The organism is Methylobacterium sp. (assembly GCF_028290105.1).
Taxonomy (GTDB): domain Bacteria; phylum Pseudomonadota; class Alphaproteobacteria; order Rhizobiales; family Beijerinckiaceae; genus Methylobacterium.
The window spans coordinates 1-44,442 of record NZ_JAQGKL010000045.1; the positions used below are offsets into that span (position 1 = coordinate 1).

The 44,442-nt window shown below is 71.4% G+C and carries 41 protein-coding genes and 1 pseudogene; 16 read left to right on the plus strand and 26 right to left on the minus strand.

Annotated features, from left to right (window positions below; translation table 11 throughout):
* From JWQ05_RS03570 to serA, 3 genes and pseudogenes are all read right to left on the minus strand, one after another.
* Positions 1–237, minus strand: a pseudogene (locus JWQ05_RS03570) (hypothetical protein); the annotation flags it as partial.
* Entirely contained in the window at positions 234–812 is a 579-nt protein-coding gene (locus tag JWQ05_RS03575) for a sigma-70 family RNA polymerase sigma factor (protein ID WP_299654684.1), read from the minus strand. The pseudogene JWQ05_RS03570 and the gene JWQ05_RS03575, both read right to left, overlap by 4 nt.
* A 224-nt stretch (positions 813–1,036) precedes the next feature.
* Positions 1,037–2,284 carry a phosphoglycerate dehydrogenase gene (serA, locus tag JWQ05_RS03580; protein ID WP_299654578.1) on the minus strand — a complete coding sequence of 416 codons (1,248 nt, stop codon included), beginning with the start codon at positions 2,282–2,284 and terminating at the stop codon, positions 1,037–1,039.
* Between the two features lie 272 nt (positions 2,285–2,556).
* Between serA and JWQ05_RS03585 the strand changes: the two genes are divergently transcribed.
* From JWQ05_RS03585 to JWQ05_RS03600, 4 genes are all read left to right on the plus strand, one after another.
* A complete protein-coding gene (locus JWQ05_RS03585; RefSeq protein ID WP_299654581.1) occupies positions 2,557–3,960 on the plus strand; it encodes an FAD-binding oxidoreductase in 1,404 nt (467 codons plus the stop codon).
* Between the two features lie 102 nt (positions 3,961–4,062).
* The gene (locus tag JWQ05_RS03590; RefSeq protein WP_299654584.1) at positions 4,063–5,037 is read left to right on the plus strand and encodes a S1C family serine protease; all 975 of its coding nucleotides are present in this window, start codon (positions 4,063–4,065) and stop codon (positions 5,035–5,037) included.
* Between the two features lie 31 nt (positions 5,038–5,068).
* Entirely contained in the window at positions 5,069–6,499 is a 1,431-nt protein-coding gene (gene trmFO, locus JWQ05_RS03595; protein ID WP_299654587.1) for a methylenetetrahydrofolate--tRNA-(uracil(54)-C(5))-methyltransferase (FADH(2)-oxidizing) TrmFO, read from the plus strand.
* 140 nt (positions 6,500–6,639) lie between these two features.
* On the plus strand, positions 6,640–7,956 hold the full coding sequence (locus JWQ05_RS03600) for an MFS transporter (RefSeq protein ID WP_299654590.1): 1,317 nt from the start codon (positions 6,640–6,642) through the stop codon (positions 7,954–7,956).
* Here the strand turns inward: JWQ05_RS03600 and JWQ05_RS03605 are convergent.
* The 3 genes from JWQ05_RS03605 to JWQ05_RS03615 form a co-directional block, all read right to left on the minus strand.
* A complete protein-coding gene (locus JWQ05_RS03605; RefSeq protein WP_299654593.1) occupies positions 7,937–8,458 on the minus strand; it encodes a GNAT family N-acetyltransferase in 522 nt (173 codons plus the stop codon). The two genes, JWQ05_RS03600 and JWQ05_RS03605, sit on opposite strands and share 20 nt — an antisense overlap.
* Before the next feature lie 178 nt (positions 8,459–8,636).
* On the minus strand, positions 8,637–9,935 hold the full coding sequence (locus tag JWQ05_RS03610) for a hypothetical protein (protein ID WP_299654596.1): 1,299 nt from the start codon (positions 9,933–9,935) through the stop codon (positions 8,637–8,639).
* A 631-nt stretch (positions 9,936–10,566) separates the two neighbouring features.
* Complete coding sequence (locus tag JWQ05_RS03615; protein ID WP_299654687.1) at positions 10,567–12,285, minus strand: L-lactate permease; 1,719 nt, start codon at positions 12,283–12,285, stop codon at positions 10,567–10,569.
* Positions 12,286–12,562: 277 nt separating this feature from the next.
* Between JWQ05_RS03615 and JWQ05_RS03620 the strand changes: the two genes are divergently transcribed.
* Positions 12,563–13,486 (plus strand): manganese catalase family protein, encoded by a 924-nt coding sequence (locus JWQ05_RS03620; protein WP_299654599.1) that lies wholly within the window; start codon positions 12,563–12,565, stop codon positions 13,484–13,486.
* Positions 13,487–13,567: 81 nt separating this feature from the next.
* Here JWQ05_RS03620 and JWQ05_RS03625 read toward each other — a convergent pair whose 3' ends face one another.
* The 5 genes from JWQ05_RS03625 to yajC all read right to left on the minus strand — a co-directional run bounded on the left by JWQ05_RS03625 (position 13,568) and on the right by yajC (position 17,902).
* Positions 13,568–14,449 (minus strand): phytoene/squalene synthase family protein, encoded by an 882-nt coding sequence (locus JWQ05_RS03625; RefSeq protein WP_299654602.1) that lies wholly within the window; start codon positions 14,447–14,449, stop codon positions 13,568–13,570.
* A gap of 28 nt (positions 14,450–14,477) precedes the next feature.
* A complete protein-coding gene (locus JWQ05_RS03630; RefSeq protein ID WP_299654605.1) occupies positions 14,478–14,867 on the minus strand; it encodes an MTH938/NDUFAF3 family protein in 390 nt (129 codons plus the stop codon).
* Between the two features lie 10 nt (positions 14,868–14,877).
* A complete protein-coding gene (gene secF, locus JWQ05_RS03635; protein WP_299654608.1) occupies positions 14,878–15,825 on the minus strand; it encodes a protein translocase subunit SecF in 948 nt (315 codons plus the stop codon).
* Between the two features lie 61 nt (positions 15,826–15,886).
* Positions 15,887–17,494 (minus strand): protein translocase subunit SecD, encoded by a 1,608-nt coding sequence (secD, locus tag JWQ05_RS03640; protein WP_299654611.1) that lies wholly within the window; start codon positions 17,492–17,494, stop codon positions 15,887–15,889.
* A 72-nt stretch (positions 17,495–17,566) separates the two neighbouring features.
* Positions 17,567–17,902: a preprotein translocase subunit YajC gene (yajC, locus tag JWQ05_RS03645; RefSeq protein ID WP_299654614.1), complete on the minus strand. Its 336-nt coding sequence runs from the start codon at positions 17,900–17,902 to the stop codon at positions 17,567–17,569.
* Between the two features lie 247 nt (positions 17,903–18,149).
* Between yajC and JWQ05_RS03650 the strand changes: the two genes are divergently transcribed.
* Positions 18,150–19,043: an ATP-binding protein gene (locus tag JWQ05_RS03650; RefSeq protein WP_299654617.1), complete on the plus strand. Its 894-nt coding sequence runs from the start codon at positions 18,150–18,152 to the stop codon at positions 19,041–19,043.
* 126 nt (positions 19,044–19,169) lie between these two features.
* On the opposite strand, the gene JWQ05_RS03655 is transcribed toward JWQ05_RS03650, so the two are convergent.
* On the minus strand, positions 19,170–19,583 hold the full coding sequence (locus tag JWQ05_RS03655) for a DUF3597 domain-containing protein (protein ID WP_299654619.1): 414 nt from the start codon (positions 19,581–19,583) through the stop codon (positions 19,170–19,172).
* 330 nt (positions 19,584–19,913) lie between these two features.
* On the opposite strand from JWQ05_RS03655, the gene JWQ05_RS03660 reads away from it, so the two are divergent.
* Positions 19,914–20,939, plus strand: coding sequence for an ABC transporter substrate-binding protein (locus tag JWQ05_RS03660; RefSeq protein WP_299654621.1), 1,026 nt, complete (start codon positions 19,914–19,916; stop codon positions 20,937–20,939).
* Between the two features lie 34 nt (positions 20,940–20,973).
* Here JWQ05_RS03660 and JWQ05_RS03665 read toward each other — a convergent pair whose 3' ends face one another.
* Entirely contained in the window at positions 20,974–22,548 is a 1,575-nt protein-coding gene (locus JWQ05_RS03665) for an ATP-binding protein (RefSeq protein WP_299654624.1), read from the minus strand.
* A gap of 399 nt (positions 22,549–22,947) precedes the next feature.
* Between JWQ05_RS03665 and JWQ05_RS03670 the strand changes: the two genes are divergently transcribed.
* Complete coding sequence (locus JWQ05_RS03670) at positions 22,948–23,154, plus strand: hypothetical protein (RefSeq protein ID WP_243913090.1); 207 nt, start codon at positions 22,948–22,950, stop codon at positions 23,152–23,154.
* A 20-nt stretch (positions 23,155–23,174) separates the two neighbouring features.
* Complete coding sequence (locus JWQ05_RS03675; protein ID WP_299654627.1) at positions 23,175–23,468, plus strand: hypothetical protein; 294 nt, start codon at positions 23,175–23,177, stop codon at positions 23,466–23,468.
* Between the two features lie 48 nt (positions 23,469–23,516).
* Here JWQ05_RS03675 and JWQ05_RS03680 read toward each other — a convergent pair whose 3' ends face one another.
* The 7 genes from JWQ05_RS03680 to JWQ05_RS03710 form a co-directional block, all read right to left on the minus strand.
* A complete protein-coding gene (locus JWQ05_RS03680) occupies positions 23,517–24,563 on the minus strand; it encodes a P1 family peptidase (protein WP_299654630.1) in 1,047 nt (348 codons plus the stop codon).
* A 56-nt stretch (positions 24,564–24,619) separates the two neighbouring features.
* The gene (gene rarD, locus JWQ05_RS03685) at positions 24,620–25,477 is read right to left on the minus strand and encodes an EamA family transporter RarD (protein ID WP_299654633.1); all 858 of its coding nucleotides are present in this window, start codon (positions 25,475–25,477) and stop codon (positions 24,620–24,622) included.
* Positions 25,478–25,575: 98 nt separating this feature from the next.
* A complete protein-coding gene (locus JWQ05_RS03690; protein ID WP_299654636.1) occupies positions 25,576–26,004 on the minus strand; it encodes a hypothetical protein in 429 nt (142 codons plus the stop codon).
* A gap of 109 nt (positions 26,005–26,113) precedes the next feature.
* Positions 26,114–26,842, minus strand: coding sequence for an amino acid ABC transporter ATP-binding protein (locus tag JWQ05_RS03695; protein ID WP_299654639.1), 729 nt, complete (start codon positions 26,840–26,842; stop codon positions 26,114–26,116).
* On the minus strand, positions 26,839–27,975 hold the full coding sequence (locus JWQ05_RS03700; protein WP_299654642.1) for an amino acid ABC transporter permease: 1,137 nt from the start codon (positions 27,973–27,975) through the stop codon (positions 26,839–26,841). The genes JWQ05_RS03695 and JWQ05_RS03700 overlap by 4 nt, the downstream gene beginning before the upstream one ends.
* On the minus strand, positions 27,972–29,120 hold the full coding sequence (locus JWQ05_RS03705; RefSeq protein ID WP_299654644.1) for an ABC transporter permease subunit: 1,149 nt from the start codon (positions 29,118–29,120) through the stop codon (positions 27,972–27,974). Before JWQ05_RS03705 ends, JWQ05_RS03700 begins: the two co-directional genes overlap by 4 nt.
* Before the next feature lie 75 nt (positions 29,121–29,195).
* Positions 29,196–30,218 carry an amino acid ABC transporter substrate-binding protein gene (locus tag JWQ05_RS03710; RefSeq protein WP_299654647.1) on the minus strand — a complete coding sequence of 341 codons (1,023 nt, stop codon included), beginning with the start codon at positions 30,216–30,218 and terminating at the stop codon, positions 29,196–29,198.
* Positions 30,219–30,398: 180 nt separating this feature from the next.
* On the opposite strand from JWQ05_RS03710, the gene metC reads away from it, so the two are divergent.
* Entirely contained in the window at positions 30,399–31,586 is a 1,188-nt protein-coding gene (gene metC, locus JWQ05_RS03715) for a cystathionine beta-lyase (RefSeq protein ID WP_299654650.1), read from the plus strand.
* A gap of 13 nt (positions 31,587–31,599) precedes the next feature.
* Here the strand turns inward: metC and JWQ05_RS03720 are convergent, their stop codons facing one another.
* The 5 genes from JWQ05_RS03720 to JWQ05_RS03740 all read right to left on the minus strand — a co-directional run bounded on the left by JWQ05_RS03720 (position 31,600) and on the right by JWQ05_RS03740 (position 36,191).
* Positions 31,600–32,193 carry a pyridoxamine 5'-phosphate oxidase family protein gene (locus JWQ05_RS03720; protein ID WP_299654653.1) on the minus strand — a complete coding sequence of 198 codons (594 nt, stop codon included), beginning with the start codon at positions 32,191–32,193 and terminating at the stop codon, positions 31,600–31,602.
* Between the two features lie 5 nt (positions 32,194–32,198).
* Entirely contained in the window at positions 32,199–32,531 is a 333-nt protein-coding gene (locus tag JWQ05_RS03725; RefSeq protein ID WP_299654656.1) for a lipid-A-disaccharide synthase N-terminal domain-containing protein, read from the minus strand.
* Between the two features lie 4 nt (positions 32,532–32,535).
* Positions 32,536–33,261, minus strand: a complete 726-nt coding sequence (locus tag JWQ05_RS03730; protein WP_299654659.1) for a glycosyltransferase — start codon at positions 33,259–33,261, stop codon at positions 32,536–32,538.
* 20 nt (positions 33,262–33,281) lie between these two features.
* Complete coding sequence (locus tag JWQ05_RS03735) at positions 33,282–35,009, minus strand: glycosyltransferase family 39 protein (RefSeq protein WP_299654662.1); 1,728 nt, start codon at positions 35,007–35,009, stop codon at positions 33,282–33,284.
* 141 nt (positions 35,010–35,150) lie between these two features.
* Positions 35,151–36,191: a helix-turn-helix domain-containing protein gene (locus JWQ05_RS03740; protein ID WP_299654665.1), complete on the minus strand. Its 1,041-nt coding sequence runs from the start codon at positions 36,189–36,191 to the stop codon at positions 35,151–35,153.
* A 91-nt stretch (positions 36,192–36,282) separates the two neighbouring features.
* Here JWQ05_RS03740 and JWQ05_RS03745 point away from each other — a divergent pair, with 91 nt between their 5' ends.
* The 6 genes from JWQ05_RS03745 to JWQ05_RS03770 all read left to right on the plus strand — a co-directional run bounded on the left by JWQ05_RS03745 (position 36,283) and on the right by JWQ05_RS03770 (position 43,903).
* Positions 36,283–36,993, plus strand: a complete 711-nt coding sequence (locus tag JWQ05_RS03745; protein ID WP_299654667.1) for a DJ-1/PfpI family protein — start codon at positions 36,283–36,285, stop codon at positions 36,991–36,993.
* A gap of 148 nt (positions 36,994–37,141) precedes the next feature.
* Complete coding sequence (locus JWQ05_RS03750) at positions 37,142–38,461, plus strand: O-antigen ligase (protein WP_299654670.1); 1,320 nt, start codon at positions 37,142–37,144, stop codon at positions 38,459–38,461.
* On the plus strand, positions 38,458–39,606 hold the full coding sequence (locus tag JWQ05_RS03755; protein WP_299654673.1) for an acyltransferase: 1,149 nt from the start codon (positions 38,458–38,460) through the stop codon (positions 39,604–39,606). The genes JWQ05_RS03750 and JWQ05_RS03755 overlap by 4 nt, the downstream gene beginning before the upstream one ends.
* Before the next feature lie 14 nt (positions 39,607–39,620).
* Positions 39,621–41,474 carry an acyltransferase family protein gene (locus JWQ05_RS03760; protein WP_299654676.1) on the plus strand — a complete coding sequence of 618 codons (1,854 nt, stop codon included), beginning with the start codon at positions 39,621–39,623 and terminating at the stop codon, positions 41,472–41,474.
* Positions 41,475–41,680: 206 nt separating this feature from the next.
* Entirely contained in the window at positions 41,681–41,995 is a 315-nt protein-coding gene (locus JWQ05_RS03765; RefSeq protein ID WP_299654678.1) for a hypothetical protein, read from the plus strand.
* Positions 41,996–42,115: 120 nt separating this feature from the next.
* A complete protein-coding gene (locus JWQ05_RS03770; RefSeq protein WP_299654681.1) occupies positions 42,116–43,903 on the plus strand; it encodes a methanol/ethanol family PQQ-dependent dehydrogenase in 1,788 nt (595 codons plus the stop codon).
* 27 nt (positions 43,904–43,930) lie between these two features.
* Here JWQ05_RS03770 and JWQ05_RS03775 read toward each other — a convergent pair whose 3' ends face one another.
* Complete coding sequence (locus JWQ05_RS03775) at positions 43,931–44,419, minus strand: hypothetical protein (RefSeq protein WP_299654690.1); 489 nt, start codon at positions 44,417–44,419, stop codon at positions 43,931–43,933.
* Between the last annotated feature and the right edge of the window lie 23 nt (positions 44,420–44,442).

Consider the following 44,442-nt stretch of genomic DNA (forward strand, 5'->3'; position numbering starts at 1 on the left):
GTCGGCTCGCTCGCCCGAGACCGAGCGGGCGATCGCCGGCCACACCCCCGGCCCCGGCTGGACCTCGGGCGCGGTGAGGGCGAGGGGCGCCAGGCGGCGCTCCCAGGCGTCGCGCGCGGCGCGGGCGGCGGGATCGACGGCGAGTTCGAGCTCCACCGCCGCCCGCTCAGCGGGCGGCAGGGTGCCGAGCACGTATTCGGCCAGGCGCAGATCGCGCTCTTCGGGATCCGGCGTCATGCGGGGGCGTCCAGGCAGCCGCGCAGGGTGGCGAGGCCGCGATGCAGCCAGGTCTTGATCGTGCTGACGGGGCGGTCGTAGCGCAGGGCGAGGTCCTCGCGGGACTGGCCCTCGCAATAGGCCAGCACGATGCAGTCGCGGTGCAGCGCGTCGAGCCGGCCGAGGCAGGCCTGCAGCGCGTTGCGCCCCAGGATCGTGCCCTCGCTGTCGTGGGGATCGGCCAGACGCTCCACCCAATCCTCCCCGTCCTCGGTGACCGGTCCCTGGACCTCGCTGCGCCGCCGGACCCCGTCGATGGCCCGGTTGCGCGCGATGGTGCAGAGCCAGGACAGCGGCCGCCCGGCCCCCGGGCTGTAGGACGCGGCATTCTGCCAGACGCGCAGGTACACGTCCTGCAGCACGTCCTCGGCCATGCCGCGATCCGCCTGGATACGCAGGATCACGCCGAAAAGTTTCGCCGAGGTGCGATCGTAGAGGGTGCGCAGGGCCGCCTCGTCGCGCCGGGCGATGTTCGCGATGAGCCCGGCGAGGACGGCGTCGCGCGCGGCCTCTTCCGCCGAGGGACCGGTCGGCAGAGAACCAGTTGGCGAGGGACTGGCACGCAACGGCTGGGCTTCCTCTTCGGAACGCGCCGGCTTCATTCCGCGCTGTGTGCGCGACGACGCGGCCCCGTTCAGTCCGGTACGGTCCTTCGTCCGGGACCGTTCCGGCTCAGCTTAGCCAAGGCCGCGCCACCGCGCCACCGGGCGCCATCGCCGGGCCTACGAAAAGTGGCGCGCATCGAGCGGGAGGCCGGCCCTCAGCGGCGCTCGTAGAGCAGGCGGGCCCGGATCGTGCCGTCCAGCGCCCGGATCTCCTCCAGCAGGGTCTCGGCGTCGGCATCCGTCACGTCGGTCTCCACCACCACGTAACCGATCTCGCCGTCGGTCTGGTAGAACTGGGCCGCGATGTTCACGCCGCGCCGGGCGAACGCGTCGTTGAGGCGCCCCAGCATGCCCGGGATGTTGCGCTGGACGTGGATGAGGCGCGTGCCGGTGGGGCGCGCCGGCAGCTGCACCTGCGGGAAGTTCACGGTGCCCACCGTGGAGCCGATGTCCGAGTAGTCGATGAGCTTGCGCGCCACCTCGGCGCCGATGCGCTCCTGCGCCTCCTCGGTGGAGCCGCCGATATGCGGCGTCAGGATCACGTTGGCCAGGCCCTGGAGCGGGCTGACGAAGCGCTCCTGGTTGGAGCCGGGCTCCACGGGGAACACGTCGACGGCGGCCCCGCGCAGGTGGCCGTCGCGCAGGGCACCGGCCAGGGCGTCGAGGTCGACCACGGTGCCGCGCGCGTTGTTGATGAGGAAGGCCCCGGGCTTCATCGCCCGGATCTCGGCCGCCCCGATCATGTTCTGGGTCTCGGGCGTCTCCGGCACGTGCAGCGAGACCACGTCGCTCTGGGCGAGCAGGGCCTCCAGGGTGTCGGTGGGCTCGGTGTTGCCGTGGCGCAGCTTGTCGGTCAGGTCGTAATAGACCACCCGCATGCCCATCGCCTCGGCCAGCGTCGAGAGCTGCGAGCCGATATTGCCGTAGCCGACGATGCCGAGCGTCTTGCCGCGCACCTCCTGCGAGCCGGTCGCCGACTTGTCCCACTCCCCCGCATGCGCGCCCACCGAGCGCGGCACGATCCGGCGCAGCAGCATCACGATCTCGCCGATGACGAGTTCGGCCACCGAGCGGGTGTTCGAGTAGGGCGCGTTGAAGACCGGGATGCCGCGGTGCCGCGCGGCCTCGAGGTCGACCTGGTTGGTGCCCACCGAGAAGCAGCCCACCGCGAGCAGGCGCTCGCCGGCCGCCAGCGCCGCCGCATCGAGCTGCGTGCGCGAGCGGATGCCGAGGATGTGCGTGCCCCTGAGCGCCTCGTGCAGGGCCTCGCGGTCGAGGGCTTTGGCCACCCGCACCACGTTGGTGTAGCCGGCCGCCGCGAAGAGCTGGGCGGCGCTGTCGTTGATGCCTTCGAGCAGCAGGACGCGGATCTTGTCCTTCGGGAAGGAGAGTCGTTCGGCCATGGATGTCTTCTTCTTCGCGTTCGCGCGCCCGTGGCGGGCGGCAGGGGGCGCCGGGCCCGTCAAGCATCGCTCGAGACGACCGAGCGTGACGCGCGCTCCCGAATGGGGGGTGTGAGAGGCCAGTTCACGGACACGGTCAAGGCCCGGCCTTGAGCATCGGCGGGGTTTGTCAGGAAGCCCCCTTGACCCGGGCCGCCCCCGCCGGGATGCCGGGGCGACCTGTTGTCCGGGCTTCGAGCCGGCCCCCAATCCCCTGCACGAGGACCCCTCCCATGAGCCGGATCGCTGCGCACGCCGATCTCCTCGCCCAGTTGGAATCCCGCCTCGGCCGGGCCGGCCTGCTCACGGACGAGGCGGATCTGGCGCCCTACGCGACCGATTGGCGCCGCCTGTTCCCGGGCCGGCCCCTGGCGGTGGCGCGCCCGGCCGACACCGCCGCGGTCTCCGCCGTGCTGGCCGCCTGCCACGCCGCCGGGGTCGGGATCGTGCCCCAGGGCGGACATACCGGCCTTGCGGGCGGCGCAACCCCGGACGCCTCCGGGGGCCAGGTGGTGCTCTCGCTCGGCCGCATGAACGCGATCCGCCGGGTCGATCCCCTCGGCCTGACCCTGGAGGCGGAGGCCGGCTGCATCCTGAAGGTCGCGCAGGACGCGGCGGAGGCGCAAGGGCGGCTCCTGCCCGTCAGCCTCGCGGCGGAGGGCTCGGCCATGCTCGGCGGCATCATCGCCACCAATGCGGGCGGCATCAACGTCCTGCGCTACGGCATGACCCGGGGCCTCGTGCTGGGGCTCGAGGTGGTGCTCGCCGACGGCACGGTGGTCGACGGCCTCAGGGCCCTGCGCAAGGACAATGCGGGCTACGACTGGAAGCAGCTCTTCATCGGCAGCGAGGGCACGCTCGGCATCGTCACCGCCGCGATCCTGCGCCTCGTGCCGCGGGCCCGCCACACCGCCACCGCGCTGCTCGCCGTCCCCGATCCGGCGGCGGCGTTGCGCCTCCTCGAGGCGGCGCAGGACGAGCTCGGCGACACCATCCAGGCCTTCGAGCTGATCGCGCGCGATTCCCTCGCCCTGGTGGCCGAGCATGCCGGCCTCGCGAGCCCCATCGGGGAATCGGACTGGACCGTGCTCATGGAGGCGGGATCGAGCCTGCCGGGTCTTCGCGAGGCGGTGGAGACGCTGCTCGGCGAGGCCCTGGAGCGGGGCGACGCCACGGACGGCGTCATCGCCGAATCTGGCCAGCAGGCGGGAAGCCTCTGGGCCCTGCGCGAGCACATCACCGAGGCCGAGGCGCGGGCCGGCAAGAGCGTCAAGCACGACGTCTCGGTGCCGATCCCGGCGATCCCCGACTTCCTGGCGGCGGCGGGCGAGGCGCTGGCCACGCAGGCCCCGGGCACGCGGCCCAACATCTTCGGCCACATGGGCGACGGCAACATCCACTACAACGTGCTGATCGGGCCGGAGCACGATCCGGAGGCCATCAACCGCATCGTGCACGACGCGGTGGCGCGCTTCGGGGGCAGCATCTCGGCCGAGCACGGCATCGGCCAGTACCGGGTCGACGAGCTCGTGCGCCACCGCCGGCCGGCGGAGATGGCGCTGGCCCACCGCATCAAGGACGTCCTCGACCCGCAGGGCCTGCTCAATCCCGGCAAGGTGCTGCGCGCAAGGGTCTGATCGGAGCCCCGAGACCGTATCCGAAGTCCAAGACTGTCGAAATCCGAGCCGGCGTCCTATCTCCCGGGTCACACCCGACACGACCGCAGGAAGGACGCCGGCATGGCCTCGCCCGGAGACTGGAAGATCCCCGCTTCCGCCCAGCCCAAGGCCGCCGATTACGGCTTCGACCTCGAGACGGCGCTGACCGCCATCGTGGCCCTCTCGACGCGGGTGCCGCCCGAGGCCTTCACCGCCGAGACGCTGGGCACCGAGCGGGCCGGCAACGGCGTCGTCATCGGCGAGGACGGCCTCGTGCTCACCATCGGCTACCTCGTGATGGAAGCGGATTCCGTCTGGCTCACCACCCAGGACGGGCGCTCGATCCCCGGCCACGTGGTCGGCTTCGACCCGGTCACCGGGTTCGGCCTCGTCCAGGCCCTCGGCGACCTCAAGATCAAGCCCCTGAAGCTCGGGCGCTCGGGGCCCGTGAAGATCGGCGACCGGGCCGTGATGGCCGGCGTCGGCGGGCGCGCGCGCAGCCTCGCCGTCGAGGTGGTCGCCCGCCAGGAATTCGCCGGCTACTGGGAATACGTCCTCGACGAGGCCCTGTTCACCGCGCCCTCGCACCCGCATTGGGGCGGCGCGGCGCTGATCGGGCCGGACGGGGCGCTGCTGGGCATCGGCTCCCTGCAACTGCAGCAGGGCGGCACGGGGGGCCCGAAGACCATCAACATGATCGTGCCCATCGACCTGCTGCCGCCGATCCTCGCCGACCTGACCACGCGCGGCCGGGTCGACCGCCCCGCCCGCCCCTGGCTCGGCCTCTATGCCAGCGACGGGGATGACACCGTGGTGGTGATGGGCCTGGCCGACGACGGCCCCGCCGAGGCGGCGGACCTGCGCCCGGGCGACGTCATCGTGGCGGTGGCGGGCGAGCCGGTGGCGGATCTCGCCGGGTTCTTCCGCCAGGTCTGGGCGCTCGGCGAAGCCGGGGTGCGCGTGCCGCTGACGATCCAGCGCGAGGGCAAGTCGCTCAAGCTCGCGGTGACCTCCGCCGACCGCGAGCGCTTCCTCGTCGGCCCGCCCCTGCATTGATCCGCGGCGCGGCGGGGTCTATCCCGTGGCGATGACGGATCGCCCCGAGCCCTTGCCCATCCACATCGTCGGCGGCGGCCTCGCCGGGTCGGAGGCCGCCTGGCAGATCGCGCAAGCCGGCCACCCCGTGATCCTCCACGAGATGCGCCCCGTGCGCGGCACCGAGGCGCATCACGGGAGCGATCTGGCCGAACTCGTCTGCTCGAACTCGTTTCGCTCGGACGACGCCAACGGCAACGCCGTTGGGCTGCTGCACCAGGAGATGCGGACCTTAAACTCCCTGATCCTGCGCGCCGCCGACGCGCATCAGGTCCCGGCCGGGGGCGCCCTCGCCGTCGACCGCGAGGGCTTCGCCCGGGCCGTCACCGAGGCGATCGAGGCGCATCCGCGCATCACCATCGCGCGGGAGGAGGTCGCCGGCCTGCCCCCCGAGGATTGGGGCTCCACCATCATCGCCACGGGGCCGCTGACCGCCCCGTCGCTCGCCGCCTCCATCCGCGAACTGACGGGGGCGGACGCGCTGGCCTTCTTCGACGCCATCGCGCCGATCGTGCACCGCGACTCCATCGACATGGACAAGGCCTGGTTCCAGTCGCGCTACGACAAGGTCGGGCCGGGCGGCACGGGGGCCGACTACATCAACTGCCCGATGGACCGGGCGCAGTACGACGCCTTCATCCAGGCCCTGATCGACGGCGACAAGATCGGCTTCAAGGAGTGGGAGGCCTCGACCCCCTATTTCGACGGCTGCCTGCCCATCGAGGTGATGGCGGAGCGCGGCCCCGAGACCCTGCGCCACGGCCCCATGAAGCCGGTCGGCCTCACCAACCCGCACGACCCCACCGTGAAGGCCTGCGCCATCGTGCAGCTGCGCCAGGACAACGCCCTCGGCACCCTCTACAACATGGTCGGCTTCCAGACGAAGCTGACCTATTCCGAGCAGGTCCGGGTGTTCCGCACGATTCCCGGCCTGGAGAACGCCGAGTTCGCGCGCCTCGGCGGCCTGCACCGCAACACCTACCTCGATTCCCCCCGCCTCCTCGACGCGACCCTGCGGCTCAAGGCGCGGCCGGACCTTCGCTTCGCCGGCCAGATCACCGGCTGCGAGGGCTATGTCGAGAGCGCCGCCATCGGGCTCATGGCGGGCCGCTTCGCCATCGCCGAGGCGCGGGGCGAAGCGCTGGCGCCGCTCCCCCCGACCACCGCGCTCGGCGCCCTGATCGGCCACATCACCGGCGGCCACATCGCCGCCGAGGATGCGGGCACGCCCCGCTCCTTCCAGCCGATGAACGTGAATTTCGGCCTGTTCCCGCCCCTCGACCACGCCCCCAAAGGCGAGGGCGGTAAGCGCCTCAAGGGGCCGGAAAAGGCGGTGGCCAAGAAGAAGGCGCTGACCGACCGGGCGCGCGCGGATCTCGCGGCCTGGATGGGGGATGGGTTCGCGCGGGTCGCGGCGGAGTAGCGGCGAAGTCGCAGCGTCCTGGCCACCGCTCGCGCCGCCGTCCGGATCTTCCTCTGGCTTCCGGTATAAAATACGCCCACCGTGGGATGAAGCGCCTCGCCGGAACGTGCAGGGGCCATCCAATCAGGTGAGGAACTCCGATGGCGGGTCATCCGGATCAGGACCATGCCGGCTCCAGGGCGGCGGCCGTGCTGCGGGTGACCAGCGGCAACTTCCTGGAGATGTTCGACTTCTTCGCCTTCGGTTTCTACGCCTCCTACATCGCCAAGGCGTTCTTCCCCAGCGAGAACGAGTTCGCCTCGCTGATGCTCACCTTCATGACCTTCGGGGCCGGCTTCCTCATGCGCCCGCTCGGCGCGGTGCTGCTCGGCGCCTATGTCGACCGGGTCGGGCGCCGGAAGGGACTGATCGTCACCCTGGCGATCATGGCCGCCGGCACCGTCCTCATCGCGGTGGTGCCGGATTACGCGACCCTCGGCCTTCTCGCCCCCGCCCTGGTGCTGGTCGGCCGCCTGCTCCAGGGGTTTTCGGCCGGCGTCGAACTCGGCGGCGTCTCGGTCTACCTCGCCGAACTGGCGCCGCCCGGGCGGCAGGGCTTCTACGTCGCCTGGCAATCGGGCAGCCAGCAGGTGGCGATCATGGCGGCGGCGGCCATCGGCTACGCGCTCAACCGCCTGCTGGTGCCGGCCGAGATGGGCGCCTGGGGCTGGCGCATCCCCTTCCTGATCGGCTGCCTCCTCGTGCCGTTCCTGTTCTACATCCGGCGCTCGCTGCAGGAGACGCCGGCCTTCCGGGCCCGCAAGGTCCATCCCCCGGTGGGGGAGGTCCTGCGCACCCTCGGCCACAACTGGCGGATCGTCGGGCTCGGCATGCTGATGGTGGCGATGACCACGATCGCGTTCTACGCGATCACGGTCTACACGCCGACCTTCGGCAAGAACGTCCTGAAGCTCTCCGACACCGACAGCCTGGTCGTGACCTTCTGCGTCGCGGTGTCGAACCTGTTCTGGCTGCCGGTGATGGGGGCGCTCTCGGACCGGATCGGGCGCCGGCCGATCCTGCTGCTGTTCTCGGGGCTGACCCTCGTCACCGCCTATCCGGCGCTCGCCTGGCTCGTGGCCCATCCGAGCTTCGAGACGATGCTGACGGTGCTCCTGTGGCTGTCGTTTCTCTACGGCAGCTACAACGGCGCGATGGTCGTGGCGCTCACCGAGATCGTGCCGCCGGAGGTGCGCACGGCCGGGTTCTCCCTGGCCTATTCCCTGGCCACCGCCCTCTTCGGCGGGATGACGCCGCTGATCTCCACGTCGCTGATCGAGGCCACGGGCAACAAGGCGGCACCCGGCCTGTGGATGGCGTTCGGCGGGGCCTGCGGCCTGCTGGCCACCCTCGTCATCTATCGGCGCCTCGGCCGCGTTCCGGTCGTGCCGGGGAGCGTCAACCCGGCTCGAACGTGAAGATCCGCCGCCCGGGCCGGTGGCCCTCGTCGCCGGTGTCGCGAAACCCGACCTTCCGCAGGAGGCCGACGGAGGCCGTGTTCTCGGGCCGGCACTCGGCGATGAGGAAGCGGTGCGGGAAGCGCTTGCGCAGCAGTTCGACGGCGCCCGCCACCGCCTCGCTGCCGTAACCCTGCCCACGCGCCGCGCCCCCCACCCAGTAGCCGATCTCCACCGCCTTCTCCCCGCGCAGGTGCAGGCCGACGATGGCCACGAGGCTGGCATCGGCCCGCTTGGCGCCGAGGAAGCAGTCGTTGGTGACCTTGGCCGGGCCGATCAGCCGGCGTGCGTCCTGCAGGGTGAAGGGATCGGGGAGGAAGTTCACCGCTCCGGTGATCGCCGGGTCGTCGGTGAGCGCCCGCACGGCCTCGGCATCGCCCGGTTCCAGCCGCGTCAGGCGCAGGCGCGCGGTCTCCACGGAGGGCAGCTTGGCGAGGTTGTAGCGCGAGGCGAGATTGAACATGGCGACGCGACTATAGCAGAACCGCGGCGCCGGAACCGCTCAAACAGGCCTCCGGCGTTTCATTCCCGAACGACGAGGCCGGCCGGAACCGCAGACCGCTCCTTGGGCGATCGCCGGCAGCGGGACCGTCTCCGGCCGGCGTGCCCGATCCGGGAACCGGGCACGCCCACGCGGTCGCCTAGGTGGCGCTCTTCTTTTGCGGCTTGACGACGAATTCGGTCAGGAACCCGATGATGACCGGCCACGGTTCCTTGTTCGCGACCGTGAAGGAATCGCCGCTGCTGGTGAAGGTGCTGGCGGATTTCTGCCCCTCCGCCGAGCCGCCGAAGCTGAAGGGTCCGATGTCGATCTGTCCCGCGGCGTGCCAGGTCTGGGACATGGTGGTCGAGAATTGCTCGGAGACCTTGACCGTGATGGACGGCTGATAGGCGACGACGATCGCCGTGATCTGTCGCTCCAAACTGCCACCCGGCCCGAAAAAGTACCGTGCTCCATCCTTTTCGAAGGGACTGAAGTTCTCGTTGTAATTGTCGGGTTCGGTCGCGGCCGTATTCAAAAATCCCGGGTCGAACCACTGACCGGGTGAGACCGGAATCGCCTGGAACCCGCCAAGCTCGATGTCGATGGCGTAATCCGACGCGGCTCCGGAGGTGTCGATCTTTTCGTAGGACCCGTTCGCCTTGGCGGTGAAGAAATCCAGGAACCCTTCCGTCTTGAAACTCCCCTCACCCCAGACGCGATCGAAATCGTACGTCGCGGAATCTTTCTTGATGGAGATCTTGGTCACGTCCTTCGCGGGAGCCCCAGGTTCCTTGTTCGTGATCTCGTTCACGTAATCGATGGCACGCTTGCTCACGCTCCAAGCGCCGACTTTCGTCTTCTGCTGCGTCGTCGGATCGACGATCTCCGTCAAACCGGCCGTGTATTTTGCCAGCGCATCCTTGATGGGACCATCCTTCGACAGCACGAAATCGCTCAAATTCTGCCTCGACGTCGCGCAGGTCGCCTTGACACCGTCGATCTCCGCTTTGTGAGCCGCACCGTCTCCCTCCAGCCACGCCTGGTAGGTGACGGAACTCTTCGGATTTGCCTGAAGGTAGTTGTCGAAATCCGTGCTCGCTCCGGTGATCGCACTCTGCAGAGCTTCGAGATCCTCGTTGGCCTGCGCCTGCAACTTCTCGTATTCGGGATCGTTCTCGGAGACGGGTTTCAGCGCCGTCGTGATGAGGGCGTGATAGATCGCGTCGAAGCCGTCACTGCTTCCCCACCGGCGTGTGTCCGAGTTGGGGGCGGACAGGACGCGGTTGAGCGCCACGTACTCATCCCAGGTCGCACCGTGCAGGCCCGCGCTGGCACCGCCCCAATCCCAGGCCGTCGGCGGGGCGGTGACTTGAAGGTCTCCCGGTTGCTTGATGAAATTCTGTATGGCCTCCATGTATTGAAGGTAGAGATTCGAAGAAAAATCGTTCTGGGGCATTCCGTGGATCCGCTTCTGCTGACACATTGACGTTGAGGTGCAAGGCGACGAAAGCGCAACCTCAGGTCAGCACATAGAGGCGATCAAGCGCTTTGAATCAACTCTAGATTGATTATGTCACGTCGATTTGACTGGTCTCTGGTTACAGATCCCGCTCGCTCCCGCGTATCGCTCAACCGGGCCGACAAGTACGTCAATCAATATATAAAACAAAATTTCTTCATATTCATGTATAGATATTGTCTAAATACAAAACGAAATTATGTTTATTCCATCGATTACCGGCAGGCACGCTCTCCTCTTTCGCTGACACGTGGCAACCCAGGGTTTCGCGGCGGCACAGACCGGTTTTCCCGCGCGTCCTGCCCTCGCGGAGGCGCGTCAACTGGATCGCGACGACGACGCCGCGTCGGCCTTCCCGCGACAGCGCGCCTGGGTCGAGCGCCGACGGGTCGGCGCGCTGTCCGGAAGCCATCCTCGCGACGAGGACGGCGGGGACGTCCAACCGGGCGCCGGCAGCGCCCGGGGGCGCAGGGTCGTCCGCGGGAGGGATTGTGCCGGCCATGAAAAAACCCGCCCCGGGTTTCCCCGGGGCGGGCTCGTCCTCGTGACGATGCGGGGTGAGCCGGGCTTACGGGTGAATCACCATCGCGTTGAACGGGTAGACGTAGGCCTGCAGCATCACGAGCACGCCGACGAGGCAGGCGAGCACGATGGAGTGCCAGAACACGAAGCGCAGGATCTTGCTCTCCTGGCCGAAATAGCCGGTGGCGGTGGAGGCGACGACGATCGACTGGGCGTCGATCATCTTGCCCATCACGCCGCCCGACGAGTTCGCCGAGGCCATGAGGATGCCCGACAGGCCGAGCTGCTCCGAGGTGATCTTCTGCAATCCGCCGAAGAGCACGTTGGAGGCGGTGTCGGAGCCGGTGAGCGCGACGCCGAGCCAGCCCAGCAGGGTGCCGAAGAACGGGTAGAGGATGCCCGTTCCGGCGAACGCCAGGCCGAGGGTGGCGTCCACGCCCGCGTAGCGGGTGAGCACGCCGAGCGCCAGCATCGCCGCGATGGTGATGAGCGAGTAGCGCAGCACCCAGATCGTCTCGATGTAGGCCGTGACCAGGCGCCACGGCGAGAAGCGCATGATCAGGCCGGAGATGATGGCCGCGAACAGCACGCCGGTGCCGGTGTAGGACATGTAGGTGAAGGCGAAGACGGCGGCCTCCGGATGGGCCTTGGCCACCACCGGCGGCACCTTCATGATGACGTTGTGCAGGCCCGGCACCTCGTACTTCCAGGTGAAGATCGGGTTGACGATGGCCTTGAACCAGCCCGTGCCCCAGATCGCCACGATCACCGACAGGATGATCCACGGCACCCACGCCATCAGGATCTCGCTGCGGGTCGCGGTGGGGCCGCTCAGGTTCACCTTAGGCAGGTCGCCGGGCACGGCGGCACCGAGCGAGACCGGGCGGCCGCCATTGACGTAGCCGATCGACGGATCGTTGCCGCGCAGCGCCGGCGAGGCCCAGATCTCCTTCGGCTGCCAGACCTTGAGGAAGGCCACCAGGGCGCCCATCGAGACGAGGGAGGCGCCGATATCGACGATCCAGGGGTTCACGTAGTTCGAGATCAGGAACTGGGCCGCCGCGAAGGAGCCGCCGCAGACCAGGATCGGCGGCCAGATCTTGATCATGCCGCGGAAGCCCGCGAACACCCAGATCAGCCAGAACGGCACGAGGAGCGAGAAGAACGGCAGCTGCCGGCCGATCATCGCGCCGAGGATGTAGGGATCGTAGCCGGTCACCGAGGCGAGGCCCTGGATGGGGGCGCCGAGCGCGCCGTAGGCGACAGGCGCGGTGTTGGCGATGAGCGAGAGGCCCGAGGCCGCCAGCGGCGAGAAGCCGAGCCCGATCAGGATCGCGCCCGTCACCGCCACCGGGGTGCCGAAGCCGCCCGCGCACTCGAAGAAGGCGCCGAAGGCGAAGGCCACGAGGAGGAGCTGGATGCGTCGGTCCGTGGTGATGCCCGCCACCGATTGCTGCAGGGTGGCGAACCAGCCCTTCTCCACCGTCAGGCGGTAGAGGAAGATGACGTTGAGGATGATCCAGCCGATGGGAAACAGGCCGAGGGCGATGCCGTAGCCGGACGCGCGCAGGGCGAGGTCGCCCGGCATGCCGAACAGGAAGACGGCGACGCAGAAGGCCAGGACGAGGGAGAGCACGGCGGCGATGTGCGCCTGAACCTTGCCGCTCGCGATCATGCCGAGCAGGGCGATGACCGGCAGCGAGGCGGCGAGAGTCGAGAGCCAGGCATTCCCGAATGGGTCGTAGACCTGATTCCAGGTGGTCACTGTGTTCACGGGCGCCGTCCTCCTCCGGATGAGCCCGATCTCGTGCCGGGCCTTGCCCTCGTAGCTAGCAGAGGGTTCGGACCGGCTCAACGCGGTTAATCATGTATTCAGAGGGTGTTGCCGGTCCGCCGCCCCTTCGCCAGTGCCGGACTCGCGGTTTGTTCCAGGGTGCACCGGGAAAGAAGCCCGACCCGACCGGCGCGCGAAACCGGAACATGCCCAGCCGCGACCCGTTCCCTGCCGAGTGGTTTTTCAGCTCTGCACGGAGAATTCATCCATGTTCATGCGCGTCGACAAACTCCAGGCCGAGCTTCCCGCCCCAAAACGGAAAGATCCCAATGCCGCCGCGGCCCTGCAGGAACTGCTCGGCGGCAAGTATGGCGAGATGTCGACGCTGGGCAATTACATGTTCCAGAGCTTCAACTTCCGAAGCAAGTCTAAGCTTCGCCCGTTCTATAGCCTTGTTGCCGCCATCACAGCCGAAGAGCTCGGCCATGTCGAGCTCGTCAGCAATGGCGTGGCGATGCTCAACAACGGCCCCGACAACGACGGCGACGAAAAGGACGGGGGCGACATTTCCAAGGCGCCGTTCGAGGACATGAAGGACATCCGCCTCGCGGCCGCCTTCCTGTCGAACGGCGGCGGTTCGGCGCCGATCAACAGCAACGGCGTGTCCTGGAACAACGACTTCATCACCACGACCGGCAATCTCGTCGTCGACCTGCTGCACAACTTCCATCTCGAGTGCGGCGCCCGCCTGCACAAGCTGCGCGTCTACGAGACCCTGACCGACCCGACGGGCCGCGAGGTCTGCGGCTACCTGCTGGTGCGCGGCTCGGTGCACGCCCACGCCTACGCGCTGGCGCTCAAGAAGATCACCGGCGTCGAAATCGAGAAGTTCCTGCCGACGCCCAACATCAACCTCGACAAGATCCCCGAGTGCCAGAAGTACCTGCAGGAGGGCTCGCACCGCCGGCTCTACACCTTCAGCCCCGGCGACTACACCGAGATGGCCGGCATCTGGGGCAACGGCGAGGTCGCGCTTCCGGGCGACCCGAAGGGCGAGCTCAGCGTCGTCGAGGGCATGCCCGAGGGCGGCAAGATCCACCAGCTCACCGGCGTGCCCTCCGCCTTCACCCCGGACTACGCCCCGGAGGAGATGTTCGAGATCGCCGCGAAGCTGACGAAGAAGGCGCGCTGAGGCGCATCCGCTCGTCGCGAAGGGAATCGGGGCGGCTCCGCGGGGCCGCCCTTTTTCGTGCGCGACGCGAGGTTTCCGGGCTCAGCCCCGGCGCGACCCGCGCCAGAGCGTCCACAGGCGGCGCCAGCGCGGGATCTCGACGACGGTGTTGAGCGGGTCGTAGCCCGGCCGCTCCATGGCGGCGAGGTAGGGCTCCACCAGCGCCACGGGCAGGAAGGCGGGGCGTGCCGCCGGCGCGATGGTGGCCCGCGCGGCCTCGTAGGCCTTGAGGTGGCGCCGCGCCAGCGCCCGCAGGTCGGCGGTGGCGCCGACGAGGCCCGGGCCGCCGCGTCCGGTGACGATGTCCTCGCGGGTGACGCCGTAGGTCTTGAGGATGTCGGCGGGCAGATAGACCTGGCCCCCGCGGGAATGCCAGGGCAGCGCCCGCAGGAGGCCGGTGACGCCGTAGGCGACGCCCGCGTGTCCGGCGGCCGCGGCGCCGCCCGGCTCGCCCCCGTCGCAGAGCACCAGGGCGCCGAGGCGGATGAGGGCCGAGGCGGTCTCGCCGCAATAGCCTTCGAGGTCGTTCACCCGGGGCATCGGATCCTCATAGAGGTCGAAGACGCGGGCATCGATGAGGTCGACGAAGGGCTGGCGCCCGAGCTTGCGCTTCACGATGGCGTCGTCCAGCGCCGCGGCCACGGGGTTGGCCTTGACGTCGCCGCGCGCCTCGCCCTGGAGGGCGTCGCGCCACCATTGCAGGCGGATCTCGCCGGCCATCGGGTTGGAGGCCGCCTCGCGGACCCGCGCGATGGTCAGGCTGAAGGCGATCAGCGCGAACAGGTGCGGCCGGGCGCTCAGCGGAGCGAACAGGGTGGCGAAGTAGCGGTCGGGGTCGCCCTCCCGGACCAGGGCCTCGCAATGCTGGAACGCGAAGGCGAGGTTGTCCTCGGTCCGGCCGGCCCGGGTCTCGGATTCCGTCATGTGCAGGAACCCGTCATCGTGGACTCCGTCATGCGACCGCGATCAGGGCGGCGGCGACCTTGCGGTTCTCCGCCATGAGGATGTTGTAGGTGCGGGCCGCGGCCCCCGTCTGCATCACGTCGAGGCCGATGCCGCCCTCCTTGAGCCAGCGCCGGAGCGCATCGGGGAAAGGCGCGATCTCGAGCCCGGTTCCGACGAGGAGCAGTTCCACCGCCCCCGCCTCGGCGAGGATCGGGCGCAGCGCGGCGCGGTCGATGGCCCGGGGCTCGGTCACGTCCCAGGCCCGAACCCCCGAGGGCGTCACCAGGATCGAGCCGCGATGCGACATCTCGGCGAATCGGAAGCCGCCATTGCCGTAGGCGTCGATGAGGTGGCGCCCCGGAACGTAGCCGTCGTGCAGGCTGCCGCTCACCGCCATCGGGTCTGTCCTATTCCGCCGCCTGCGGCACGCGCCCGCCGGTCGGCCGGGCCTGCGCCTTCACGCCCGAGAGCATCAGGCCGAGATAGATCAGCACCGGCGTCGAGACGAAGATCGCCGAGTAGGTGCAGATGACGACGCCGGCCAGCATCACGATGGCGAAGCCCTTGATCGCCTCGCCGCCGAACAGCACCAGGGCGAGCAGCGACAGGAAGGCGGAGGTCGCCGTCATCACTGTCCGCGACATCGTCGAGTTGATCGAGAGGTTGAGCAGTTCCACCGTGGGGATCGTCTTGTAGCGCCGCATCAGCTCGCGGGTCCGGTCGAACACCACCACGGTCTCGTTGAGCGAATAGCCCACGATGGTGAGGATCGCGGCGATCGAGGTCATGTTGAACTCGATGCGGGTGATGACGAAGACGCCGAGCGTCAGCACGATGTCGTGGAGCGTGCCCACGATGGCGCCCAGCGCCAGCTCCCGCTCGAAGCGGAACCAGAGGTAGAACAGCACGGCGAGCACCGAGAGCACGACGCCGAGGGTGCCCGACTGCACGAGTTCGCCCGAGACGCGGGGGCCGACCGTCTCGGTGCGGCGGAACTCGTAATCGGCGTCGAAGGCGGCGTGCGCCTTCTGCATCACCGCCGTCTGGCCCTGCTCGCCCGGCTGGAGGGGAAAGCGCACCAGGACGGTGCCTTCGCCGCCGAGTTCCTGCACTTCGGTCTCGCCGAAACCGAAGCCGTTCGCCGTATGGCGGACGGCCCCGACATCGGCGGTCTTCGACTTGGCCTGGAGCTCCACCAGGGTGCCGCCCTTGAAGTCGATGCCGAAGTTCAGCCCGACGGTGAGGAACAGCACCACGGTCGCCACCGACATGAAGGCCGAGAGCGGGAAGGTGAAGCGCCGGAAGCGCATGAAGTCGACGTGCGACTCGTCGGGCCAGAGGCGGAGCAGGCGCATGATCGGTCTCGGATTCTTCAATTCGGGGTCGAAAGGGCCGACGGGCGTCCTTGGGGAGCGCTCAGAACGGCAGGGCCTTCGGCCGGGCGATATTGTACCACAGGGCGATCATCATGCGGGTCAGGGTCACGGCGGTGATGACCGTGGTGAGAATCCCGAGGATGAACACCACGGCGAACCCCTTCACGGGGCCGGAGCCGAGGAAGAACAGGATCAGGGCGGCGATGGCCATGGTCGAGTTCGAATCGATGATGGTGGCGAAGGCCTTGTCGAAGCCCGCCTGCAGCGCCGAGACGATGGAGCGCCCGGCATGGACCTCCTCGCGCACGCGCTCGTAGATCAGCACGTTGGAATCCACCGCCGTGCCGATGGTGAGCACGATGCCGGCGATGCCCGGCAGGGTCATGGTCGCCTCCAGCACCGACATCAGGCCGAGGATGAGGCCGACATGGACGATGAGGGCGATGTTGGCGAAGAAGCCGAACACCCCGTAGGTGGCGAACATGAAGACGACGACGAGGGCGCCGGCCACCAGCGTCGCGAGCTTGCCGGCCTGGATCGAGTCGCGCCCGAGGCCGGGGCCGACGACGCGGCGCTCGACGACCGTGAACTTCGCCGGCAGCGCGCCGGCGCGCAGCAGCACCGAGAGGTCGTTGGCCTGCTGGACCGTGAAATTGCCGGTGATCTGGCCCGATCCGCCGGTGATCGGGGTGTTGATGCGCGGCGCCGAGACCACCTCGTTGTCGAGGACGATCGCCATGCGGCGGCCGACATTCTCCGAGGTCGCCTGCCCGAAGCGCTGGGCGCCCTTCAGGTTGAACTTGAAGCTGACCATCGGCTCCTGGGTCTGATGGTCGAAGGCCGGCTGGGCGTCGGTGAGATCGCCGCCATCGGCCATGATCCGGCGCTCGACGGGCACCTTGGCGCCCTTCTCGTCCTTCGAGGGGAGGAGGTCGACGTCACCGGAGGGCGAATCCGCCAGCATGCGGAATTCGAGCTTCGCGGTGGAGCCCAACAGCTTCTCCAGGCGCTCCGGGTTCTGCTCGCCCGGGACCTGGATCAGGATGCGGTCGGCACCCTGCTGCTGGATCGACGGCTCGGTGGTGCCGGTGGAATCGAGGCGGCGCCGGATGACCTCGATGCCCTGGCTCACCGCGCGCCGGGTGCGCTCGGTGATGCCCGCGTCGGTGAGGGTCAGGCGCACGAGGCCGTCGGGCTGCTCGACGATGTCGAGGGTGCGCCCGGCGCCCTGGCCCACGAGGGGATTGGAGATCGGCTGGGCGAGTTCGCGCAGCTTCGGCAGCAGCTTGGCGCGGGCGCCCGCATCGGCGACGCGGACCTGGACGCCGCGCTGCAGGAGCTGGATGCCGCCCTCGGCGCGCACGCTCTCCTGCTGCAGGATGCGGCGGACGTCGTCGCGCAGGGATTTGGCCTGCGAGGCGACGAGTTCGTTCTGGTCGACCTCGAGGAGCAGCTGCGAGCCGCCCTGGAGGTCGAGGCCGAGCACGATGGCGCGGCTCGGCACGATCCAGCTCGGGAACCAGCCCGGGAGCGAGGCCATGAAGCCCTTGCGCTGCTCGGGCGAGAAGAAGCTCGGCACGGCGAGGCTGAGGCCGATCAGGATGACGGCCAGCGTCGTGACGATCTTGGTTCTCGAAAAGCGCAGCATCCGCCGGGTCCGTCCCTCAAATCCGTTTTTTCTCTGGGCGGCCGGTGCGGACACCGGCCGCGTTCGCGCCGTTCAGGCGGCCTTGACCGGGGCGCCCTTGACGCGGACTTCCGAGATCATCGTGCGCACGACCCGGACGCGGACGTTGGGCGCGATCTCGACCTCGATCTCCGAGGCCTCGTCGGCGACCTTGGTGACGCGGCCGACGATGCCGCCGGTGGTGACGATCGTGTCGTCGCGGCGCACGTTCTTGACCATGCTCTGATGCTCCTTCACGCGGCGCTGCTGCGGGCGGAGGATCAGGAAGTACATGATGACGAAGATGAGGACGAACGGCACCACCTGCAAGGCGATGTCCGCTCCGCCGGCGGCCGAGGTGGCCCCTTGCGCGAAGGCGGGGGTGATCAAGCGGGCGACTCCTGAAAGATGACGCCCGCGCCGCCAGACCCTCGGTCGAGGGGGCGTCCGGGCTTGTCAAAAAGCGCGCGGACTATAGCCAGGGACCAAGTGAAAGCAACGTCGCCCGGGTGAGGCGAATGGGTCGCCCGGCCTGAAAATGCCCGTCTGCCCCGCGATTTATCGGGTTCATGCCCGAAGCGCGCCGCCGTAAAGGACGGGCCTGAGCGCGATGCCGCCCCTTCTCGAGGAGTCACCCATGACCGCCACGCCCCCCGCCGACGCGGCCGGCCTCGCCGCGTTCCTGCCCGTGCTGGAACGCATCGCCGCCGCGCTGGAGCGCGCCGCCCCCGCCCCGCGCGCCGCCGTCGATCTGACCGCGGCGGATGCCTTCCTGTGGGGCCCGGAGCGCCGGCTGATCCCGGTGCCGCGCGTCAACCGGGTGGCGATCGGGCTGCTCACCGGCATCGACCGGGCCCGCGACACCCTGGTGGAGAACACGCAGCGCTTCGCGTCCGGCCTGCCGGCCAACAACGCCCTCCTGTGGGGCGCGCGCGGCATGGGCAAGTCGTCCCTCGTCAAGGCGGCGCATGCCGCGATCAACGCCGCGCGGGCCCCGGGCACCCTCCCCCTGAAGCTCGTGGAGATCCACCGCGAGGACATCGAGGCGCTGCCCGACCTGATGGCGACGCTCCGGGGCGACGCGCATCGGTGGATCGTCTTCTGCGACGACCTCTCCTTCGACGGCGACGACACCTCCTACAAGTCCCTGAAGACCGCGCTCGACGGCGGCATCGAGGGGCGGCCCGAGAACGTGCTGTTCTACGCCACCTCGAACCGGCGCCACCTGCTGGCGCGCGACATGGTGGAGAACGAGCGCTCCACCGCGATCAATCCCGGCGAGGCCGTGGAGGAGAAGGTCTCGCTCTCCGACCGCTTCGGCCTCTGGCTCGGCTTCCACAAATGCAGCCAGGACGAGTATCTCGCCATGATCCGCGCCTACGTGGAGCGCCACGGCTTGAGCGCCGACCCGGACCGGGTGCGGGCGGAAGCTCTCGAATGGGCGACCACGCGCGGCTCGCGCTCGGGGCGCACGGCGTTCCAGTTCATCCAGGATCTCGCCGGGCGGTTGGGACAGCGGCTGGAGGCGTGAGGGCTGCCTCTGCCTGACTGTGTCACCGGCGCCAGCACATGACCAGCGCATGAAAAAGGGCGGAGGTGACACCCTCCGCCCTTTCCAAAACGCCTCAGCGCCGAGGCGCGGGATGGTGCAAGAACATCAATCCTTCAGGTCGGCCGGCACCTTGCCGCCGTTCTCTTCGAGCTTCTTGATGACCTGCTTGTGCAGCCAGACGTTCATCGTGGCGGAATCGTTCGTGTCGCCGGTGTAGTGCAGCTCCTCGGCGAGCTGCTTGCGGGCGGTGAGGCTCGAATCGAGGTCGAGGAGCTTCATCAGGTCGACGATCGAGGTGCGCCAGTTCAGGGTCTGCGAATTCTTCGCGGCCATGCCGTTCAGCACCTCCTCGACGTCGACCGGGCCGCTGGCCGGGGCGCCGGGGCTGGACGGGGTCGAGGCGGGGGCATCCGAGCCGCCGGCGGAGGTCGAGGCGGGGGCGTCGGAGGGCTTGGCCTGCGCGTCTCCGCCACCGAAGGGATGGAGGATCTTGCTGACGATGCTGCCGAGGAGGCTCATAACAGGGGTTCCCTCAATCTCACGTCGGCGGCCGGTGCCGCGACGGGGTGATAACGGAGTCGGTCCGGCCACGTTCCCGATGCGGGAGCGATGATGCGGCCCGGCCGGGGCGGCGCCCGCCTCCCCGCGCTCCGACGCTCGAGGAAAAATCGTCTCTCCCGGGCAGCCTGCAAGGACGAAAGCGCCAAACATCCGGCGGGGATCACGGGGACGCGAGCGCATTCTTGCGCCGCGGTCCCGTGCATGCGACTGCGCGGGGCATCCGTCCCCGAGCCGTGTCGCTCCGGCTCGGTGCCGACGCCGCCTCCACGACCCTTTCGGAAGCCCCCGATGCGCCTCAGCCTCCTCGCGACCGCCCTCGCCGCCTTCACGGGCCTCCTCGCCGCCGGTCCGGCGGCGGCGCAGAACGCCGCTCCGGTGCCCGTGCGCATCGGCGTCATCCCGGTGATCGGCGCGGCCCCGATCTTCGTGGCCAACGGCGAGGGCTGGCTCAAGGAGGCGGGTCTCGCCCCCAGCTTCACCACGTTCGAGTCCGGCCCGAACATGATCCAGGCGCTGGCGTCGGGCACCATCGACGTCTACGTGGCCGGCGTCGCGCCGCTGGCGGTGGCCCGCACCAAGGGCATCGACGTGCGGGTGGTGGCCTCCACGGCCATCGAGGAGATGGTCTTCGTGGCGGGGCCCAAGCTCGCCCCCTACTTCGCCGACGGCGCGGACAAGTCCCAGGCCTTCGCGCAGTTCCGGGCCAAGGAGGGCAAGGCCGCCCGCCTCGCCACGCAGCCGCCGGGCTCGGTGCCCAACACAACCCTGCAGCATTGGCTCTGGCAGGTGGCCAAGGCCGACAAGGCCAATGCCGAGGTGGTGCCGATGGGCATCGACGCGACGCAGCAGGCGATGCTGGCCGGCGCCGTCGACGGCGCCTCGATCCGCGAGCCGGCGCTGACCATCGTCCAGATGCGCAATCCCGGCATCAAGCTGATCGCCACCGGGGGCGAGATGTTCCCCGAGCAGCCCGGCACGGTGGTGGGCGTGTTCGGTGCCTTCGCCGACAAGAACCCGGAAGCGGTGACGGGCCTCGTCAAGGCCGTGGTGCGCGCGACCGAACTCCTGAAGAGCGACCCGGCCCGCGCGGCCAAGCCCGTGGAGGCGGCGCTGGGCAAGGGCATCACCGACATCGCCACCATCACCAAGGCCATCACCTCGCCCGCCGCCAAGTTCACCGCCGACCCGCGCCGGATCATCGCGGCCACCAAGGCGATGCAGGCCTACCAAGTCTCCATCGGCACCCTCGACAAGGACGTGCCCCTCGATGGCCTGTTCGACGCCTCGTACTACGAGAAGGCCACCGCGCGCTGAGTCTTGCGATTTCGCCGGGCCTTCGGGCCCGGCCTTACTCTGCCGCGAACAGCCCCGGCATGCCGGACTCCGGAGGCGCGGTCGCCTTCGCCTCGGCCGGGAGCTTGCCCTCGCTCAAGGGGGCCTTCGGGTCGCCGGGCCCGGTCTCGCAGTTGAGGGCCGGCAGGGCGACGATGCGGTTGCCGCGGTAATCCATGCGGCAGACGATGGTGCCGCGCGTCTCGACATAGGCCAGCAGGCGCTTGGCGCGGCCCGGCGAGCGGCTGCCGATGGCGCGCGCCAGGGCCTCGTCGCCGGGGCACGGGGCTCCGGCGAGCGCCGCGCGGGCCAGCAACAGGAACAGGCCCTGGACCTCGTCCGGCAGGGTCGCGGCGACGCCTTGCGCCTCTTCCCAGCGCCCATCCGCCTCGCCGGGGGCGGCATCCGCCTCGTCGCACCCGGCGCGGGCGACGCCGAGGCGGCGGCGGAAGGCGGGCAGGCTGACGGCCTCGCCGTCGAGGCCGCGCATGCGGCAGCGCACGAGGAAGTCCTGGTAGACCACCGCCACGGGCTGGCCGCCGGCATCGGGGTCCGCGGCGATGCCGCGCAGGACCGTATCGAGCCCGGCCCGGATCTCCTGCTCGCTCATCGGTTCCGGCGCCTCCACGGGCTCCGGGCGATAGGCGCTGAGTTCGCGCATCAGGTCGGCGGGCGTGGCGCGGGGCGCGGGTGGCGTGCGGGGGGCCGGCGCCCAGGCGTTGCCCGCTTCGTCGGGCGAGCGGGTCAGGATGAGGGCGCGCAGGTCCGCGTCCGCGGGCGCGGGCAGCGGCACGAGCTTCGGGGAGCCTGAGCGCGCCGAGGTGGTGACGGGGCCGATGCGCAGGGCCAGCGGCCGGCGGCTCAGCGCCGGCCCCAGCGCCACGAACTCGCCGCGCGAGAGATCGCGGAAGCGCTCGGCGCCGCGCCGGTCGAGGCCGAGCAGGTCGGCCGCGCGCGCCATGTCGATGTCGAGGAAGGTGCGGCCCATCAGGAAGTTGGTGGCCTCGGCCGCCACGTTCTTGGCGAGCTTGGCCAGGCGCTGGGTGGCGATGATGCCGGCCAGACCCCGCTTGCGGCCCCGGCACATCAGGTTGGTCATGGCCCCGAGGGAGGCTTTTCGCGCTTCGTCCGAGACGTCCCCGGCGGCGGCGGGTGCGAAGATCTGCGCCTCGTCGACGACGACGAGGGCCGGGTGCCAATGGGTGCGCTCGGCCTCGAACAGTCCGCCGAGGAAGGCGGCCGCCGCGCGCATCTGCGCCTCCATGTCGAGGCTCTCCAGGGTGAGCACCACCGAGACCCGGTGTGCCCGCACCCGGGCGGCGATGGCCTGGAGATCGGCCTCCCCGTGTGCGCCGTCCACCACCACGTGGCCGTAGGCCTCCGCCAGGGTGACGAAATCGCCCTCGGGGTCGATCACGACCTGCTGCACCGCGCCGGCACTCTGCTCCAGGAGGCGCCGCAGCAGGTGCGACTTGCCCGAACCCGAATTGCCCTGGACCAGGAGACGCGTCGCCAGGAGCTCCTCGAGGTCGAGGCGCGCGGGCTCCGCCCCCGGCCCCATGCTCAGACCCATCTCGATGCCGACCGTCATGCCTGCTCCGGCTCCCGCGCGGGGCTCGTTCCCTCGGCGCTTCCTGGCTCTCGCACGAAGACCTTAACACGCGCCGCGCCACGAGGGTCCGGCCGGGGCGTCGGGCATCCACAGGCCAGCCGCCGCACCGAACCACCGCAGCGCCCTGCACGATGCCGCTTTGTTCACTTCCTGTTCGATCCTACCGCAGATCGCATGGCGCATAATCCTAGGCTTTCCGTCATATGACAAGAGTCCTAGGTTATTGGACCTATCGACACGGTCTTCGTTGCGCGTCCTGACTGGCATCGAGAACAAACCATCAACTCATCCACGCCGAGCCTCCGCCATCGGCACTTTGTTGCACGCGACCCCGCATGGGCCTTGCCGGCCCGGCGGCCTGATCCAGTTAACTTCCCCATGAACCCGATCCTCGTCGTCGCCCTCGTCTGCGCCTCCGCCGTCCAGGCCCCGGATTGCTCACGCGATACGGCCCTCGACATCATCACCGGCCCCGCCCACACCCTGCAGGAATGCCTGATGCAGGGGCCGGTGCTCGCCGCCAATGCCGGGCACGGCAACGAGCCGGGCACCTACGTGAAGACGCGCTGCGAACCGCGGCGCTGAGATACGGACGGAAAGACGTCATGGAGCGGGATGTGTTGGACGAGGTCACCCCTGAGCGCGCGGTGATGATCCGCCTGCGGGCCCGGCTCGCGGTGGTGGAGCGCGCGGCCTGGTTCGGCCTGGTCCAGGCCATGCGCACGCAGCCCGCCGAGACGGAGGCCTACCTCACCGCCGAGCGGGCCAAGTGCGCGGAGGGTTTCGGCCAGCGCGGCTGGGCCGCCGACCTGACGGATGCCGAGCGGCGCATGCTCGGCGCCGAGGTCGATGCCGGCCTCGCCGGCCTGATCACGGACGCCAAGGCGGAACTCGGCTGAGGCTGGAGCGGAGAACGCCTGAACCGATGGGCGTTTCTCACGCGACGCTCACGCCCCGAACCGCTCCCGCCAGCTCGGCGGCCCCGCGAGTCCCGGCAGCGGGGTCGCGGAAAAGACCCCGATCGCCACGGCGCGGGCGAGCGTCCGGGCGGCCGCGTCGCCGATGCGAGCCAGGTCGGTGACGGGGTCGGCCAGCGCCACACGGCCGGTGGAGACCGCGAAGACTACGTCGCCGTCGAGGGGCGTGTGGACCGGGTGGATCGCCCGGGACAGGCCGTCCTGCGCCATCACCGCGAGGCGCCGGGCCTGCGCCTTGGTGAGGGCGGCGTCGGTGGCGACCACCGCGAGCGTGGTGCTGGCGCCCGCGAGTCCTTTGCCGCCAGCAAGTCCTTTGCCCGGCCCAAGTCCTTTGCTTGGCCAATGAAAGGCGTCGTCCGGCATCGCGGCGGGCAATCCCAGGCCGCCGAATTCAGGGGGGACCTCGTAGGGCGCGGCCCAGAAATGCGCTCCCTCGCCCACCGTCACCCGGCCGAAGGCGTTGACCGCCGCCAGCGCCCCGACCCGGACCGGCCGGCCCGCCATGGAGAGGCCCGCGACCTCGGCCGAGGCGGAGCCGATGCCGCCCTTCAGGTTGGCGGTGGCGGCCCCCGTCCCGGCCCCGACGGAGCCGAGGGCGAAATCCCGCCCCGCCGCGGCGGCCGCGGCGTAGCCGAGGTCGCGATAGGGCGAGAACCGGCCCCAGGCCTTGTCGCCGCCGTTGAGGAGATCGAACAGGATCGCGGCGGGCACGATCGGCACCCGCGCGGCGCCGACGGCAAAGCCCCGCCCGGCCTCGGCGAGGTGGGCGACGACGCCGCCCGCCGCATCGAGGCCGAAGGCCGAGCCGCCCGAGAGCACCAGGGCGTCGATGCGCTCCACCGTGCGCTCGGGGTCGAGGAGGTCGGTCTCGCGGGTGCCGGGACCGCCGCCGCGGACATCGACCCCCGCCACCACGGGTTCGTCGAAGAGAAGCGCGGTGACGCCGCTGGCGAGCCGCAGGTCCGTGGCGTGGCCGACCCGGATGCCGGGGAGGTCGGTGATGCGGTTGGTCAGCATGGCGGCTCTCCCCGGACAGATTGGCAGGCCGCACCGGGCAGGGGCAAGAATCGCCCTCAGCCGGCCCGCGCCTGGCGGGCGGCGCGATAGGCGTCGGCCGCGTAGATCGCCAGCGCCAGCCAGATCAGGCCGAACAGCACCGCGCGGTGGGGCTCGAGCCGCTCGCCGTACACGAGGGTGCTCAGGGCCAGCAGGCAGGAGGGGGCGAGGTACTGCATCAGCCCGAGCGTCGCCAGGGTGAGCCGCTCGGCGGCGGCGGCGAACCAGATCAGCGGCAGGGCGGTGGTGACACCGGTCAGCAGGATGAGGCCGGCCCGGACCGGGTCGCCCTGGATCACGGCCGGCGCGCCGACGGCGAGGTAGACCAGCGCCACCGGCAGGAGGAGCAGCGTCTCGGCGGCGAACCCCACCATGGCGTCGACGCCCACCACCTTGCGGGTGAGCCCGTAGAGCGAGAAGCTGCCCGCCAGCGCCAGCGACACCCAGGGCAGGCTGCCGGCCATGGCCACCGCCAGCAGCACGGCGCCGGCCGCCAGCGCCACCGCCCCGGCCTGGACCGGGCGCAGGCGCTCGCCGAGCACCAGGGCGCCGAGGGCGACGCTCATCAGCGGGTTGATGAAGTAGCCGAGGCTCGCGTCGAGCATGTGCCCGGACTGCACCGCCTGGAGGTAGAGGAGCCAGTTCACCCCGATCAGCCCCGCCGAGAGGACGAGGAGCCCGTGCCGCCGCACCAGCGGGAAGGGGTTGCGGATGCGCCGGCGCAGGGCCACGAGCAGGCCGGCCACGAGCAGGCTCGACCAGACGATGCGATGGGCGAGGATGCTGGGCGCCGGCACCGCATCGAGCAGGCGGAAATGCACCGGGACCACGAGGCCCCAGCTCAGGTAGGCGCAGAGCGCGTAGATCAGACCCAATGCCCGCCTCCCCGCGGCCCATGGGGGACCGGGCGCGGCTTATAGCAGGCGCATCCGAGGATCGCGCGTGCGGGATCGCTCCCGCCGCAGGCGTGCGCTCAGCGGCTGCGGGCGAGGGTGACGGTGGGGTCGCCGCGCATCAGGGCGTTCAGGCGCTCGGTGTCGAAGCCCTCGGCGGCCTTCTTGACCGGCGGCTTCGGGGCGGGCCTGGCCGCGACCTGCGTGGCGGCCTTGGGCGCAACCTTGCCCGCCGCCTCGCGCGCGGTGGCGCCCTTGGGCGGCAGCGGCCGGACGACCGCGTTCCGGACGCCCCCGTCGCGCCCGAGGATGTCGCCGATGGAGGGGCCGGTGTCGGCCGGCAGCGATCCGGTCACGGTGGGGTCGAGGGGGCGGGCCCGGGCGAGGGCCGCCACCGACGCGGCGGCCCTGGGCGCCGGATGGTCGATCCGGTCGACGCAGGCGAAGGCGATGGCGAGGGCGCTGCCGCCGAAGACGCTGCCGACGACGATGTTCCGCAGGATACGCAAGGGACGGGCTTCCCGGATACGCGAGTACGGGACTGGATTTAGCGCATCGGCGTTAACGAACCGGGGCCGGCCCGCCCGCGCGCCGTCCTGCGCCGGCACACCTTCGGTCTCAGAGCAGGCGGGACAGGAAATCGCGCGTGCGCGGATGCTCGGGGTGATCGAAGAACGCCCCCGGCGGCGCGATCTCGACGATCTGACCCTCGTCCATGAACACCACCCGGTCGGCGACGCGCCGGGCGAATCCCATCTCGTGGGTGACGCAGAGCATGGTCATGCCGCGCCGCGCCAGGGCCGTCATGGTGTCGAGCACCTCCCCCACCATCTCGGGGTCGAGGGCCGAGGTCGGCTCGTCGAACAGCATCACGCCCGGGTCGAGGCAGAGGGCGCGGGCGATGGCCACCCGCTGCTGCTGCCCGCCCGAAAGCTGCCCCGGATAGCGCGGGGCGAGGTCCGCGATGGCCAGGCGCGCGAGCTCCTCGCGGGCGCGGGCCTCGGCGGCCCGCCGGCCCGTCCCCCGGGCGTGGATCGGCGCCAGCGTGCAGTTCTCCAGGACGGTGAGGTGGGCAAACAGGTTGAAGTGCTGGAACACCATGCCGACGTCGCGCCGCACGGCCGGAATGCGCGCCGGGGTGAGGTCCCGGCCGGCGATCCGGATCGTGCCGCCCTGGTAGGGTTCGAGGCCGTTGACGCAGCGGATCAGGGTCGACTTGCCCGAGCCCGAGGGCCCGCAGATCACGATTCTTTCGGAGGGCGCCACACGGAGCGAGACCTCGCGCAGGACGTGGGTGGCGCCGAACCACTTGTTCACGCCGAGGAACTCGATCGCCGGCGGGTTCACGACCGGCCCCGCTCGCCGGCGGCGAGCCGCCGCTCGACGAAGCCGGCATAGCGCGCCATGGAAAAGCAGAACGCGAGGTAGAACAGGGCCGCGAAGGCGTAGGCCGTGGCGGGAATCGTCGGGGCCGACCAGCGCGGGTCGGCGCGCGCGGCCTCCAGCACCCGGATGAAGTCGGCGATGCCCACGATCGAGACCAGGGTCGTGTCCTTGAACAGGCCGATCAGCGTGTTGACGATGCCCGGCACCACCACCTTGAGGGCCTGGGGCAGGACGATCAGGCGCATGGCCTGGGCGCGCGTGAGGCCGAGCGCCAGGGCCGCCCGGCCCTGCCCCTCCGGGATCGCCTGCAGGCCGCCGCGCACCACCTCGGCCATGTAGGCGGAGGCGAACAGCGCGATGCCGACCAGGGGGCGCACCAGCCGGTCCACGGTGATGTCGCCGGGGAGGAACAGGGGCAGCATCACGTTGGCCATGAACAGGACGGTGATCAGCGGCACCCCGCGCCAGAACTCGATGAAGCCGATGCAGGCGTAGCGTAGAATCGGCAGGTCCGAGCGCCGCCCCAGCGCCAGCAGGATGCCGAGGGGCAGCGCCGCGACGATGCCGACGAGGGAGACCACCAGCGTCACCAGCATGCCGCCCCACAGGCTGGTGGCCACGGGCACGAGGCCGAGCACGGAGGAGCCCGAGAGCAGCCCGTAGGACAGGACGGGACCGGCGAGGAAGACGAAGAGCGCGCCGAGGCCCCGGCGCGGCGCGTCGAGCCAGAGCATCCAGGCGGCGCTCGCCGCCACGAGGGCGAAGAACAGGTTCGGGCGCCAGCGCTCGGCGGCCGGGTAGGAGCCGTAGACGAGGTAGTTGATCTTGGCCCCGATGAAGGCCCAGCAGGCGCCGACCGGGCGCCCCGCCACCTCCGGCCGGCAGGCCTCGCCGGAAGCCCCGCTCCAGACCGCGTCGGTGACGAGGAACCGGACCACCGGGGGCAGGAGCAGGGCCAGTGCCGCGAGGATCGCCAGCGTGGTGAGCGTGTTGCCCGGGCCCGAGAACAGGTTCTGCCGCAGCCAGCCGAGGGCCCCGCCGGTCCGGCGCGGCGGCGGGGCCGGCGGCAGGAGCGTTTCGCGCACGACACTCATCGGGTCACCGGCGCAACGCGGCGGTTGTAGGCGTTCATCAGGGCGGCGAGGCCGAGGCTGAGCGTCAGGTAGACCGCCATGGTGAGCCCCACGACCTCCACGGCCTGGTTGGTCTGGTTGAGCACGGTGCCCATGACGACGTGGACGAGGTCCGGGTAGCCGATCAGCACCGCCAGCGACGAGTTCTTCGTGATGTTGAGGTACTGGCTGGTGAGCGGCGGCACGATCACCCGCATCGCCTGGGGAATCGTGACGAGGCGCAAGGTCCTGGCCCGGCTGAGCCCCAGGGCGGCCGCCGCCTCCCCCTGCCCGCGCGCCACGCTGGCGAGGCCGGCGCGCACGATCTCGGCGATGAAGGCCGCCGTGTAGGTGGAGAGCCCGAGCAGCAGCGCGGCGAACTCGGGAAGCACCGGGAGCCCGCCTTCCGGGCCGTAGGGACCGGGGACCGGCCACGCGAACGCCACGGGACGGCCGGCGAGCGCCAGCCCGGCCGAGGCCAGCGCCGGCAGGCCGAGCCCGAGGGCGAGCCCCGGCAGCAGGACGGGTCCCGGCTCACCGCCCGCCGCGACCCGCCGGGTGACGTGCCGGCCCCAGGCGAACGCGCCGAGGAGGCCCGTCGCGAAGGCCAGGGGCACGAGCCAGGCGGCTCCGAGGAATTCGGGGCGCGGCAGGACCAGCCCGCGCTGGCTGAGATAGGCGCCCCCCCAGGCCGCCGGGTCGCGGGCCTCGGGCAGCGCCACCCGCACGGCCACGTACCAGACCAGGAGCTGGAGCAGGAGCGGCAGGTTGCGCAGGGCCTCGACATAGGTCGCCGCCAGGGTCCGGGCGAGCCAGTTCGGCGAGAGCCGGGCGATGCCGACCACGAAGCCGATGGCGCTCGCCAGCACGATGGCGAGCCCCGAGACCAGCAGCGTGTTGAGGAGCCCGACGCAGAACGCGTCGAGATAGGTCGAGGTCGCGGCGGCATAGGGGATCAGCCGCTGGCTGATGTCGAACCCGGCGGCGCGCCCGAGGAAGCCGAACCCGGCGACGATGCCCTGCCGCGCGAGCTTGTCGGAGGCGTTGGCGAAGGCGCCGTAGGCGAGCGCCGCCAGCGCGAGGGCGAGGAGGGTCTGGAGCGCGAGGGCGCGGGTCGGCCTAGGCATGGCCTGTCCTTCCGGCGACCCCCTCCCCCCTCGGCGGGGCGAGGATGCACGCACGCGGGTCGCGCGACGGCGCCCTCACCGGATCGGCGGCCCGTATTGCAGGCCCCCTCGCGTCCAGAGGGCGTTGAGCCCGCGCGGGATCTTCAGCGGCGTCGCCTCCCCGAGGTTGCGGGAAAAGGCGTCGCCGTAATTGCCCACGTGGTGGACGATCCGGTAGGCCCAGTCGTCGGTGAGCCCGAGGCCGCGGCCGTAGCGGCCCTCGAGGCCGAGGAGGCGCTTCACGTCCGGGCTCAGGGTCTTTTGGCGCTGTTCGTCGACGTTCGCCTGGCCGATGCCCGCCTCCTCCGCGTCGACCATGGCGTAGTGGGTCCAGGCGACGAGGTCGCGCCAGGCGTCGTCGCCCTGGCGCACGCCGGGCGCGAAGGGCTCCTTCGAGATCGCCTCGTCGAGGATGACGTGCTCTTCCGGATGCGCGGTCTTCAGGCGCTCGCCGTAGAGGGAGGACTTGTCCGTGGAATAGGCGTCGCAGCGCCCGGATTCGTAGGCGCCGAGCGTCTGCTCGCTGTTGGCGAAGGTGACGACCTGGTAGCTCAGGCCCCGCGTGCGGAACCAGTCGGCGGTGTTGAGCTCCGTGGTGGTGCCCTGCTGCAGGCAGATCGTCGCCCGGTCGAGCTGCTTCACCTGGGTGACGTTCAGGGACTTGCGGACCAGGAACCCCTGCCCGTCGAAGAAGGTGATGACGGGAAAGTTCATCGCGGCGGTGTCGCGCGACAGGGTCCATGTGGTGTTGCGCGCGAGCACGTCGATCTCGCCCGATTGCAGCGCCGTGAAGCGCGCGGCCGAGGATTGCGGGATGAAGCGCACCTTCTCGGGGTCGTCGAAGATGGCGGCGGCCAGCGCCCGGCAGAAATCCACGTCGAGCCCGTGCCAGTGCCCCTGCCCGTCCGGCATGCTGAAGCCCGCCACCCCGCCGCTGACCCCGCAGACGAGGTGCCCGCGCGCCTTCACCCCCGTGAGGGTGTCGTGCACCGGGGTGCCTTGGGCAAGCGCCGGGACGGCGAGGAGCGCGCCGAGGAGCGCTGTCGGGATCGATCGCATGCGCGCATTGCAGGGGATCGGGGGCGGGGGTCAAGCGGTCGATCCTCGAGGCGCATGCCGGGCATCCGATCCCCCGTCATAGGACCGGGTTGGCTTCGACCGGGCACGCCGGGTTGACGGGAGCGCGCGCGCCGGGCTTCGGTCGCGGCAGGTTCATCCCCCCGCTTCTCCTCGGTGCCGATGTCGAACACCCCGCCCCGCGATCCCGCCCGCTTCGGGCCCAGCACCCGCCTCGTCCATGCGGGGCGCGACCCCTCCGCCCAGCACGGCTTCGTCAACACGCCGATCTATCGCGGCTCCACGGTGCTGTTCCCGACCTACGACGACCTCAAGCACCGGCGCGGGCGCTACGATTACGGCACGTCGGGCACGCCGACGACGGATTCGCTGACCCAGGCCTGGAGCGAGCTCGCGGGGGCGGCCGGCACGGTGCTGACCCCCTCGGGGCTGGCCGCCCTCACGGTGGCGCTGATGGCGGTGGTCTCGGCGGGCGACCACCTGCTGGTCTCGGATTCCGCCTACCGCCCCACCCGCATCTTCTGCGATGGCGTCCTGAAGCGCTTCGGCGTGGAGGTCGAGTATTACGATCCCCTCGTCGGCGCCGGGATCGGCGCCCTGATGCGAGGCAACACCAAGGCAGTGCTGGTGGAGGCGCCGGGCTCGCAGAGCTTCGAGATGCAGGACGTGCCGGCCATTGCCGAAATCGTGCATGCGCGGGGGGCGGCCGTGATCATGGACAACACCTGGGCGACGCCGCTCCTGTTCCCGCCGCATGCGCGCGGCGTCGACATCGCGGTGGAGGCCGGCACGAAGTACCTGTCGGGCGGCTCGGACCTGCTGCTGGGTCTCACCTCGGCCAACGAGAAGTACTGGCCGGCCCTGCACCGGACCTTCGAGCACTTCGCCATGTGCGCCGGGCCCGAGGACGTGTTCCTGGCCCTGCGCGGCCTGCGCACCATGGCGCTGCGCCTGCGCGAGCACGGGGCGCAGGGCCTCGCCATGGCGCAGTGGCTGCAGGCCCGGCCGGAGGTGGCCCGCGTGCTCCACCCCGCCCTGCCCGACGACCCCGGCCACGCGATCTGGCGCCGCGACTTCTCCGGGGCCTCCGGCCTGTTCGGCGTCATCCTGAAGCCCGCCCCGGAGCGCGCCGTGGCGGCGATGCTCGACGGCCTCGAACTCTTCGGGATGGGATTCTCCTGGGGCGGCTTCGAGAGCCTCGTCATCCCGTTCGACTGCCGGGCCTACCGCACCGCCACGAACTGGAATCCCGGCGGGCCGGGCCTGCGCTTCCACATCGGCCTGGAGGATGTCTCGGATTTGCAGGCGGATCTGGACGCGGGGTTTTCGCGGTTACGGGCCGCGATGTGAGCGTCCGGTCCCGTCACGGCGCCAGCCAACACCCGCGCCAGCCATCGGCCCGGTCCCAGGCCGCCCGGCGGTGCCCGCGCCGGTCGAGGAAGAGGAATTCGAGGCGGGCCAGGGTGACGACGACGGCGCAGAAGTTCGGGCGGCCCGAGGTCAGCGCCGTCTCGGCATCGGGGAGCGCGTAGGCGTCGCCGGTGGGCAGGATCGCCCCGGGGGCGGGGTCGGCCCCGTAGCAGACCCGGCTCATCGCCATCGCGCCCGCCCAGGCGGCCTCCGCGAGCGCGTCGTCGGTATGCAGCTGCGCGGGGCCGGAGGCGCGGATCTGGATCTTGGCGGGGGTATCGTAGCCGTGGAGCGCCGCATGGCCCGAGGCCGCGATCTCGGCCGCCTTGGCCGAGCGGCGGTCGCAGTGGAAGCGCAGGGTGCCGGCCGCGCGGTCGGCCGCGCGCAGGACCACGGTGCGCACCTGCGGATGGCCGTGCGCGTCCACGGTGGCCAGCGCCGGCATGTGGAAGGCGTTGCGGCGCAAGGCCGGCCCCTCTTCGAGCAGGCGCCAGACTTCCGTGAGCGCCGCGTCGAGGTCGTCGTGGAAGGGCGGCAGCGGATCCATGGGCGTCAAGGCGCGGCGCGGGCGGCGCGGCGCTCGCGCAGGATCAGGGCGACGTTGCGCAGGTAAATGAAGGTCGAGAGGGCCTGGCCGAAGATGATGACGGGCTCGCGCCGCACGAGGCCGTAGACCAGGGTCATCAGGCCCCCCGCGATGGAGAGGAACCAGAAGGCCAGCGGCATCACGCTCCGGCCCGCCCGCTCGGAGGCGAGCCACTGCACCACGAAGCGGGCGCCGAACACGGCCTGGGCCAGGATGCCGAAGACGAGCCAGGCATCGAAGCGGGTGACGAAGACGTCGTAGACGTAGCCGCGCACGTCCTCGGCGAGCTGGATCAGCATGCGCTCACGCCCCCGTCACGTCCGTGACGCGGGGCGTCACGCGCTTGCGCCGGATCAGCCACCACACCCCGGCGAGATCGAGGAGGCCCACCCAGAGCCGGTCGAACAGGCCGTATTTCGAGGTGCCGCTGAAGCGCGGCCGGTCGACGACATCGCGATGGACGACGCCGAAGCCCTCGCGGGCGACGAGCGCCGGCATGAAGCGGTGCTGTCCGTCGAAGAACGGCAGGGCGTGGTAGACGTCCCGACGCACGAGCTTGTAGCCGCAGCCGGTGTCGCGGGTGGCGTCCTTGAGGATGCGCACCCGCACCCCGTTGGCGATGCGCGACTGGAGGGTCTTCAGGCGCCCGTCCTTGCGCCCGACCCGCTGTCCCTGGGCGAGGCCGACGCGTTCGCCGCCGGCCTCGATGGCCTCGAGCAGGGGCGCGAGGAAGGCCGGGTCGTTCTGCCCGTCCCCGTCCATCAGGGCGCAGACGGGTGCCCGCGCGGCGGCGATCCCGGAGTGGATTCCGGCGGCCTTGCCGGCGGTGCGGTCGTGGGCCAGCACCCGCAGCCAGGGCCGCCCGCGCTGGGCCGCCCTCAGGGCCTCGGCGGTGCCGTCGGTGGAGCCGTCGTCGACGTAGATCACCTCGAAGGGCGCGAGCGGCGCGCAGGCGGTCTCGAGTTCGGAAACCAGGCTCGCGATGTTGCCGGCCTCGTTCTTCACCGGGATGATCACGGAGAGGCGCATGGGTGTTGGGTCCGTGGAGGTCAGGGCGTCACCGCATAGGCCGAGAGATCGACCCGGCGGCCGCCATTGATGTTGAAGCCCGAGACCGTGCCGACCCGGTTCGGCACCAGCCCGGCGGTCGTGGCGGCGGCCGCGAAGCCGTCCGCGAACCGGCCCTCGACATAGGCGAGGCGGCAGCCCCCGCCCTTCAGGAAGTCGACGGCCTCCTGTCCGGTGCCCAGCATGGCGAGATCGGTGCCGATCAGGAAGACGAAGCTCGGCTCGCGGTAGCCGAGGCTCGCCACGCGGGGCTGCGGACAGGGCAGCGCATCGCGGATCGCGGCGAGACGCGGCGAGACCTTGAGGGCGGCGATCACCGGCTGGGTCAGGCCGAACACGGCGGGGGAGAGCAGCATCGAGGCCACGATGCCGAGGCCGAGCGCGCGCTCCGGCAATCCCTTCGCGAAGGCCGCCCAGGCGAGCGCCGCCACGGCGCAGGACGCCAGCAGCAGCGGCAGACCGGCGAGGGGCAGAATCCGGTCGTAGCTCCAGGCGAAGGCCGAGAGGCCCAGCGTCAGCCCGACGGGGATCAGCACCACGAGCCCGGCGGTGAGGCGTGCCCCCCGGCGCTCCGGATGCAGCGCCCCGGCGGCGAGCGCCCGCAGGGTGAGGATGGCGATGGCCGGCATCAGGGGCAGCACGTAGTGCGGCAGCTTGGTCGGCACGATCTCGAACAGGATCCAGGTCGGCACGATCCAGGCGAGCAGGAAGGCGATGGCGGGGTCGCGCCGGTATCCCCAGGCGAAGGGCGCGCTCAGGGCCGCGAAGGCGGCGCCCGGCCAGAACGTGCCGAAGAACACGAACAGGTAGGCGCCGGGGGGCGCGAAGTGCTTCTCCGAGCCGCCCTGGACCTTGCTCAGCATGTCGTGGCCCACCGCCTCGCCGTAGAAGGCGCCGCCGCTCTTCCAGGTGATGGCCGCGAACCAGGGCGCCACGATCAGCAGGGTGAGTGGCAGCCCGAAGCCGGGCCGCAGCGCCCCGAGCCAGCGGCCGGAACCCGAACGCCAGGACAGGACAAGGGCCGGCAGGGCGCAGAACAGCGGCACCATCGGCCCCTTGATCAGGATGCCGAGGGCGAGGCCGAGCCAGAAGGCCAGCACCGTGGCGGTGTCGAGGCGCTCGGTGCCCTCCCCGCGCGCCTGCCGGAGCCAGGCCCGGGCCAGCGCCCCGAAGCTCGCCACCGCGCAGGCGCAGAGGAGCGCGTCGGTCTTGGCGAGGCGCGCCTCGGCCGAGAGCACCACGCAGGCCCCGAACAGGGCGGCGGCGAGGAAGGCCCCGCGCCGGGGCAGGAAGGCGAGCGCCGACCAGTAGGTCAGGAGCACCGCCCCGATGGCCCCGAGCAGGGAGGGGATGCGGTAGAGGCCGATGCTGGTGCGGGCGTTCGGCACACCGAGCGCTTCGGCGGCGCCGACGACCGCCGCCTGCGCCCAGTAGATCCCCACCGGCTTCTTGTGGCGGGCCTCGCCTTGGAAGCGGATGTCGACGAGGTCGCCCGTCTCCAGCATCTGCTTCGAGGCCTGGGCGAAGCGCGGCTCGTCCCGGTCCATGGGCTGGAGGGAGACGATCCCGGGCAGGAAGCAGACGAGGCAGAGCGCCACCAGGAGGGCGCAGGCCCAGGCGTGGCTGCGCGCGGCGCCGTTCAGGAAGGCATCGAGAAACCCGGAGGCGTCGCCACGGGCCGGGCGGGGCACGAACGCGCGGTCGCTCATGCGCAAGGCTGGGCCGTCAGGGGGGACATACGCGGCTCCGGACCGGCACGCGGCCCGTAGATCCGGTCGATGGAATCCGGTCGATGCCGCGAGGTCCGGCGGTGTCGATGATGCGGCCCGGAATGTCAAATCCGCGTCCCCTCAACTGGGCTCGGCCCGCCCCTCGGGAGCGCCCTCGCCGCCCTCGCGAAAGCGCCGGCGATAGGCCGCCGGGGCCACCCCCACATGCCTGAGGAAGCTGCGCCGCAGGGTTTCCTCCGAGCCGAAGCCGCAGCGGGCGGCGACGCGCTTGACCGGAAGCCGGGTCTCGGCCAGGAGGCGCCGCGCCGCCTCGATGCGCATCCGCTCCAGGGCGCGGGCCGGGGTCAGCCCCGTCGCCGCCCGGTAGTGGCGGGCAAAGCCGCGCGGGCTCATGCCGGCGGCCTCGGCGAGGTGCGCGACGGTGAGGTTCTCGCAGAGATGCTCGGCGAGCCAGGCGTGCAGCGGCTCGAAGCGCGTGCCCCCCGTCTGGAGCGACAGCACGGTGCTGAACTGGGCCTGGCCGCCGGGGCGCTTGAGGAAGACCACGAGGTGGCGGGCGACGGCCAGCGCCGCCGCCCGGCCGAGGTCGGCCTCCACCAGGGCGAGCGCCAGATCGATGCCCGCCGTCACCCCCGCCGAGGTCCAGACCGCGCCGTCCCGGATGAAGATGGGATCGGGCTCGACCCGGGCCTCCGGGTAGCGCTGCGCGAGTTCGGCGCAGCGCGTCCAGTGGGTCGCCACCCGGCGCCCGTCGAGGAGGCCCGCCGCCCCGAGCAGGAAGGCGCCGGTGCAGACCGAGGCCACGCGCCGGGCCCGGGGCGCCCGGGCGGCGACCCAGGCCGGCAGGTCGCCTTTCGCCGCCGCCGTGACGCCGCGCCCGCCCGCGACGATGAGCGTGTCGAGGGGCTGGTCGGCGTGGGGCAGCGCCTCCGCCGCGAGGCCGAGCCCGGCGGAGCTGCGGACGCCGGCCCCCGCCTGGCCCTGCTCTGCGGCGACCACGCTCAGGGCGTAGGGCGGCGCCTGCGGGGGCGCGAGATCGTTGGCGGTGGCGAAGACCTGCAGCGGGCCCGCCACGTCCAGGAGCTGGACATCGGCGAAGACGAGGATCTCGACGCGGCGGGGCGCGGGTGGTTCTGGCAGGAAACGAGGGGCATTGGTCATTTCCGCCAGACCCTGGCCGATTAGGGTCGTGCCTGTCCAGATCCGGCGAACGGCCGGATTTCACGACCAGATCCAGCGGAGCTCGGCCCCAATGCCCCTCGACATCGGCCTCCTCACCTTCCCGAACGTCCAGCAGCTCGACCTCACCGCGCCCTACGAGGTCTTCGCCGGCGTTCCGGGGGCCCGGGTCCATCTCGTGGCCGCCGGGCTCGCGCCCATCAGCAGCGCCACCGGCCTCCTGCTCGCCCCGACGATGCGCATGGCCGATTGCCCGAACCTCGACGTGCTCTGCGTGCCCGGGGGCATCGGCGTGAACGCCCTGATGCAGGATGCGGCGGTGCTCGACTTCGTGCGCGCGCAGGCGGGCCACGCGCGCTACCTCACCTCCGTCTGCACGGGCGCGCTGGTGCTGGGCGCGGCGGGCCTCCTTCGGGGTAAGCGGGCGACCACCCACTGGGCCTCCCTCGACCTGCTCGCCGCCTTCGGGGCGATCCCGGTGGCCGAACGGGTGGTGCGCGACGGGGCGCTGTTCACAGGCGGCGGCGTCACCGCCGGGATCGACTTCGCCCTCGTGCTCGCCGCCGAGCTCGCCGGCCGGCCGGCGGCCGAGGCGATCCAGCTCGGCCTCGAATACGCGCCGGCCCCGCCCTTCGAGGCCGGCACGCCCGGAACGGCCGATCCCGCGGTGCTGGCCGCCGTGCGCACCCGCCTCGCCGGGAGCCGGGCTGAGCGCGAGCGGATCGTGCGAGCGATCACGGGCGCGAACGACATCGTCCCGTGGGATGCCGCGACGCCCGCCTGATCGCGCGCCGTTCGATACGGTTTCTTAAGACTGCTCTCGCGGGCTGGCGGGGCCTTCGCGGGTTCGAAAGTATTCTGCGCGCCTATCGACGGGGGCGGACGGCGCTAGGATCGCGTCGTTCGCTGGGCCGTCAGCGCGGGAGTGGACCATGACGACGGGCATCGCCACCGGACCGGGCGCCGCGGCACGGGGGGATCTCCCGGATGCCGTGCGCATCGGCGCGATGGCCGCGATCCTGCTCTTCGTGCTGATCGGCGCCGACCCGTTCCTCGACGGGACGGCGGCCGAGAACGCGGCCTCGCGGGCGGGCGGCAACCTCGTCAACCAGGTCCTGTTCCTGGTCATGGGGGCGATCGCGGCCGCCGTGCTGGCCTGGCGCGGACGGGCGGCCCTGCGCCCGCTGGCCACCCCGCCGATCCTGGCGATGCTCGCCTGGATCTGCGTCTCCACCGCCCTCTCGATCGAGCCCGACGTCTCGGCGCGCCGCCTCGTCTCGCTCGTCATCATGTTCGGCGGCGTGGTGAGCGTGCTGGTGCTCGCCCGCGACGCCCGCCAGTTCGCCAACGTGCTCGGCGCGAGCGTGCTCCTCGTGCTCACCCTCTGCTATCTCGGCCTCGTCCTGGTGCCCGAGCGCGCGATGCACACGGCCCTCGACCTCATCGAACCGGAGCACGCGGGGAGCTGGCGCGGCGTCTACCCGCACAAGAACGGCGCGGGCGCGGCCATGGGCCTGTTCATCATCGTCGGACTGTTCTGGGCCGGGATGGGCCAGCGGGTGCTCGGCACCCTGGTCGCCGTGCTGGCGGCCGTCTTCCTCGTCTTCACCAACGCCAAGACCTCCCTGGGCATGACGCCCATGGTGCTCGGCCTGACCTGGGCCTGCACCCTCTCGGCCTCGGGCCACTGGCGCCGCCTCGTGCTCCTCGGCCCCCTGGCGCTGCTGCTCGTCGCGACGGTTGGCTCGGTCCTGTCGCCGGCCATCGGGTCGGTGATCGCGAGCCTCGTCTCGGACCCGACCTATACCGGCCGCACCGAGATCTGGGCCTTCGCGGTGGACAACATCGCCAAGAAGCCGATCACCGGCTTCGGCTACGGGGCGTTCTGGGAGAGCGTGTTCTACGGCGGCGGCGCCGACGCGACGACCTGGGTCAACCGCGCCACCGATTCGCATGACGGCTACCTCAACACCGCCCTGGAGAGCGGGCTGCCGGGCCTCGCCCTCACGGCGTGGTGGCTGGTGCTGGCCCCCCTCTCCGACCTCCAGGCCCGCCGGGGGGCGGGGACCGGCGGCGCGATCGATCCGCTGGCGATGCTGTTCCTGCGGATCTGGCTGTTCAGCCTGATGGTGGCGGTGTTCGAATCGGTGTTCTACCAGGCGACCAACGCGCTGTTCTTCCTGCTCGCCGTCGCGGTCCTGGGCCTGCGCTTCTCCGCCGGGGCGCGGTTGATCGAGGCCGCGCCACGATGACAGCGAGCCGCGCCCATCCGCCGGTCGCGCCCTTGCGGGCGCTCACGGCGCTGCGGTTCGTGGCCGCCGCCTACGTCCTGGTCTTCCACTATGCGGGGTTCTTCTTTCCCCAGGCCCCGATCCCGGCCCTGATCGGGCTCGGCTATTCCGGGGTGACGTTCTTCTTCCTGCTCTCCGGCTTCATCCTGGCCTACAACTACCATCGCGTGGACCTGCGCGAGCCCGGCGCGCTCGCCCGCTACCGCCGGGCCCGGGTGGCGCGGATCTACCCCGTCTACCTCGTCGCCCTCGTGCTCAGCCTGCCCTGGTTCGCCGCCTGGGTGGCGAAATCGGCGCCCCCGCTCCAGGGCCTGATGGCCGCGGGCGCGGTCCTGGCGCCGCTCGGCCTGCACGCCTGGGTGCCGGGGGCCGCCTGCGCCCTCGACTGCCCGAGCTGGTCGGTCTCGGCGGAGCTGTTCTTCTACGCCCTGCTTCCCGCCCTGCTGCCCCTGGCCCTGCGCGCACCCGGCCGCCTCGCCGGCCTCACCCTCGCGGCCTGGGGGGCGCTCGCCGCCGGCGCCAGCCTCGCCTGGGCCGCCTACGCCCCCGGCGTCTCGCTGATCTCCCCCGAGGCGGGGGGCACGGGGCCGGTGCTCCTGGCGCAGGCGATCAAGTACAACCCCCTGCTGCGCCTGCCGGAATTCGTCGCCGGCCTCCTCCTCTACGTCGCCTGGACGCAGGTCCGGCTGCCGACCTCCGCGCTGCTCGGCCTCTTCGCGCTGAGCGCCCTCGGGCTGGTCGCGGCGGCCCCCCACCTGCCCGAGGCGCTCCTGCACAACGGGCTGACCGCGCTCGCCTGGGCGCCGCTGATCCTGGCCGGCGCACAGATCCGGAGCGGGCCCCTGGTGGCGCCTGGGTTCGTTTTCCTCGGACGGATCTCGTTCGCGCTCTACCTCGTCCACTCGCCGGCCTATGCCCTGGTCAACAGCCTCGACCGGGTCGCCCTCGGCGGCCGGCTCGGGGCCTGGCCCTGGCTCGGGGCGAGTCTGGCCGCCGCCCTCGCCCTGGCGCTCGGCGTCGTCCTGCATTTCGGGGTCGAGGAGCCGGCGCGCCGCCGCATCCTGCGGACAGGCGCGCGTGCCCCCGCGCCCCTGCCCGCCCCGTGAGCGGCGCGCCGGCGATGGCCTACCGCCCCGACATCGACGGCCTGCGCGCGCTGGCGGTGCTCGTGGTCCTGGCCTTCCATGCGGGGATCACGCCGCTCGGCGGCGGCTTCGTCGGGGTCGACGTATTCTTCGTCATCTCGGGCTTCGTCATCACCGCCGGAATCCGCGCCGACGTCGCGGCCGGGCGCTTCAGCGTGGGCGCGTTCTACGAGCGGCGCATCCGGCGCATCCTGCCGATGCTGGCCGCGACCATCCTCGGCACGGCGCTGGTGGCCCCTCTCCTGCTGCCGCCGGAGGCGCGGGGCGACCTCGCCCGCAGCCTCGCCGCCGCCGCCGGCTTCGTCTCGAACCTCTACTTCTGGAAGAGCTCCGGCTATTTCGACGTCGCCGCCCAGACCCGGCCCCTGCTCCACACCTGGTCGCTCTCGCTGGAAGAGCAGTTCTACATCGTCATCCCGCTCCTGCTGCCGGTGCTGCTGCGCCGGTTTCCCGCCCGGGCGGCCGGTCTCCTCGGCCTCGCGGCCCTGGTCTCGTTCGGGCTCAGCCTCTGGCTCACCCCGCGCGCGCCGACGACGAGCTTCTACCTGCTGCCGACCCGGGCCTGGGAACTGCTGATGGGCAGCCTGCTCGCCTTCGCGCGGCCCGGGCCCGCCTGGACGCGCGCCCGGCGCGACGGGGTGGCGGCGGCCGGGCTCGCCCTCATCCTGGTGCCGGTGCTGGCCTACGACGAGGCGACGGCCTTCCCCGGCCTCGGCGCCCTGCCGCCCTGCCTCGGGGCGGCGCTGATCCTCCATGCGGGCGCCTGCGGCCCGAACCGCGTCGGGAGCCTGCTCGGCGCACGCCCTTTCGTCGCCATCGGGCTCGGCTCCTACGCGCTCTACATGGTGCATTGGCCCGTGATCGTGTTCACGCGCTACGCCCTGCTGCGCGACCCCGGCGGCCTCGAGACCGTGGCGCTGCTCGCGGCCTGCGGCGCCCTCGCCTATGCGGGCCGGCGCTGGATCGAGACGCCGTTCCGGCGCCCGATCGACCCGGTGCCGCGCGCCGTCCTGTTCCGCCGGACGGGGGCCGCGCTCGCCGGCTGCCTCGCCCTCGGCCTCGCCGCGGGAATCCAGGCCGGGCCGGCGGTGACGCCGCTCGCCCGCCTGGAGCGCGAGGCCTGGGGGGGCGGGCGTTGCTTCCTCGAGGACCAGGACCCCGCCGCCTGGGCCGGCGAGGCCTGCCGGCTCGCGACGGGGACCGGACGCACCGCCCTGCTCTGGGGAGATTCCTTCGCCGCCCACTACATGCCCGGCCTCAGGCAGAATGCCGGGGCCTTGAGCCACGACATCCTGCAATACACCGCCGCCGGCTGCCCGCCGCTCCTCGACTACCGATCCCGCGCCCGGCCGGCCTGCGCCGCCTTCAACGCGCGCGTCCTCGACGTGATCCGCGCCCACGGGGTCAGCCGGGTGGTGCTCGCCGCGCGCTGGGACCTCGTGCCGCCGAGCGCGCTCGCCACCCTGCCCGAGACCCTGGCGCGCCTGGCGGAGGCGGGGGTCTCGGTCTCTCTGATCGGCCCCTCGCCGCTCTTCGCCTTCGACGTGGCGCTGCTGGCTGCGCGCGGCGCGGGCACTCGGGGCGACGGCTCGGCCGCGTGGTTCGCCCGGTCCGGGCGCGCGGCCGCCGAGACCCTGCGGGCCCTGGCGCCGAATGCAGGCTTCTCCGACCCGGACGCGTTCTTCTGCGCCGGCCTCCTCTGCCGCTACCGCGCCGGGGGCAGCGACCTCTTCGTCGATTACGGCCACCTCTCGCCCGCCGGCAGCGACCGGGCGGTGCGGGCCTATTTCCCGCTGATCCAGCCCGCGCGCGCCGCGCTGGCGCCGTGAGGCGCGAAAACCATCGGGGGTCTGAACCCGAGGGCGAGGGGTCGGGCAAGCGGCACGCGAACGTGCGGACCTGACGCGATCCGGTCGTATTCCCGTCAGCGGACGTTCAGGAAAACGCCGGCATTTTTCGCCTGCCCCGCTCGGCGCGGGGCCGGATTCAAACATCAGCAGAAGGTCGTGATTCCATGTTCGTGAAATCGCCGCCCGTGAAATCGCCGCCCGTGACCTCCATCCTGACGGCGCTCGCCGTCGCCGGCGGCCTCGGCCTCGCGTCGGCGGCCCATGCCGCCCCGATCGTTCCCGCCGGCACCCTCGCGGGTGCGGCCGTCGAGACCGTCGCCTATGGCTGCGGCCCCGGCTTCATCCCGAACCGGTTCGGCGATTGCCGGCCCATGGGTCGTCCCTACGGATATCGCCCATACGGCTTTTATCGTCCGCGCCCGTTCTACGGCCCCCGCCCCTTCTACGGACCGCGCTACGGCTACTATCGCCCGCGCCCGCTCTACGGGCCGTTCTTCTAGGACCGGGTTCTCCCCGACCGGGACCGGGCGGCCACGGGCCGCCCGCGTCATTTCGCGAGGGCCTCCGAGGGGCGGGGACGGGGTTAGAACCCTGGCCTCGACACCGCGGCGGGGAGCCCCATGCGCGCCATCATCCACTTCGGCCTCGCCGGCCTCTCCTTCGGCCTCTTTAGCGTCCTGATGGGCGCCGCCGCCCCGGTCCGGGCCGAGCCGGTGCTTCCCACCCTGGACTACGCCAACACCCGGTATTCCCCGCTGGACCGGATCACGGCCGCCAATGTGGGCGGGCTCGCGGTCGCCTGGACCTTCTCCACCGGCGTGCTGCGCGGCCACGAGGGCGCGCCCCTGGTGGTGGACGGGGTGATGTACGTCCACACCCCCTTCCCCAACACGATCACCGCCCTCGACCTCGACCACGAGGGCCGCATCCTCTGGCGCTACGCGTCGAAGCAGGATCCGGGCGTGATGGCGCTGCTCTGCTGCGACACGGTCCACCGGGGGCTCGCCTATGCGGACGGCGCCCTCCTGATCCAGCTGGCCGACACCACCCTGGTCTCCCTCGACGCGAAGACGGGGCGGGTGAACTGGTCGGTGAAGAACGGCGACCCGGCCCGGGGCGAGACCAACACCGCCGCCGTGCTGCCGGTGAAGGACAAGATCCTGGTCGGGCTCTCGGGGGGCGAGTTCGGCGTGCAGTGCCACGTCACCGCCTACGACGCGCGCACGGGCGCCCGCCTCTGGCGAGCCGCCGCCGTGGGCACCGACGAACAGATGCGCGTCGACCCCGAGCGGACCACGTCGCTGGGCAAACCCATCGGCCGGGATTCCTCGCTGAAGAGCTGGGAGGGCGACCAGTGGAAGACTGGCGGGGCCTGCGCCTGGGGGTGGTTCGCCTACGACGCGGCCCTCGACCTCGTCTATTACGGCACCGGCAACCCCTCGACCTGGAACCCGAAGCAGCGCCCGGGCGACAACCGGTGGGCGATGTCGATCGTGGCGCGCGACCCCGATACCGGCCTGGCGCGCTGGCTCTACCAGATGACGCCCCACGACCAGTGGGACTACGACGGCGTCAACGAGATGATCCTCACCGAGCAGGAGATCGGCGGCGCCAGGCGCCCGCTCCTCACCCATTTCGACCGCAACGGCTTCGCCTACACGCTGGACCGCGCCACCGGCGAGCTCCTGGTGGCGCGGACATTCGACGGGGCCGTGAACTGGGCGACCCGGATCGACCTCGACCGGGCCTCGCCGGGCTACGGGCGCCCCGTGCTCGACCCGCGCTATTCGCCCGAGCAGACGGGCGAGGACGAGACCACCACGGGCATCTGCCCCGGGGCGATCGGGGCCAAGAACCAGCAGCCGGCGGCCTACTCGCCGAGGACCCGGCTGTTCTACGTGCCGACCAACCACATCTGCATGGATTACGAGCCGTTCCAGGTCTCCTACACCCCCGGCCTGCCCTATGTGGGCGCGACCGTGAGCCTGCACCCGGCGCCGGACGACGCGCGCACCGGCACGCTGACCGCCTGGGACGGGGTCGAGGGGCGCGTCGCCTGGTCGATCCCCGAGCCGTTCTCGGTCTGGTCGGGGGTGCTCGCCACCGCCGGGGACGTGGTGTTCTACGGGACCCTGGAGGGCTATCTCAAAGCGGTCGACGCGAGGACCGGGCGCGCGCTCTACCGCTTCAAAACGCCCTCGGGCATCGTCGGCAACGTCACCACCTACACGCACAGGGGCCGGCAATACGTCGCCGTGCTCTCCGGCATCGGCGGCTGGGCCGGGATCGGCCTGGCGGCGGGCCTGACCGACCCCAACGACGGGGCCGGCGCGGTGGGCGGCTACGCCGCGCTCTCGCGCTACACCGCGCCCGGCGGCCAGCTCACCGTGTTCGCCCTGCCCGAGTGATTTTTTCGGTGCCGGCCGGACATCCGGTCAGCCGAGATCCTCCTCCTCCTCGGCCGGCGCGTAGACCGCCTCGCCGAGGCGTCTGAGCGGTCCGCCCGGCCCCGAGCGCTTCCACAGGCGGGTGTTGAGGGCGGCCACCGGATCGTGGCCCGGCACCGCGAAGCCGAGGGCGGTCAGCCCTTCCAAGATCTCGCCGGCATGGAGCGGCCGGCCGGCCTCGTGCAGCAGGTCGAGGGCCGCCGCCACGAGGGCGCGCCCGTGCCGGCGCGCCGCCACGAGGTCTTCGCCCGCACGGGCGGGGTCCGATGCGCCGGCGACCGCTTGGGGAGCGCGGTTCGGCACCCAGGCCGGTGGCGGCCCGGCCTCCGGCTCGGGCTCGCGCACGGGTGCGGTCCCCGGCAAGCGCCGGCCGAGTTCGAGGTAGAGCTGGTGGTCGGCGATGGCGCGGTCGAGTTCGTCGCGGCGGCGGCGCAGGTCGCGCAGGGCCGCCTCGGCCTCGGCTTCGGACAGGAACATGGGGACCTCGCGGAATATTCCAG

Bases quoted from the DNA above. Each gene is read 5' to 3' on its own strand.
- JWQ05_RS03660 (WP_299654621.1), top strand. From the start codon at position 19,914: ATGCGCCTCAGCCTCCTCGCGACCGCCCTCGCCGCCTTCACGGGCCTC.
- JWQ05_RS03655 (WP_299654619.1), bottom strand. From the start codon at position 19,583: ATGAGCCTCCTCGGCAGCATCGTCAGCAAGATCCTCCATCCCTTCGGT.
- JWQ05_RS03730 (WP_299654659.1), bottom strand. From the start codon at position 33,261: ATGCGCCTCTCCGTGATCATCCCGGTGAAGAACGAGGCCGGCAACATC.
- JWQ05_RS03740 (WP_299654665.1), bottom strand. From the start codon at position 36,191: ATGACCAATGCCCCTCGTTTCCTGCCAGAACCACCCGCGCCCCGCCGC.
- JWQ05_RS03775 (WP_299654690.1), bottom strand. From the start codon at position 44,419: ATGTTCCTGTCCGAAGCCGAGGCCGAGGCGGCCCTGCGCGACCTGCGC.
- JWQ05_RS03700 (WP_299654642.1), bottom strand. From the start codon at position 27,975: ATGAGTGTCGTGCGCGAAACGCTCCTGCCGCCGGCCCCGCCGCCGCGC.
- JWQ05_RS03600 (WP_299654590.1), top strand. From the start codon at position 6,640: ATGGCGGGTCATCCGGATCAGGACCATGCCGGCTCCAGGGCGGCGGCC.
- metC (WP_299654650.1), top strand. From the start codon at position 30,399: ATGTCGAACACCCCGCCCCGCGATCCCGCCCGCTTCGGGCCCAGCACC.
- trmFO (WP_299654587.1), top strand. From the start codon at position 5,069: ATGACGGATCGCCCCGAGCCCTTGCCCATCCACATCGTCGGCGGCGGC.
- JWQ05_RS03760 (WP_299654676.1), top strand. From the start codon at position 39,621: ATGGCCTACCGCCCCGACATCGACGGCCTGCGCGCGCTGGCGGTGCTC.
- JWQ05_RS03745 (WP_299654667.1), top strand. From the start codon at position 36,283: ATGCCCCTCGACATCGGCCTCCTCACCTTCCCGAACGTCCAGCAGCTC.
- JWQ05_RS03625 (WP_299654602.1), bottom strand. From the start codon at position 14,449: ATGACGGAATCCGAGACCCGGGCCGGCCGGACCGAGGACAACCTCGCC.
- JWQ05_RS03650 (WP_299654617.1), top strand. From the start codon at position 18,150: ATGACCGCCACGCCCCCCGCCGACGCGGCCGGCCTCGCCGCGTTCCTG.
- JWQ05_RS03620 (WP_299654599.1), top strand. From the start codon at position 12,563: ATGTTCATGCGCGTCGACAAACTCCAGGCCGAGCTTCCCGCCCCAAAA.
- JWQ05_RS03705 (WP_299654644.1), bottom strand. From the start codon at position 29,120: ATGCCTAGGCCGACCCGCGCCCTCGCGCTCCAGACCCTCCTCGCCCTC.
- JWQ05_RS03710 (WP_299654647.1), bottom strand. From the start codon at position 30,218: ATGCGATCGATCCCGACAGCGCTCCTCGGCGCGCTCCTCGCCGTCCCG.
- JWQ05_RS03665 (WP_299654624.1), bottom strand. From the start codon at position 22,548: ATGACGGTCGGCATCGAGATGGGTCTGAGCATGGGGCCGGGGGCGGAG.
- JWQ05_RS03610 (WP_299654596.1), bottom strand. From the start codon at position 9,935: ATGCCCCAGAACGATTTTTCTTCGAATCTCTACCTTCAATACATGGAG.
- JWQ05_RS03605 (WP_299654593.1), bottom strand. From the start codon at position 8,458: ATGTTCAATCTCGCCTCGCGCTACAACCTCGCCAAGCTGCCCTCCGTG.
- JWQ05_RS03735 (WP_299654662.1), bottom strand. From the start codon at position 35,009: ATGAGCGACCGCGCGTTCGTGCCCCGCCCGGCCCGTGGCGACGCCTCC.
- JWQ05_RS03755 (WP_299654673.1), top strand. From the start codon at position 38,458: ATGACAGCGAGCCGCGCCCATCCGCCGGTCGCGCCCTTGCGGGCGCTC.
- JWQ05_RS03670 (WP_243913090.1), top strand. From the start codon at position 22,948: ATGAACCCGATCCTCGTCGTCGCCCTCGTCTGCGCCTCCGCCGTCCAG.
- JWQ05_RS03680 (WP_299654630.1), bottom strand. From the start codon at position 24,563: ATGCTGACCAACCGCATCACCGACCTCCCCGGCATCCGGGTCGGCCAC.
- serA (WP_299654578.1), bottom strand. From the start codon at position 2,284: ATGGCCGAACGACTCTCCTTCCCGAAGGACAAGATCCGCGTCCTGCTG.
- JWQ05_RS03720 (WP_299654653.1), bottom strand. From the start codon at position 32,193: ATGGATCCGCTGCCGCCCTTCCACGACGACCTCGACGCGGCGCTCACG.
- JWQ05_RS03750 (WP_299654670.1), top strand. From the start codon at position 37,142: ATGACGACGGGCATCGCCACCGGACCGGGCGCCGCGGCACGGGGGGAT.
- JWQ05_RS03725 (WP_299654656.1), bottom strand. From the start codon at position 32,531: ATGCTGATCCAGCTCGCCGAGGACGTGCGCGGCTACGTCTACGACGTC.
- secF (WP_299654608.1), bottom strand. From the start codon at position 15,825: ATGCGCCTGCTCCGCCTCTGGCCCGACGAGTCGCACGTCGACTTCATG.
- JWQ05_RS03675 (WP_299654627.1), top strand. From the start codon at position 23,175: ATGGAGCGGGATGTGTTGGACGAGGTCACCCCTGAGCGCGCGGTGATG.
- JWQ05_RS03590 (WP_299654584.1), top strand. From the start codon at position 4,063: ATGGCCTCGCCCGGAGACTGGAAGATCCCCGCTTCCGCCCAGCCCAAG.
- JWQ05_RS03770 (WP_299654681.1), top strand. From the start codon at position 42,116: ATGCGCGCCATCATCCACTTCGGCCTCGCCGGCCTCTCCTTCGGCCTC.
- JWQ05_RS03630 (WP_299654605.1), bottom strand. From the start codon at position 14,867: ATGGCGGTGAGCGGCAGCCTGCACGACGGCTACGTTCCGGGGCGCCAC.
- secD (WP_299654611.1), bottom strand. From the start codon at position 17,494: ATGCTGCGCTTTTCGAGAACCAAGATCGTCACGACGCTGGCCGTCATC.
- JWQ05_RS03585 (WP_299654581.1), top strand. From the start codon at position 2,557: ATGAGCCGGATCGCTGCGCACGCCGATCTCCTCGCCCAGTTGGAATCC.